At 71.7% G+C, this 57,671-nt stretch carries 52 protein-coding genes and 1 pseudogene (2 of these 53 cut by a window edge); 46 read left to right on the forward strand and 7 right to left on the reverse strand.

From position 1 onward, the window contains the following. The 15 genes and pseudogenes from pgsA to DTL70_RS05180 form a co-directional block, all read left to right on the forward strand. Window positions 1-358, forward strand: partial view of a phosphatidylinositol phosphate synthase gene (pgsA, locus tag DTL70_RS05110; protein WP_114020605.1) — the end only. Its footprint begins 434 nt before the window's first position; 358 of the gene's 792 nt are visible here — the last part of the coding sequence; the start codon falls outside the window, past its left edge; its stop codon occupies window positions 356-358. Further along, window positions 355-1,293, forward strand: a complete 939-nt coding sequence (locus DTL70_RS05115; RefSeq protein ID WP_245979003.1) for a phosphatidylinositol mannoside acyltransferase — start codon at window positions 355-357, stop codon at window positions 1,291-1,293. Before pgsA ends, DTL70_RS05115 begins: the two co-directional genes overlap by 4 nt. Then, window positions 1,290-2,462 (forward strand): glycosyltransferase family 4 protein, encoded by a 1,173-nt coding sequence (locus tag DTL70_RS05120; protein WP_114020606.1) that lies wholly within the window; start codon window positions 1,290-1,292, stop codon window positions 2,460-2,462. The genes DTL70_RS05115 and DTL70_RS05120 overlap by 4 nt, the downstream gene beginning before the upstream one ends. Before the next feature lie 57 nt (window positions 2,463-2,519). Further along, window positions 2,520-3,068: pseudogene (locus DTL70_RS05125) on the forward strand (LemA family protein); the annotation flags it as partial. Between the two features lie 283 nt (window positions 3,069-3,351). After that, window positions 3,352-4,284, forward strand: coding sequence for a pyridoxal 5'-phosphate synthase lyase subunit PdxS (pdxS, locus tag DTL70_RS05130; protein ID WP_114020607.1), 933 nt, complete (start codon window positions 3,352-3,354; stop codon window positions 4,282-4,284). A gap of 48 nt (window positions 4,285-4,332) precedes the next feature. After that, window positions 4,333-4,923 (forward strand): pyridoxal 5'-phosphate synthase glutaminase subunit PdxT, encoded by a 591-nt coding sequence (gene pdxT / locus DTL70_RS05135; protein ID WP_114020608.1) that lies wholly within the window; start codon window positions 4,333-4,335, stop codon window positions 4,921-4,923. Between the two features lie 109 nt (window positions 4,924-5,032). Continuing rightward, on the forward strand, window positions 5,033-5,785 hold the full coding sequence (locus DTL70_RS05140) for a YebC/PmpR family DNA-binding transcriptional regulator (protein WP_114020609.1): 753 nt from the start codon (window positions 5,033-5,035) through the stop codon (window positions 5,783-5,785). 173 nt (window positions 5,786-5,958) lie between these two features. Further along, the gene (gene ruvC, locus DTL70_RS05145; protein WP_114020610.1) at window positions 5,959-6,531 is read left to right on the forward strand and encodes a crossover junction endodeoxyribonuclease RuvC; all 573 of its coding nucleotides are present in this window, start codon (window positions 5,959-5,961) and stop codon (window positions 6,529-6,531) included. Then, complete coding sequence (gene ruvA, locus DTL70_RS05150; RefSeq protein WP_114020611.1) at window positions 6,528-7,145, forward strand: Holliday junction branch migration protein RuvA; 618 nt, start codon at window positions 6,528-6,530, stop codon at window positions 7,143-7,145. Before ruvC ends, ruvA begins: the two co-directional genes overlap by 4 nt. A gap of 4 nt (window positions 7,146-7,149) precedes the next feature. Further along, window positions 7,150-8,208, forward strand: a complete 1,059-nt coding sequence (ruvB, locus tag DTL70_RS05155) for a Holliday junction branch migration DNA helicase RuvB (protein WP_114020612.1) — start codon at window positions 7,150-7,152, stop codon at window positions 8,206-8,208. Between the two features lie 163 nt (window positions 8,209-8,371). After that, complete coding sequence (gene yajC, locus DTL70_RS05160) at window positions 8,372-8,920, forward strand: preprotein translocase subunit YajC (protein WP_114020613.1); 549 nt, start codon at window positions 8,372-8,374, stop codon at window positions 8,918-8,920. 176 nt (window positions 8,921-9,096) lie between these two features. Further along, the gene (gene secD / locus DTL70_RS05165; RefSeq protein WP_114020614.1) at window positions 9,097-10,923 is read left to right on the forward strand and encodes a protein translocase subunit SecD; all 1,827 of its coding nucleotides are present in this window, start codon (window positions 9,097-9,099) and stop codon (window positions 10,921-10,923) included. A gap of 1 nt (window position 10,924) precedes the next feature. Further along, window positions 10,925-12,049: a protein translocase subunit SecF gene (gene secF, locus DTL70_RS05170; RefSeq protein ID WP_114020615.1), complete on the forward strand. Its 1,125-nt coding sequence runs from the start codon at window positions 10,925-10,927 to the stop codon at window positions 12,047-12,049. A gap of 3 nt (window positions 12,050-12,052) precedes the next feature. Then, a complete protein-coding gene (locus DTL70_RS05175) occupies window positions 12,053-12,628 on the forward strand; it encodes an adenine phosphoribosyltransferase (protein WP_181860784.1) in 576 nt (191 codons plus the stop codon). Window positions 12,629-12,855: 227 nt separating this feature from the next. Then, window positions 12,856-15,456: a RelA/SpoT family protein gene (locus DTL70_RS05180; RefSeq protein ID WP_114020616.1), complete on the forward strand. Its 2,601-nt coding sequence runs from the start codon at window positions 12,856-12,858 to the stop codon at window positions 15,454-15,456. A gap of 273 nt (window positions 15,457-15,729) precedes the next feature. Here the strand turns inward: DTL70_RS05180 and DTL70_RS05185 are convergent, their stop codons facing one another. Next, the gene (locus tag DTL70_RS05185) at window positions 15,730-16,959 is read right to left on the reverse strand and encodes a DUF349 domain-containing protein (protein WP_114020617.1); all 1,230 of its coding nucleotides are present in this window, start codon (window positions 16,957-16,959) and stop codon (window positions 15,730-15,732) included. Between the two features lie 168 nt (window positions 16,960-17,127). Continuing rightward, on the reverse strand, window positions 17,128-17,937 hold the full coding sequence (locus tag DTL70_RS05190) for a peptidylprolyl isomerase (protein ID WP_114020618.1): 810 nt from the start codon (window positions 17,935-17,937) through the stop codon (window positions 17,128-17,130). A 207-nt stretch (window positions 17,938-18,144) separates the two neighbouring features. Between DTL70_RS05190 and DTL70_RS05195 the strand changes: the two genes are divergently transcribed. From DTL70_RS05195 to DTL70_RS05210, 4 genes are all read left to right on the forward strand, one after another. Then, window positions 18,145-18,864: an MBL fold metallo-hydrolase gene (locus tag DTL70_RS05195; protein WP_114020619.1), complete on the forward strand. Its 720-nt coding sequence runs from the start codon at window positions 18,145-18,147 to the stop codon at window positions 18,862-18,864. 11 nt (window positions 18,865-18,875) lie between these two features. Next, window positions 18,876-20,138: a histidine--tRNA ligase gene (gene hisS, locus DTL70_RS05200; protein ID WP_114020620.1), complete on the forward strand. Its 1,263-nt coding sequence runs from the start codon at window positions 18,876-18,878 to the stop codon at window positions 20,136-20,138. A 65-nt stretch (window positions 20,139-20,203) separates the two neighbouring features. Further along, on the forward strand, window positions 20,204-20,839 hold the full coding sequence (locus DTL70_RS05205) for a vitamin K epoxide reductase family protein (protein ID WP_114020621.1): 636 nt from the start codon (window positions 20,204-20,206) through the stop codon (window positions 20,837-20,839). A gap of 105 nt (window positions 20,840-20,944) precedes the next feature. Continuing rightward, window positions 20,945-22,342 carry a replication-associated recombination protein A gene (locus DTL70_RS05210; protein WP_114020622.1) on the forward strand — a complete coding sequence of 466 codons (1,398 nt, stop codon included), beginning with the start codon at window positions 20,945-20,947 and terminating at the stop codon, window positions 22,340-22,342. On the opposite strand, the gene DTL70_RS05215 is transcribed toward DTL70_RS05210, so the two are convergent. Both DTL70_RS05215 and DTL70_RS05220 read right to left on the reverse strand, forming a co-directional pair. After that, the gene (locus DTL70_RS05215) at window positions 22,329-23,666 is read right to left on the reverse strand and encodes a PP2C family protein-serine/threonine phosphatase (RefSeq protein WP_245979005.1); all 1,338 of its coding nucleotides are present in this window, start codon (window positions 23,664-23,666) and stop codon (window positions 22,329-22,331) included. The two genes, DTL70_RS05210 and DTL70_RS05215, sit on opposite strands and share 14 nt — an antisense overlap. A 128-nt stretch (window positions 23,667-23,794) precedes the next feature. Further along, window positions 23,795-24,598 carry a DUF2470 domain-containing protein gene (locus tag DTL70_RS05220; RefSeq protein ID WP_245979006.1) on the reverse strand — a complete coding sequence of 268 codons (804 nt, stop codon included), beginning with the start codon at window positions 24,596-24,598 and terminating at the stop codon, window positions 23,795-23,797. A gap of 55 nt (window positions 24,599-24,653) precedes the next feature. Here DTL70_RS05220 and rpsD point away from each other — a divergent pair, with 55 nt between their 5' ends. The 14 genes from rpsD (at window position 24,654) to nusB (ending at window position 39,128) form a co-directional block, all read left to right on the forward strand. Then, a complete protein-coding gene (gene rpsD / locus DTL70_RS05225; RefSeq protein ID WP_114020625.1) occupies window positions 24,654-25,265 on the forward strand; it encodes a 30S ribosomal protein S4 in 612 nt (203 codons plus the stop codon). Between the two features lie 248 nt (window positions 25,266-25,513). Continuing rightward, a complete protein-coding gene (locus DTL70_RS05230; protein WP_114020626.1) occupies window positions 25,514-25,954 on the forward strand; it encodes a DUF948 domain-containing protein in 441 nt (146 codons plus the stop codon). 6 nt (window positions 25,955-25,960) lie between these two features. Beyond that, the gene (locus tag DTL70_RS05235) at window positions 25,961-26,353 is read left to right on the forward strand and encodes a DUF6167 family protein (protein WP_114020627.1); all 393 of its coding nucleotides are present in this window, start codon (window positions 25,961-25,963) and stop codon (window positions 26,351-26,353) included. Continuing rightward, window positions 26,353-29,028 carry an alanine--tRNA ligase gene (alaS, locus tag DTL70_RS05240; RefSeq protein WP_114020628.1) on the forward strand — a complete coding sequence of 892 codons (2,676 nt, stop codon included), beginning with the start codon at window positions 26,353-26,355 and terminating at the stop codon, window positions 29,026-29,028. The genes DTL70_RS05235 and alaS overlap by 1 nt, the downstream gene beginning before the upstream one ends. Further along, on the forward strand, window positions 29,028-29,525 hold the full coding sequence (gene ruvX, locus DTL70_RS05245) for a Holliday junction resolvase RuvX (protein WP_114020629.1): 498 nt from the start codon (window positions 29,028-29,030) through the stop codon (window positions 29,523-29,525). The genes alaS and ruvX overlap by 1 nt, the downstream gene beginning before the upstream one ends. A 134-nt stretch (window positions 29,526-29,659) precedes the next feature. Further along, complete coding sequence (gene mltG / locus DTL70_RS05250; protein WP_114020630.1) at window positions 29,660-31,690, forward strand: endolytic transglycosylase MltG; 2,031 nt, start codon at window positions 29,660-29,662, stop codon at window positions 31,688-31,690. Window positions 31,691-31,705: 15 nt separating this feature from the next. Then, window positions 31,706-32,545, forward strand: a complete 840-nt coding sequence (locus tag DTL70_RS05255) for a shikimate dehydrogenase (RefSeq protein WP_114020631.1) — start codon at window positions 31,706-31,708, stop codon at window positions 32,543-32,545. A 128-nt stretch (window positions 32,546-32,673) separates the two neighbouring features. Next, on the forward strand, window positions 32,674-33,858 hold the full coding sequence (aroC, locus tag DTL70_RS05260) for a chorismate synthase (protein ID WP_114020632.1): 1,185 nt from the start codon (window positions 32,674-32,676) through the stop codon (window positions 33,856-33,858). After that, window positions 33,855-34,388 carry a shikimate kinase gene (locus DTL70_RS05265; protein WP_245979007.1) on the forward strand — a complete coding sequence of 178 codons (534 nt, stop codon included), beginning with the start codon at window positions 33,855-33,857 and terminating at the stop codon, window positions 34,386-34,388. The genes aroC and DTL70_RS05265 overlap by 4 nt, the downstream gene beginning before the upstream one ends. Next, the gene (gene aroB, locus DTL70_RS05270) at window positions 34,385-35,485 is read left to right on the forward strand and encodes a 3-dehydroquinate synthase (RefSeq protein WP_114020633.1); all 1,101 of its coding nucleotides are present in this window, start codon (window positions 34,385-34,387) and stop codon (window positions 35,483-35,485) included. The genes DTL70_RS05265 and aroB overlap by 4 nt, the downstream gene beginning before the upstream one ends. A 220-nt stretch (window positions 35,486-35,705) precedes the next feature. Continuing rightward, a complete protein-coding gene (locus DTL70_RS05275; protein WP_114020634.1) occupies window positions 35,706-36,758 on the forward strand; it encodes an AAA family ATPase in 1,053 nt (350 codons plus the stop codon). 115 nt (window positions 36,759-36,873) lie between these two features. Then, complete coding sequence (locus tag DTL70_RS05280) at window positions 36,874-38,052, forward strand: aminopeptidase P family protein (protein WP_114020635.1); 1,179 nt, start codon at window positions 36,874-36,876, stop codon at window positions 38,050-38,052. Window positions 38,053-38,133: 81 nt separating this feature from the next. Next, the gene (gene efp, locus DTL70_RS05285; protein ID WP_114015665.1) at window positions 38,134-38,700 is read left to right on the forward strand and encodes an elongation factor P; all 567 of its coding nucleotides are present in this window, start codon (window positions 38,134-38,136) and stop codon (window positions 38,698-38,700) included. A 2-nt stretch (window positions 38,701-38,702) separates the two neighbouring features. After that, entirely contained in the window at window positions 38,703-39,128 is a 426-nt protein-coding gene (gene nusB, locus DTL70_RS05290) for a transcription antitermination factor NusB (RefSeq protein WP_114020636.1), read from the forward strand. Window positions 39,129-39,379: 251 nt separating this feature from the next. Here nusB and bldD read toward each other — a convergent pair whose 3' ends face one another. Next, window positions 39,380-39,880 (reverse strand): transcriptional regulator BldD, encoded by a 501-nt coding sequence (bldD, locus tag DTL70_RS05295; RefSeq protein WP_114020637.1) that lies wholly within the window; start codon window positions 39,878-39,880, stop codon window positions 39,380-39,382. Window positions 39,881-40,119: 239 nt separating this feature from the next. Between bldD and pyrR the strand changes: the two genes are divergently transcribed. From pyrR to metK, 13 genes are all read left to right on the forward strand, one after another. Then, the gene (gene pyrR / locus DTL70_RS05300) at window positions 40,120-40,734 is read left to right on the forward strand and encodes a bifunctional pyr operon transcriptional regulator/uracil phosphoribosyltransferase PyrR (protein ID WP_114020638.1); all 615 of its coding nucleotides are present in this window, start codon (window positions 40,120-40,122) and stop codon (window positions 40,732-40,734) included. Window positions 40,735-40,943: 209 nt separating this feature from the next. Continuing rightward, on the forward strand, window positions 40,944-41,939 hold the full coding sequence (locus tag DTL70_RS05305; protein WP_114020639.1) for an aspartate carbamoyltransferase catalytic subunit: 996 nt from the start codon (window positions 40,944-40,946) through the stop codon (window positions 41,937-41,939). A gap of 1 nt (window position 41,940) precedes the next feature. Further along, the gene (locus DTL70_RS05310; RefSeq protein ID WP_114020640.1) at window positions 41,941-43,236 is read left to right on the forward strand and encodes a dihydroorotase; all 1,296 of its coding nucleotides are present in this window, start codon (window positions 41,941-41,943) and stop codon (window positions 43,234-43,236) included. Window positions 43,237-43,241: 5 nt separating this feature from the next. Further along, entirely contained in the window at window positions 43,242-43,838 is a 597-nt protein-coding gene (locus tag DTL70_RS05315) for a PH-like domain-containing protein (RefSeq protein ID WP_114020641.1), read from the forward strand. Continuing rightward, entirely contained in the window at window positions 43,838-45,028 is a 1,191-nt protein-coding gene (gene carA / locus DTL70_RS05320; RefSeq protein ID WP_114020642.1) for a glutamine-hydrolyzing carbamoyl-phosphate synthase small subunit, read from the forward strand. The genes DTL70_RS05315 and carA overlap by 1 nt, the downstream gene beginning before the upstream one ends. Further along, window positions 45,021-48,356 (forward strand): carbamoyl-phosphate synthase large subunit, encoded by a 3,336-nt coding sequence (carB, locus tag DTL70_RS05325; protein WP_114020643.1) that lies wholly within the window; start codon window positions 45,021-45,023, stop codon window positions 48,354-48,356. Before carA ends, carB begins: the two co-directional genes overlap by 8 nt. Before the next feature lie 218 nt (window positions 48,357-48,574). Then, window positions 48,575-49,690, forward strand: a complete 1,116-nt coding sequence (locus DTL70_RS05330) for a quinone-dependent dihydroorotate dehydrogenase (protein ID WP_114020644.1) — start codon at window positions 48,575-48,577, stop codon at window positions 49,688-49,690. Further along, window positions 49,687-50,526 (forward strand): orotidine-5'-phosphate decarboxylase, encoded by an 840-nt coding sequence (gene pyrF, locus DTL70_RS05335; protein WP_114020645.1) that lies wholly within the window; start codon window positions 49,687-49,689, stop codon window positions 50,524-50,526. Before DTL70_RS05330 ends, pyrF begins: the two co-directional genes overlap by 4 nt. A gap of 250 nt (window positions 50,527-50,776) precedes the next feature. Then, window positions 50,777-51,100 (forward strand): integration host factor, encoded by a 324-nt coding sequence (locus tag DTL70_RS05340; RefSeq protein WP_114015655.1) that lies wholly within the window; start codon window positions 50,777-50,779, stop codon window positions 51,098-51,100. A 37-nt stretch (window positions 51,101-51,137) separates the two neighbouring features. After that, window positions 51,138-51,734, forward strand: coding sequence for a guanylate kinase (gmk, locus tag DTL70_RS05345; protein ID WP_114020646.1), 597 nt, complete (start codon window positions 51,138-51,140; stop codon window positions 51,732-51,734). 105 nt (window positions 51,735-51,839) lie between these two features. Then, the gene (rpoZ, locus tag DTL70_RS05350) at window positions 51,840-52,118 is read left to right on the forward strand and encodes a DNA-directed RNA polymerase subunit omega (protein ID WP_114020647.1); all 279 of its coding nucleotides are present in this window, start codon (window positions 51,840-51,842) and stop codon (window positions 52,116-52,118) included. Window positions 52,119-52,213: 95 nt separating this feature from the next. Then, the gene (coaBC, locus tag DTL70_RS05355; protein WP_114020648.1) at window positions 52,214-53,485 is read left to right on the forward strand and encodes a bifunctional phosphopantothenoylcysteine decarboxylase/phosphopantothenate--cysteine ligase CoaBC; all 1,272 of its coding nucleotides are present in this window, start codon (window positions 52,214-52,216) and stop codon (window positions 53,483-53,485) included. 361 nt (window positions 53,486-53,846) lie between these two features. Further along, window positions 53,847-55,055, forward strand: coding sequence for a methionine adenosyltransferase (metK, locus tag DTL70_RS05360; protein WP_114015652.1), 1,209 nt, complete (start codon window positions 53,847-53,849; stop codon window positions 55,053-55,055). A 627-nt stretch (window positions 55,056-55,682) separates the two neighbouring features. Here metK and DTL70_RS05365 read toward each other — a convergent pair. Both DTL70_RS05365 and DTL70_RS05370 read right to left on the reverse strand, forming a co-directional pair. After that, a complete protein-coding gene (locus tag DTL70_RS05365) occupies window positions 55,683-57,032 on the reverse strand; it encodes a sulfur globule family protein (protein ID WP_114020649.1) in 1,350 nt (449 codons plus the stop codon). 34 nt (window positions 57,033-57,066) lie between these two features. Further along, window positions 57,067-57,671 carry the 3' end of a hypothetical protein gene (locus DTL70_RS05370; protein ID WP_114020650.1) on the reverse strand. It continues 1,375 nt past the right edge of the window, so 605 of the gene's 1,980 nt are visible here — the last part of the coding sequence; its start codon lies off the right edge, out of view; its stop codon occupies window positions 57,067-57,069.

Genomic DNA, 57,671 nt, shown 5'->3' on the forward strand with positions numbered 1-57,671 from the left:
CAACGGCCTCGTGGAGCGGTCGGAGCGGCTGGTGATCACGCTGGTGCTGGCGGGCTTCTCGGGCTTCGAGAAGTCCTTCGGCGTCCCCCACATCGCCATCCTGCTGCCCATCGCGCTGTGGGTCGTCGCGGTCGGCAGCGCCATCACCCTGGGGCAGCGGGTGGTCACGGTGCGCCGCGAGGCCGCCGAGGTGGACGCGGCGGAGAACCCCGACGCGTCCTCGGCCTCCGACGCGTTCCCGGCCTCCGAAGCGTCCCCCGCCTCCGGCGAGGCCTCCGCTTCCGGTGCGTCGTCTGCGTCGTCTGCGTCGTCGGGCTCCGGCGCCGGCCAGGACGAGGAGAAGCGGAGGACCGTGTGAGCGGGCGGGAGGGCCGGGCGGGCGCGCTGCAAGGCCGGCTCACCGACTCGCTGTACGGGCTGGGCTGGGCCGGGGTGAAGAAGCTGCCCGAGCCCGCGGCCCAGGCGCTCGGCAGGAGGATCGCCGACGAGGCGTGGCGCCGCAGGGGCAAGGGCGTCACCCGCCTGGAGAGCAACCTGGCCCGCGTCGTCCCCGGCGCCTCCGCCACGCAGCTGCGGCGGCTCTCGCACGCGGGCATGCGCTCCTACATGCGCTACTGGATGGAGTCCTTCCGGCTGCCCTCCTACAGCGAGCAGCAGCTCATCCGCAGCGTCTCCGTGGAGGGCCTGCATCATCTGACCGGGGGACTGGCGGCGGGCCGGGGCGTCGTGCTGGCGCTGCCCCACCTGGCGAACTGGGACCTGGCGGGCGCCTGGGCGGTCACCGCCACCCGCACCCGGTTCACCACCGTCGCCGAGCGACTCAAGCCGGAGAGCCTCTACGACAGGTTCGTCGCCTACCGGGAGAGCCTGGGCATGGAGGTGCTGCCGCACGGGGGCGCCACCGCGTTCGGCACGCTGGCGCGCCGGCTGCGCGCGGGCGGTCTGGTCTGCCTGGTGGCGGACCGCGACCTGTCGGCCACCGGGATCGAGGTCACGTTCTTCGGCGAGGCCGCCCGGATGCCGGCCGGGCCCGCGCTGCTGGCCCAGCAGACCGGGGCCCTGCTGCTGCCCGTCACGCTGTGGTACGACGAGGTCTCGCCGGCCATGAACGCCCGGGTCCACGCGCCCGTCCCGGTGCCGCAGGTCGAGGGCCGCAGGGAGCGGGTCGCGGCCATGACGCAGACCGTGGCCGACACCTTCGCCGCCGGCATCGCCGCGCACCCGGCGGACTGGCACATGCTCCAGCGCTTCTGGAGCGCGGACCTGGAGCCCGCGGGGAGGGCCGGTACATGAGGATCGGCATCGTCTGCCCCTACTCCTGGGACGTGCCGGGTGGTGTCCAGTTCCACGTCCGTGACCTGGCCGAACACCTGATCGGTCTCGGTCACCAGGTGTCGGTGCTCGCGCCGTCGGACGACGAGACGCCGCTGCCCTCCTACGTCGTCTCCGCGGGCCGCGCCGTGCCCGTCCCGTACAACGGTTCGGTGGCCCGGCTGAACTTCGGTTTCCTCTCCGCCGCCCGCGTGCGGCGCTGGGTCAACGACGGCGACTTCCACGTCCTGCACATCCACGAGCCCGCCACGCCCTCGCTCGCGCTGCTGGCCTGCTGGGCGGCGCAGGGGCCGATCGTCGCCACGTTCCACACCTCCAACCCCCGCTCGCGGGCGATGATCGCCGCGTACCCGATCCTGCAACCCGCGCTGGAGAAGATCAGCGCCCGGATCGCGGTCAGCGAGTACGCCCGCCGCACCCTCGTCGAGCACCTGGGCGGGGACGCGGTCACCATCCCCAACGGCGTGGACGTCCGCTTCTTCGCCGACGCCGAGCCGAATCCCGCGTGGCAGGGCGCTCCCGGCGCTCACACGATCGGCTTCATCGGCCGCATCGACGAACCGCGCAAGGGCCTCCCCGTCCTGATGAAGGCACTGCCGGCGATCGTCGCGCAGGCGCCGGGCACCCGCCTGCTGGTGGCGGGCCGGGGCGATGAGCAGGAGGCCGTGGCGGGCCTGCCGCGCGCCCTGCGGGAGAACGTCGTCTTCCTCGGCATGGTCAGCGACGAGGACAAGGCACGGCTGCTGCGCAGCGTCGACCTGTACGTGGCGCCGAACACCGGCGGGGAGTCCTTCGGGATCATCCTGGTCGAAGCCATGTCGGCCGGTGCCCCGGTGCTCGCCGCCGATCTCGACGCCTTCGAGCAGGTGCTCGACGGGGGAGAGGCCGGCGAACTGTTCCCCGTCGAGGATGCCGAGGCACTCGCCGCCCGCACCGTCGCCCTCCTGCAGGACCCCGGGCGCCGCGCCGCTCTGCGTCGCAGGGGTGAGCGGCATGTGAGGCGGTTCGACTGGGCCACCGTCGGCGCCGACGTCCTGGCCGTGTACGAGACGGTCACCGACGGCGCCGCGTCCGTCGCCCCCGACGAGCGCACCGGACTGCGCGCCCGCTTGGGCCTCGCGCGGGACTGACCCGCCCCCTCCCACGCCGCCCGCCGAGGGCCCGGACCCGAGGACCCGATACCCACGATGCCGACCCTCACCACCGTCATCTGGATCGTCGTCGCGCTGCTGCTCGTCGGCGTCTACCTGAGCTGGACCGCGGGCCGCCTCGACCGGCTGCACGCCAGGATCGACGCCGCCAGGGCCGCGCTGGACGCCGGGCTGCTGCGCCGCGCCTCCATCGCCCAGGAGCTGGCCACGGCGGGCGTACTGGACCCCGCCGCTTCCATGGTGCTCTACCAGGCCGCGCACGACGCGCGGCTGGCCGAACAGGACCACCGCGAGGTCGCCGAGAGCGAGCTGAGCCAGGCGCTGCGGGCCGTCTTCGCCGAGAGCGCGCAGCTGGAAGCGGTACGGGCGGCGCCCGGCGGCCGGGAGACCGCCGAGGAACTGGGCGCCGCCGTGCGCAGGGTCCCGATGGCCCGCCGCTTCCACAACGACGCCGTACGCGCCGCGCGGGCGCTGCGCAGGCACCGCAAGGTCCGCTGGTTCCGGCTGGCCGGGCACGCCCCCTTCCCGCTGGCCTTCGAGATGGACGACGAGCCGCCCCCCGTACTGGCCGACCGCGGACACGGCGCGTCTCCGGCACCCGGCGGCCCCGGCGGTGGGGCGGAGCCCGGCGCGGACGAGAGGCCCGACGCCGAGGGCCGCGACTTCGAAGTCCCCGGCGACGAGGGCCGCGGGCCGGGACAGGGGCGCGACGCGGAAGGCTGAGCGGGCTTGCCCCGGGGAAGGGCTGCGGGCCACAGCAGAGCGATTGGCCCTTTTCGCGGGTGGCCTCGGTCCCCGACAGTGGCAGGCGGACCCGGTGAGGGTCCGCCGTCCATCCCCTCATCGCCCCTTTCCAGCGAGGTCGAACGTGTCAACTCCGTCCACCACCCCAGCTTCCTCGGACTCCGCAGCGGTCCGGCCCGAGACCGGCACGGCCCGCGTCAAGCGGGGCATGGCCGAACAGCTCAAGGGCGGCGTGATCATGGACGTCGTCACCCCGGAGCAGGCGAAGATCGCCGAGGACTCCGGCGCCGTCGCCGTCATGGCGCTGGAGCGCGTCCCGGCCGACATCCGCAAGGACGGCGGCGTCGCCCGGATGTCCGACCCCGACATGATCGAGGGCATCATCGCCGCCGTCTCCATCCCGGTGATGGCCAAGTCCCGCATCGGCCACCTCGTCGAGGCGCAGGTCCTCCAGGCGCTCGGCGTCGACTACATCGACGAGTCCGAGGTCCTCACCCCCGCCGACGAGGTCAACCACAGCGACAAGTTCGCCTTCACCACGCCCTTCGTCTGCGGCGCCACCAACCTCGGGGAGGCGCTGCGGCGCATCGCCGAGGGCGCGGCCATGATCCGCTCCAAGGGCGAGGCGGGCACCGGCAACGTCGTCGAGGCCGTCCGGCACATGCGCCAGATCAGGAGCGAGATCGGCAAGCTGACCGTCCTGGACGGCAACGAGCTCTACGCCGCCGCCAAGGAACTGCGCGCCCCCTACGAGCTGGTCAAGGAGGTCGCTGTCGCGGGCAGGCTGCCGGTCGTCCTCTTCTCCGCGGGCGGCGTGGCCACCCCGGCGGACGCGGCGCTGATGCGGCAGCTCGGTGCGGAGGGTGTCTTCGTCGGCTCCGGCATCTTCAAATCCGGTGACCCCGCCAAGCGCGCCGCCGCCATCGTGAAGGCCACCACCTTCTTCGACGACCCCAAGATCATCGCGGACGCCTCGCGCGGCCTCGGCGAAGCCATGGTCGGCATCAACTGCGACACGCTCCCCGAGACCGAGCGCTACGCGTCGCGGGGCTGGTGACCCACAGGGCGGGACCCGGCACCCGACCTGGGAAGGACCGTGAGCATCATGGCTGAGCCGACCATCGGCGTCCTGGCCCTCCAAGGCGACGTCCGCGAACACCTGGCCGCCCTCGCGGCGGCTGGGGCGCGGCCCCTGCGGGTGCGCCGCCCGCAGGAGCTGGACGACGTGGCGGGCCTCGTCGTCCCCGGCGGCGAGTCCACCACGATCAGCAAGCTCGCCACCGCCTTCGGCCTGATGGCCCCGCTCCGCGAGCGGGTGGCGGGCGGCATGCCCGCCTACGGCTCGTGCGCCGGGATGATCATGCTGGCGGACAAGATTCTCGACCCCCGTTCGGGACAGGAGACGGTGGGCGGCATCGACATGATCGTCCGCCGCAACGCCTTCGGGCGGCAGAACGAGTCGTTCGAGGCGGCCGTCGAGATGGCGGGCGTCGACGGCGGCCCTGTGGAGGGCGTTTTCATCCGCGCCCCCTGGGTCGAGTCCACGGGCGCGGCGACGGAGACGCTGGCTGCCTATGAGGGGCACCCGGTGGCCGTCCGCCAGGGCAACCTGCTGGCCACCGCCTTCCACCCGGAGTTGACCGGTGACCACCGGGTGCACGCGCTGTTCACGCGGATGGTGCGGGGAGCGGCGTGAGCGCGACGCGCCAGGGGTGCGGAGCCCGCGAAGGGGAAGTGAGCACAACCAGCCGCTGACGGTAGGATCTGCGCGTCGTAAGAAGTCGGGACTGTGAAGGAGCGAGGCTGTGTCCGGCCACTCTAAGTGGGCAACCACCAAGCACAAGAAGGCCGTGATCGATGCCAAGCGCGGCAAGCTCTTCGCGAAGCTGATCAAGAACGTCGAGGTCGCGGCGAGGATGGGCGGCGCCGACCCGGAGGGCAACCCGACCCTCTACGACGCCATCCAGAAGGCGAAGAAGCAGTCGGTTCCCAACAAGAACATCGACAGCGCGGTCAAGCGCGGCGCGGGTCTGGAAGCCGGTGGCGCCGAGTACGAGACGATCATGTACGAGGGCTACGGCCCCAACGGCGTGGCCGTCCTCGTCGAGTGCCTGACGGACAACCGCAACCGCGCCGCGTCCGACGTCCGCGTCGCCATGACCCGCAACGGCGGCTCGATGGCGGACCCGGGTTCGGTGTCGTACCTGTTCAACCGCAAGGGCGTCGTCATCGTCCCCAAGAACGGCCGCGGTGAGGACGACGTGCTCGCCGCCGTGCTCGAAGCGGGCGTCGAGGAGGTCAACGACCTCGGTGAGAACTTCGAGGTGATCAGCGAGGCGACCGACCTCGTCGACGTGCGCACCGCGCTCGTCGACGCCGGGATCGACTACGACTCCGCCGAGGCCAGCTTCGTCCCCAGCATGCAGGTCGAACTGGACGAGGAGGGCGCGCGCAAGATCTTCAAGCTGATCGACGCGCTCGACGACAGCGACGACGTGCAGAACGTCTTCGCCAACTTCGACGTCCCGGACGACGTGATGGCGAAGGTCGACGCGTAGCGCTGCGCACGGTCCGGGCAGCGGTCCGGACCGACGATCACGGCACAGGCTCCAGGCGGCCCGGCGGAGACACCTTCCGCCGGGCCGTCGGCTCATGTCGGTGCTCCCCGATAACCTGCGGGAACACGGACACGGATGATCACCGAGAGCGGAGCGCGGAAGGGGGGACGGCGGTGCGCGTGCTGGGAGTCGACCCGGGGCTGACCCGCTGCGGCGTCGGCGTGGTCGAGGGCGTCGCGGGCCGGCAGCTGACCATGGCGGGAGTCGGGGTGATCCGCACGCCCGCCGAGGCGGAGGTCCCCGACCGGCTGGTGCTCATCGAGCGGGGCCTGGAGGAGTGGCTGGAGACCCACCGCCCCGAAGCGGTCGCGGTGGAGCGCGTGTTCACCCAGCACAACGTCCGCACCGTCATGGGCACGGCCCAGGCCAGCGCCGTGGCCATGCTGTGCGCGGCCAGACGGGGACTCCCGGTCGCGCTGCACACACCCAGCGAGGTCAAGGCCGCCGTCACCGGCTCGGGGCGCGCAGAGAAGGCCCAGGTCGGCGCGATGGTGACCCGTGTGCTGCGGCTCGCCGCGCCGCCCAAACCCGCGGACGCGGCGGACGCGCTGGCGCTGGCGATCTGCCACATCTGGCGCGGCCCGGCGAGCAACCGCCTCCAGCAGGCCGCCGCACGGCACTCCCCTTCCGCACCCCGTACGCCGCACAGGAACCGCACGCAGCACCAGAAAGGCACCGTTCGATGATCGCCTTCGTCTCAGGGCCTGTCGCCGCTCTCGGCCCCGACTCCGCCGTGATCGAGGTCGGCGGAGTCGGCATGGCCCTCCAGTGCACGCCGGGCACGCTGGCCGGGCTGCGGATGGGCGAGCCCGCCCGCCTGGCCACCTCGCTCGTCGTGCGCGAGGACTCACTGACCCTCTACGGCTTCGCGCAGGACGACGAACGGCAGGTCTTCGAACTGCTCCAGACGGCCAGCGGGGTGGGGCCGCGGCTGGCGCAGGCCATGCTCGCGGTGCACAGCCCCGAGGCGCTGCGGGTCGCCGTCGCCGGCGGGGACGAGAAGGCGCTGACCGCCGTGCCCGGCATCGGCAAGAAGGGCGCGCAGAAGCTGCTGCTGGAGCTGAAGGACAGGATCGGCCCGCCGCTGGGCACGGCCGCTGCCCCGCGGGCCGGCTCCGCCTCACCCGCCGCCGGCTGGCGGGAGCAACTCCACGCGGCCCTCGTCGGGTTGGGTTACGCCACCCGTGAGGCGGACGACGCCGTCGTGGCCGTCGCGCCGCAGGCCGAGGCGGACGGAGCTTCACCCGATGTGGGGGTTCTGCTGAAGTCCGCCCTCCAGTCGCTGAACCGGGCACGGTGACGTCATGACGCACGAGGACCGACTGGTGGACGCCCAGGTCGAGGACGAAGAGCAGGCGGTGGAGGCCGCCCTGCGCCCCAAGGAGCTGGGGGAGTTCATCGGGCAGCCCAAGGTGCGCGAGCAGCTGGATCTGGTGCTGCGGGCGGCGAGAGCGCGCGGCGGCACGGCCGATCATGTGCTGCTGTCGGGCGCTCCCGGGCTCGGCAAGACGACACTGTCCATGATCATCGCAGCGGAGATGGGCGCCCCCATCCGCATCACCTCGGGCCCCGCCATCCAGCACGCGGGGGACCTCGCCTCGATCCTCTCCTCCCTCCAGGAAGGCGAGGTCCTCTTCCTCGACGAGATCCACCGGATGTCCCGTCCGGCCGAGGAGATGCTGTACATGGCCATGGAGGACTTCCGCGTCGACGTGATCGTCGGCAAGGGCCCCGGTGCCACGGCCATTCCGCTGGAGCTGCCGCCGTTCACCCTCGTCGGCGCCACCACCAGGGCCGGGCTGCTGCCCCCTCCGCTGCGGGACCGCTTCGGCTTCACCGCGCACATGGAGTTCTACGAGCCGGCCGAGCTGGAACAGGTGGTGCGCCGCTCGGCCCAGCTGCTGGAGGTGCACACCGATCCGGAGGGCGCCGTGGAGATCGCCGGGCGCTCCCGCGGCACGCCACGCATCGCCAACCGGCTGTTGCGCAGGGTCAGGGACTACGCACAGGTCAAGGCGGACGGTGTCATCACCCGACGGATCGCCTCCGCGGCGCTGGAGGTCTACGAGGTGGACGAGCGCGGCCTCGACCGGCTCGACCGCGCGGTGCTCGGCTCCCTGCTGAAGCTCTTCGGCGGCGGCCCCGTGGGGCTGTCCACGCTGGCCGTCGCGGTCGGCGAGGAGCGTGAGACAGTGGAGGAGGTGGCCGAGCCGTTCCTCGTGCGCGAGGGGCTGCTGGCCCGGACACCGCGTGGCCGTGTCGCCACCCCCGCCGCATGGGCTCACCTGGGGCTCACCCCGCCTCAGCAGACCCCGTCGGGGGGTTCCGGAGGGCCTGGACAGCAGGGCCTGTTCGGAGGGTGACGGTGCGTGTACGCGTCGGGCCAGGAACCTCGGTGCCATGCTTGACGTTGTTCCATCGGCGAAGGCTCGCTTAGACTCCGCCGACGCCCTCCCTCTGCGGAGGCCTGCCCACCCCGAATACCCAGGCCGCTGAGACGCGGCCATGCGAAGGAACTCTTCCGCCGTGGATCCTATTGCTCTGCTCCCGTTCATCGTGATCATCGGGGCCATGTTCCTGATGACCCGCTCCGCCAAGAAGAAGCAGCGTCAGGCCGCGCAGATGCGTGACCAGATGCAGCCCGGCACGGGCATTCGGACCATCGGGGGTATGTACGCCGTCGTCAAGGAGATCCGGGAGGACACCGTCCTCGTGGAGATCGAGCCCGGCACGCACGCGCTGTTCGCCAAGAACGCCATCGGCGCCGTGCTCTCCGATGAGGAGTTCGACCGCATCACGAACGGTCCCGAGGGCGGGGAATTCGACGTCGACACGGTGGTTCCGGACGACGCCTCCTCGCTGACCGAGGGCGGGGAGTCCTCCGACGCGAAGCTGGACCTCGCCAAGAAGGGCCCCGAGGACGGCGAGCCCGCCGAGTCCGCCGAGGGCAAGGACGCGGACGAGGAGGAGGCGAGGGCCGCCGAGTCGTCCACGGAGCCGGAGGCCGAGAAGGCCAAGGCCGACACCGCCGAGTCCAAGGACCGCAAGCGGGACGAAGACGCCGACTCCAAGTAAGGTCGGCGCCGCCGGGCCGGGCACGACCCGACCGCAGGCCGGGGCACCGCCCTGGCCGAACGGGAGCCCAGGGCCCGGCGGCGTAGCACGTCCACAGACCACTTCGCGCGCCGCTGTGCCGCGCCCGGCCGAACTCGCGGGGCGGCACGGGCGGTTGGACAGGGAGAATCGAGAAGGTGGCAGCACCGAAGAGGGGCCGCAAGGCCTCCGGCGCCATGGGGAGGCCGTGGCGCTCCCTAGTGCTCATTTTGCTGGTCATGGCCGGGCTGGTCGCGGGGATGTTCGTCTCCGGCCACAAGTCTCCGCGGCTGGGTATCGACCTCGCGGGCGGTACCAGCATCACGCTTGAGGCCAAGAACCAGCCCGGCAAGCCCAACGCGATCAACAAGACCAACATGGACACCGCTGTCGGCATCATCGAGCAGCGTGTCAACGGTCTTGGTGTGTCGGAGGCCGAGGTCCAGACCCAGGGCGATCGGCACATCATCGTCAACATCCCCAAGGGCACCAACTCCCAGCAGGCGCGCGAGCAGGTGGGCACCACGGCCCAGCTCTCCTTCCGCCCCGTGCTGACGCTCGCTCAGGTCGGTAAGGGCAAGCAGCCACAGCCCAATCCGTCGTCGTCCGGCTCCGGAAAGAAGTCCGACAAGGGCACGGACGAGAGCACGGACAAGGGCTCCGGCGAGAGCGCGGACAAGGGCGGGGACAAGGGCTCCGGCGAGAGCGCGGACAAGGGTTCGGGTCAGGAAGGCGGACAGGGCGGGCAGGGCCGCGCCGTCACCGAGGGCCTGACCGCCAAGACCGCTCCGCAAGACCCCACTCCGACGCCGACCAAGTCCGGCGGCAAGAAGGAGACCCCCGACCCCTCGACGCCGCCGCAGCAGCCGCAGCAGCCCGGGGTCCCGGCCGACGTCGCCAAGAAGCTCAACGCGCTGGACTGCGGCTCCAAGGAAGCCCGCGCCAAGGCCAGCGAGAAGGCCGCCGCCTCCAAGGGCTCGCAGCCGATCGTCGCCTGTGACGCCAAGGAACCGATCAAGTACGCGCTCGGTCCCGTCGCCGTCCAGGGCAAGAACGTCGACAAGGCGAAGGCGGTCTTCGACCAGCAGCGCAGCCAGTGGATCGTCCAGATGTCGTTCAACGGCAAGGGCTCCGACCAGTTCGGCGACATCACCGGCAAGCTCTCGAAGAAGCCGCAGCCGCAGAACCAGTTCGCCATCACGCTGGACGGCCAGGTCCAGTCCGCGCCGACCGTGCGCGAGAAGCTGACCAACAACGCGGAGATCTCCGGCAGCTTCACCCAGGAGTCCGCGCAGGAGTTGGGCAACATCCTCTCCTACGGTGCGCTGCCGCTCTCCTTCGAGGAGTCCGACGTCACCACCGTCACCGCCGCGCTGGGCAGCGACCAGCTGACGGCCGGTCTGATCGCGGGCGCCATCGGTCTCGGCCTGGTGATCCTCTACCTGCTCTTCTACTACCGGGGTCTGTCGTTCATCGCGGTCCTGAGCCTGCTGGTCTCCGCCGTCCTGACCTACGCGATCATGACGCTGCTGGGCCCGGCGATGGGCTTCGCGCTGAACCTGCCGGCGGTCTGCGGCGCCATCGTCGCCATCGGCATCACGGCCGACTCGTTCATCGTCTACTTCGAACGCATCAGAGACGAAGTGCGCGAGGGCCGTACGCTGCGCCCCGCGGTCCAGCGTGCCTGGCCGCGTGCCCGGCGCACGATCCTGGTGGCGGACTTCGTCTCGTTCCTCGCCGCCGTGGTGCTGTTCATCACCACCGTCGGCAAGGTGCAGGGCTTCGCGTTCACGCTGGGCCTCACCACCGCACTCGACGTCGTCGTCGTCTTCTTCTTCACCAAGCCGGTCATGACGTTGCTCGCCCGCAGGAAGTTCTTCTCCGACGGCCACCCCTGGTCGGGACTCGACCCCAAGCGGCTCGGAGCCAGGCCACCCCTGCGGCGCGGCCGGCGCACCGTCAGCACCGACACGAAGGAGGCGTGAGATGTCCCGTCTCGGCAATCTCGGCGCCCGGCTCTACCGCGGCGAGGTCGGCTACGACTTCATCGGGCACCGCAAGATCTGGTACGCCGTCTCGATCCTGATCACCATCACGGCGATCGTCGGGCTCGTCGTCCGCGGCCTCCACATGGGTATCGAGTTCGAGGGCGGCGCCGTCTTCACGACGCCCAAGACGACCGCCTCCGTGCAGCAGACCACGGACACCGCGGAGAAGGTCTCCGGCCACCAGGCCATCGTCCAGGCGCTCGGCGACGGCGGGAAGCGCATCCAGATCGCCGAGGTCGACACCAAGACCTCCACCGAGGTCAAGAAGAAGCTGGCCGAGGAGCTCAAGGTCGACCCGAACAAGGTCGACGCCCAGCTGGTCGGACCGAGCTGGGGCGAGCAGATCGCCAACAAGGCGTGGCAGGGGCTGGGGATCTTCATGATCCTCGTGGTGCTCTATCTCGCCATCGCCTTCGAGTGGCGGATGGCAGTGGCCGCCCTCATCGCCCTCATCCACGACATCACCATCACCGTCGGTGTCTACTCGCTCGTCGGATTCGAGGTCACACCAGGCACCGTGATCGGTCTGCTGACGATCCTCGGCTACTCGCTCTACGACACGGTCGTCGTCTTCGACGGCCTGAGAGAGAGCAGTAAGAACGTCACCAAGCAGACCAAGTCCACCTACAGCGAGATCGCCAACCGCAGTATCAACGGCACGCTGGTGCGTTCCATCAACACCACCGTCGTCGCGCTGCTGCCGGTGGCGGGCCTGCTGTTCATCGGTGGCGGCATGCTCGGTGGCGGCATGCTCAACGACATCGCGCTCTCCCTGTTCGTCGGTCTGGCCGCGGGCGCCTACTCCTCGATCTTCATCGCCACGCCGCTGGTCTCCGACCTCAAGTCGCGCACGCCGGAGATGAAGGCCCTGTCCAGGCGCGTGCACACCAAGCGGGCCAAGGCGGCGGAGCGCGAGTCGCACGAGCAGGACGGAGCGGACGACGACGGCGACGAGGACGGCCCTGGCGCCGAGCGCGACGGGCGTACCGCCGCCGCGGTCTCAGGGCAGCGGCGGCAGCCCCCCGCGCGCGGGCGCGGCAAGCCGTCCGGAAGGCGCAGGTGAGCGGTGGGTACGCGCGAGTCATCCACCGCCTCGCAGCTCCCCGCCGGTGTGCGGGAGCTGCTGGCCGACCGGATCCACGACGTGGCCGACTACCCCAAGCCCGGGGTGATGTTCAAGGACATCACCCCGCTGCTGGCCGACCCTGAGGCGTTCTCCGTCCTCACGGACGTGCTGGCCGGGATCGCACGGGAACACGGCGCCACCAAGATCGTCGGCCTGGAGGCGCGCGGCTTCATCCTGGGAGCGCCCACGGCGGTCCGCGCCGGGGTCGGCTTCGTGCCCGTCCGCAAGTCGGGCAAGCTCCCCGGGGCCACGCTTACCCAGGCGTACGACCTCGAGTACGGCAGCGCCCGGATCGAGGTCCATGCCGAGGGGCTCACCGAGGGCGACCGGGTGCTGGTGGTCGACGATGTGCTCGCCACCGGCGGGACCGCCGAGGCCTCCGTGCAGCTCCTGCGGCGTACCGGCGCCGAGGTCGTCGGCCTCGCCGTGCTGCTGGAGCTCGGCTTCCTGGAAGGACGCGGCAGGGTCGAGCGCGCTCTCGCGGGCGCGCCACTGGACGCCCTGCTCGCCGTCTGAGCGGCCCGCGCCCCGCTGTCCGCGGCGGCGGTACGAGGCGGCGGTACAAGGCGGCCCCCCCCCCGACACGTCGCCGGACGGCGGGGAGGCCGCCTGTCGTCGTCTCCACCCCGCTCCGAGAGGAGGTCCCGCCCCCTCCGAGGAGTTCCCACCCCCCTTCGAGGAGGGGCCGCGCCGCCGGGATGGCTACCATGGCAGTCGGACCTGGGGTCGACCGAGGAGTGCTCTTGCCAGACGAGGCCCAGCAGCTCACCGCAGCACAGCGCAAGGAGGCGGAGGCCGCCGGCGAGGCAGCGCAGCGCCGGCAGGGCGCCGCGGCCGACGGCGCGCTGCCCGCGAAGAGCGAGGGCACAGGACGGTCCCGGTCCGCCGACACCGCCACGAAGCAGGGCGGCAGCCCGCACAGCGGCTCAGGGCGGAACAGCGGCTCAGGGCGGAGCGGAAAGAGCGCCGAGAGCGGCTCCACGGACCGTGTGGCGCCCGCGCGTGCCGTCTCCGGGGTCTCGGGCCGCTCCGGCTCCTCCAACCGCGTACGGGCCCGTCTGGCGCGCCTGGGGGTGCAGCGCTCCAGCCCGTTCAACCCGGTGCTGGAACCCCTGCTGCGGATAGTGCGCAGCAACGACCCCAAGATCGAGTCCACCACGCTGCGCCAGATCGAGCGGGCCTACCAGGTCGCCGAGCGCTGGCACCGCGGCCAGAAGCGCAAGAGCGGCGACCCGTACATCACCCATCCGCTCGCCGTCACCACGATCCTCGCCGAGCTGGGCATGGACCCGGCCACTCTGATGGCGGGTCTGCTGCACGACACCGTCGAGGACACCGAGTACGGCCTGGACACCCTCCGCCGCGACTTCGGTGACCAGGTGGCGCTCCTCGTCGACGGCGTCACCAAGCTGGACAAGGTCAAGTTCGGCGAGGCCGCGCAGGCCGAGACGGTGCGCAAGATGGTCGTGGCGATGGCCAAGGACCCCCGCGTCCTGGTCATCAAGCTCGCCGACCGCCTCCACAACATGCGCACGATGCGCTACCTCAAGCGGTCCAAGCAGGAGCAGAAGGCCCGCGAGACGCTGGAGATCTTCGCGCCGCTCGCCCACCGGCTGGGCATGAACACCATCAAGTGGGAGCTGGAGGACCTCGCCTTCGCGATCCTCTACCCCAAGATGTACGACGAGATCGTGCGGCTGGTCGCCGAGCGGGCGCCCAAGCGGGACGAGTACCTGGCGCTGGTCACCGACGAGGTCCAGGCCGACCTGCGTGCGGCCCGCATCAAGGCCACCGTCACCGGCCGCCCGAAGCACTACTACAGCGTCTACCAGAAGATGATCGTCCGCGGCCGGGACTTCGCGGAGATCTACGATCTGGTGGGCATCCGCGTCCTCGTGGACACCGTGCGCGACTGCTACGCCGCGCTGGGCACCGTCCACGCCCGCTGGAACCCGGTTCCCGGGCGGTTCAAGGACTACATCGCGATGCCCAAGTTCAACATGTACCAGTCGCTGCACACGACGGTCATCGGGCCCGGCGGCAAGCCCGTCGAACTGCAGATCCGCACCTTCGACATGCACCGCCGCGCAGAGTACGGCATCGCCGCGCACTGGAAGTACAAGCAGCAGGCCGTCGCCGGCGCCTCCAAGGTGCGCACCGACGCGCCCAAGGGCGGTGGCAAGGGCGGCGCCGCCGACGACACGATCAACGACATGTCGTGGCTGCGGCAGCTCCTCGACTGGCAGAAGGAGACCGAGGACCCCGGCGAGTTCCTGGAGTCGCTGCGGTTCGACCTCTCCCGCAACGAGACCTTCGTCTTCACCCCCAAGGGCGACGTGATAGCACTGCCCGCCGGCGCCACACCGGTGGACTTCGCGTACGCCGTGCACACCGAGGTCGGACACCGCACCATCGGCGCACGTGTCAACGGCCGCCTCGTGTCGCTGGAGTCGACCCTCGACAACGGCGACACGGTGGAGGTCTTCACCTCCAAGGCCTCCGGCGCAGGGCCCTCCCGGGACTGGCTCAACTTCGTCAAGTCACCCCGCGCCCGCAACAAGATCCGCGCCTGGTTCACCAAGGAGCGGCGCGACGAGGCCATCGAACAGGGCAAGGACGCCATAGCGCGGGCGATGCGCAAGCAGAACCTGCCCATCCAGCGCATCCTCACCGGCGACTCGCTGGTCACCCTCGCCCACGAGATGCGCTACCCCGACATCTCCGCCCTCTACGCCGCCATCGGCGAGGGCCACGTCTCCGCGCAGAGCGTCTGCCACAAGCTGGTACAGGCCCTCGGCGGGGAGGACGAGGCCAAGGAGGACATCGCGGAGACCGCGCCGCCGATGCCGGCGCGGACCTCGCGCCGGCGATCCAGCGCCGACCCGGGTGTCGTCGTCAAGGGCGCAGGCTCGGACGTGTGGGTCAAACTCGCCCGCTGCTGCACGCCCGTGCCGGGCGATCCCATCATCGGGTTCGTCACCAGGGGCAACGGCGTCTCGGTGCACCGCACCGACTGCGTCAACGTCGACTCCCTCACCCAGGAACCGCAGCGCATCCTCGACGTCGAATGGGCGCCCACCCAGTCGTCCGTCTTCCTCGTCGCCATCCAGGTCGAGGCCCTCGACCGCAGCCGGCTGCTGTCCGATGTCACGCGCGTCCTGTCCGACCAGCACGTCAACATCCTCTCGGCGGCCGTCCAGACCTCCCACGACCGCGTCGCCGTCTCCCGCTTCACCTTCGAGATGGGCGACCCCAAGCACCTCGGACACGTGCTCAAGGCCGTACGCGGGGTGGAGGGCGTGTACGACGTCTACCGTGTGACCTCCGCGAGGCGGCCTTCGTAGGCCGACCGAACGCTGTGGTGCGGCTCGTCGGCCGGCCCGCCGGACCCTCGCCGCTGTGGCCGCGCGCCGTCGCGGCGGCCAGGACCCGGGGGCTCCGCCCCCGAACACCCACCGGGGCTCCGCCCCGAGGGCGGGGGCTGACGGCCCCCGCCTCCCTTGTCCGCCGCTACGGCGCACCACCACACGGTGAGTGTCCGGCGGCATGGCGGACGCTCTCGGCCCAAGCGTTCGGCGCCCCGCCAGGGCCAGAGGCGTTCGACCGCCCCGCCAGGGTCAGCCGCCGAATTCCTGGAGGCCCTTCTGGGCCTGGTCCAGCAGGGCCTGGCGGCCCTCCAGTTCGCGTTCCAGCTTGGCGGCCTTGGCCGTGTTCCCCGCGGCCCGTGCCTTCTCCAACTGCGCGTGCAGCTTGTCGACGGCGTCCTGGAGCTGGCCCGTCAGCCCCGCCGCGCGGGCCCGCGCCTCGGGATTGGTGCGGCGCCACTCGGCCTCCTCGACCTCCTGGATGGCGCGTTCCACGGCGTGCATCCGGCCCTCGACCCTGGGCCGTGCGTCGCGCGGCACGTGGCCGATGGCGTCCCAGCGTTCGTTGATGCCGCGGAAGGCGCCGCGCGCGGTCTTCAGGTCGGTGACCGGCAGCAGCTTCTCCGCCTCGGCGGCGAGTTCCTCCTTGCGGGAGAGGTTCTCGCGCTGCTCGCTGTCGCGCTCGGCGAAGACCTCGGCGCGGGCCTGGAAGAAGACGTCCTGGGCGCCCCGGAAACGGGCCCACAGGTCGTCCTCGTGTTCCCGCTGGGCCCGGCCCGCGGCCTTCCACTCCTGCATGAGGTCGCGGTACTTGGCCGCGGTGGGGCCCCAGTCCCGCGAGCCGGAGAGCGCTTCGGCCTCGGTGACCAGCTTCTCCTTGCGCTGCCGCGTTTCCTCGCGCTGCGCGTCGAGCTGCGCGAAGTGTGCCTTGCGGCGCTTGGAGAAGGCGGAGCGCGCGTGCGAGAAGCGGTGCCACAGCTCGTCGTCGCTCTTGCGGTCGAGCCGTGGCAGGCTCTTCCAGGTGCCGACCAGCGCCCGCAGGCGTTCGCCGGCAGTCCGCCACTGGTCGCTGTCCGCCAGTTGTTCGGCCTCGGCGACCAGTTCCTCCTTGGCGTGGCGCGCCTCTTCGGACTGCTGGGCCTTGCGGGCCTTGCGCTCCTCGCGGCGCGTCTCGACCGTGCCGGCCAGCGTGTCGAGGCGGGCGCGCAGCGCGTCGAGGTCGCCCACGGCGTGGTGGGCGTCGACCTGCTCGCGCAGGTGCTCGATCGCGGCGGTGGCGTCCTTCGCCGACAGGTCGGTGGTCTTCACCCGGCGCTCAAGCAGGTCGGTCTCCACGACCAGACCGTCGTACTTGCGCTTGAAGTAGGCGAGGGCCTCGTCGGGCGAGCCCGCCTGCCACGACCCGACGACCTTCTCGCCGTCCGCCGTACGCACGTACACAGTCCCCGCGTCGTCGACGCGGCCCCACGGGTCGCTGCTCACAGCGCCTCCTCCACAAGATGCCCGGGAGGGGCGTTGCTGGCCCCCCGGCATCGTCCACGGTTCTCGTCACAGCAAACATAGGCGACCGGCGCCCGCGCTGTCCGCATCCGGCGGGCGGCGAATTGCCGGGCCTGGGTGGCGGATGCGCGGGCGGCGACGGCCGGTCCTTCAGGACTTACGGATCGTAGCCTTGTCGATCACCACGGTGGCGTTGGGCGGGCCGTCGCCCTGCGGGGCCGCCACCCCCGCGCCTGCGATCTTCTCGAGCACCTTCATGCCGGAGTCGGTGACCTTCCCGAACGGCGTGTAGTTGGGCGGAAGCGCGCTGTCCTTGTAGACGAGGAAGAACTGGCTGCCGCCGGTGTCCGGGCCGCTGTTGGCCATCGCGACGGTGCCGGCCGGGTACTCGGCGCCCTTGAGGTTCTCGTCGTCGAGCTCATAGCCCGGGCCGCCCGCCGGGCTGCCCTTCGGGGAGCCGCACTGCAGCACGTACAGCGGTTTGGGCTGGGGCAGCGCCGTCATCCGATGGCAGGGCGAGTGGTCGAAGTACTTCTCGCCTGCCAGGAAGTTGAAGGAGTTGACGGTGTGCGGGGCCTTGTCCGCGTCCATCTCGACGGGGATGTCCCCGCAACTGGTCTCCAGCTTCATGGTGTAGTCGGCGGACTTGTCCACCGTCATGGCCGGTTCTTTCTTCCACTGCTTGTCGCTGGGCTTGCCCTTGGCGGGCTCGTCGCAGGGGTCGGGGGCCTTGCTGGTGGGAGCCTCGGAGGGCTTGTCCGCCGCTTCGTCCTTCTTCTCGTCCCCGTTCAGCCCGCCCGTGGCGGCGTAGGCGCCGCCGGCCGCGAGGACGAGCACCACGCCGATGGCGATCGCCGTATTGCGGACGCGGGCCCTGCGCCTTGCTGCTTCCTTGCGCTGGAGGTACCGCTCGTACTTCTCCCGGGCGAGCTGCTTTCTGCGCTGCTCACTGCTGACCACGGTCTCGTCTCCTTCGAGGCGTCGCACCTGCGGGGGTTCCCGTACCGTATACGTCTCCCCTGTGGGCCGCCCCGCCCTCGTCGCTGCTTCGTACCTGTTGGCCCGGCGTACGCCAGCGCCGGTAGGCTGGCTGCTGCCTGACCGGCGAAGCGCCTGCTCGGCCGCTTCGCCGCTGTGATCCGCTGTCGGACGAAATGAAGGACGATCGTGCTTGTTGCGGGGTTCCCCGCCGGGGCCTGGGGGACCAACTGTTACCTGGTCGCCCCCGCCGCCGGCGAGGAGTGCGTGATCATCGACCCTGGCCACCAGGCCGCCGAGGGGGTCCGGGAAACCGTCGCCAAGCACCGGCTCAAGCCGGTCGCGGTGATCCTCACGCACGGCCACATCGACCACGTCGCCTCCGTCGTCCCCGTCTGCGGTGCGCACGACGTGCCCGCCTGGATCCACCCGGCCGACCGCTACATGATGAGCGACCCGGAGAAGGGCATCGGGCAGACCATCGGAGCGCCCCTGATGGGCGAGCTGACGGTGGGCGAGCCGGACGATGTCAAGGAGCTGTCCGACGGCGCCGCGCTGCGGCTGGCCGGGCTGGACTTCACCGTCGCGCACGCGCCCGGCCATACGAAGGGGTCGGTGACCTTCCGGATGCCCGAGAACGCGGACGTACCGCCTGTGCTGTTCTCGGGTGACCTGCTGTTCGCCGGCTCCGTCGGACGCACCGACCTGCCCGGAGGCGACTCGGAGGAGATCCTCAGCTCGCTGGCGCGCGTGTGCCTGCCGCTGGAGGACGAGACCGTGGTGCTGGCCGGGCACGGCCCCCAGACGACGATCGGCACCGAGCGCGCCACCAACCCCTTCCTGCGGCAGGTGGCGGCCGCCGGGCCGGGAGGCGGCGTCGGCGACGCTGCCCCGCGACGAGGAATGTGACGAGAAGCCACGTGAGCACCTTCAACGCCCCCAGGGGCACCTACGACCTGCTGCCGCCCGACTCCGCGACGTACCTCGCCGTGCGCGAGGCCATGGCGGCGCCGCTGCGCAGGTCGGGATACGGCTATGTGGAGACGCCCGGATTCGAGAGCGTCGAGCTGTTCGCACGCGGTGTCGGCGAGTCCACCGACATCGTGACGAAGGAGATGTACACCCTCACCACGAGGGGCGGCGACGAGCTGGCGCTGCGCCCCGAGGGCACCGCCTCGGTGCTGCGCGCCGCGCTGGAGGCCAACCTCCACCGGGGCGGCAACCTTCCGGTGAAGCTGTGGTATTCGGGCTCCTACTACCGCTACGAGCGCCCGCAGAAGGGCCGCTACCGGCACTTCTCGCAGGTGGGCGCCGAGGCCATCGGTGCCGAGGATCCGACGCTGGACGCCGAGCTGATCGTCCTGGCGTACGACGCCTACCGTTCGCTCGGGCTGAGCGGTTTCCGGCTGCTGCTCAACTCCCTGGGCGACCGCACCTGCCGCCCCGGCTACCGCAGCGTGCTGCAGGAGTTCCTCCGCGGCCTGGACCTGGACGAGCAGACGCGGGCCCGTATCGAGATCAACCCGCTGCGGGTGCTCGACGACAAGCGGGAGAGCGTCCAGCGGCAGTTGGCCGGGGCGCCGATGATGCGCGACCACCTGTGCGAGGAGTGCAAGGCCTTCCACGAGGAGGTGCGTGCGCTGCTGACCGACGCGGGCGTCCCCTTCGAGGACGATCCGCGGCTCGTGCGTGGACTCGACTACTACACGCGTACCACTTTCGAGTTCGTTCACGACGGCCTGGGATCCCAGTCCGCCATCGGCGGCGGCGGCCGCTACGACGGTCTCGCCGAGATGATCGGAGGGCCGCAGCTGCCGTCCGTCGGATGGGCACTGGGCGTGGACCGCACGGTCCTCGCGCTGGAGGCGGAGGGCGTGGATCTCGCGCTGCCCGCGGTCACCGAGGTGTACGCCGTGCCGCTCGGCGAGGAGGCCAGGCGGCGGCTGTTCCACCTGGTCACCGAGTTGCGCAGGGAGGGCGTCGCGGCCGATCTCGCCTACGGCGGCAAGGGCATGAAGAACGCCATGAAGTCGGCCAACCGTTCCGGGGCGCGCTTCGCGCTGCTCCTGGGCGAGCGCGATCTGGCCGAGGGCGTCGTCCAGCTCAAGGACCTCGCCAGCGGCGAGCAGACCGCCCTCGAGCTGGCGGCCGCGGTGGCCGGGGTGCGGGACAAGTTGCGCTGACCACACAGCGAGTTGGGGCAGAATGAGCCCGGTACCGGCCATGACCAGATGACGGGACGAAGGCTATGACGACGACGGCACCCCCCGGTGAGGCGCATGTGACCGCTGACGCACCGAAGGGGGGTGCCGTCGGCGCGAGCAAGGCGTTCGGCTGGATGCTGATCATCACGGGCGCCGCGGGCCTGCTGGCGTCCTGGGTCATCACGCTGGACAAGTTCAAGCTCCTGGAGGACAAGAACTTCAAACCGGCGTGCAGCATCAACCCGGTCATCGCCTGCGGCAACATCATGGAGAGCGACCAGGCCGCCGCCTTCGGGGCCCCCAACCCCATGATCGGTCTGGTGGCCTACGGCGTCGTCGTCTGTGTCGGTGTCTCCTTGCTCACCCGCGTCACCTTCCCGCGCTGGTACTGGCTGACGTTCAACGCGGGCTGCCTCTTCGGCGTCGGTTTCGTCTCGTGGCTCCAGTACCAGTCGCTGTACGTGATCGGCAACCTGTGCCTGTGGTGCTGCCTGGCCTGGGTCATCACCATCGTCATGTTCTGGTACGTGACCGCGCACAACGTCAGGGCCGGTTTTCTGCCGGCGCCCGCGGCGGTGCGCGGCTTCGCGGACGAGTTCCCGTGGGTGCTGCCGGTGCTGCACATCGGTGTGATCGGCATTCTCGTCCTCACGCGCTGGTGGGACTTCTGGACGGGCTGACCTCGGCGTCGGTGGGCGTCCGCAGCCCGCGCGCCGAGGGCCGGGCCCGTGCGGGCGACCCGCGGGCGGGACGTTCGCCGGTGTCCTGACTTAGGGTTTCCCGTTGTGGAGCCCGATCTTTTCACCGCAGCAGCAGAAGACCGCCAGGCCAAGGATCCCTCCGCGAGCCCCCTCGCGGTGCGGATGCGCCCGCGCAACCTGGACGAGGTGGTGGGGCAGCAGCATCTGCTGCGCCCGGGCTCGCCGCTGCGCCGCCTGGTGGGGGAGGGCGGCGGAGGGCCTGCGGGGTCCTCGTCGGTGATGCTGTGGGGCCCTCCCGGCACCGGCAAGACGACGCTCGCGTACGTCGTCAGCCAGGCCACGGACAAGCGGTTCGTGGAGCTGTCGGCGATCACCGCGGGGGTCAAGGAGGTGCGCGCCGTCATCGACGGTGCCCGCCGTTCCTCTGGCGCCTACGGCAAGGAGACCGTTCTCTTCCTCGACGAGATCCACAGGTTCAGCAAGGCCCAGCAGGACTCGCTGCTGCCCGCGGTGGAGAACCGCTGGGTCACCCTGATCGCCGCGACGACGGAGAATCCCTACTTCTCCGTGATCTCGCCGCTGCTCTCCCGTTCCCTGCTGCTGACGCTGGAGTCGCTGACCGACGAGGACATCCGCGGGCTGCTGCGGCGCGCCGTCGCCGACGAGCGCGGTCTCGACGCCCGCGTCACCCTCCCCGAGGACTCCGAGGCGCACCTGCTGCGCATCGCGGGCGGCGACGCCCGGCGCGCGCTGACGGCGCTGGAGGCGGGCGCGGGCGCGGCCCTGGCCAAGGGGGAGTCCACCATCGCCCTGTCCACCGTCGAGGAAGCGGTGAACAAGGCCGCGGTCAAGTACGACCGGGCGGGCGACCAGCACTACGACGTGGCCAGCGCGCTGATCAAGTCGATCCGCGGCTCGGACGTGGACGCGGCGCTGCACTACCTGGCGCGGATGATCGAGGCGGGGGAGGACCCGCGGTTCATCGCCCGCCGTCTGATGATCTCCGCGAGCGAGGACATCGGGCTCGCCGATCCCCAGGCGCTCCAGACGGCGGTGGCCGCGGCACAGGCCGTCGCCATGATCGGTTTCCCCGAGGCGCGGATCACGCTGAGCCAGGCCACGGTGGCGCTGGCGCTGGCGCCCAAGTCCAACGCGGTCTACCTCGCCGTCGACGCGGCGCTCGCGGACGTGCGGGCGGGGCACGCCGGGCCCGTGCCGTCCCACCTGCGGGACAGCCACTACAAGGGCGCGCAGAAGCTGGGGCACGGCAAGGGCTATCAGTATCCGCACGACCTTCCCGGCGGTATCGCGGCGCAGCAGTACGCGCCCGACGAGGTGCACGGCAAGCGCTACTACGAGCCCACCGGGTACGGCGCGGAGGCCCGCTACGCGCAGGTGGCCGAACGCGTCAGGGCCCGCCTGCGCGGGGAGGACGTCCAGCGCCCGTCCAGCGGCGAGCAGGGGTCCGCTACAGCCGGATGACGACCAGCGCGACGTCGTCCCCGGATCCCTCGCTGACGCCCATCCCGGCCAGCAGCGCGTCCGCCAGGTCCTCGGGGCCCAGGCTGCCGCGTTCGGAGACGGTCGCGGTCAGCCGCGCGAGCCCCGTGTCGATGTCCTCGTCCCGGCGTTCGATGAGGCCGTCGGTGTAGAGGACGAGGATGTCCCCGGGGAGGTAGGCCCGGGTGGCCTGTGCGCGCGGTTCCGTCTCGTCGGCGCGGGTGGCCAGCGGCGGGTCGGTGGCCTGGTCGAGGAGTTCGCAGGTGCCGTCCTGGTGCCGCAGGATCGCTGGTGGGTGGCCCGCGCTGCTGTAGGTGAGCGTGCGGTGCTGGCTGTCGACCACGATCTTGACGGCTGTCGCGTTCATCGCCCCCTCGACGGTGCCCGCGTACAGGCCCAGGACCTGCAGGGCCCTGGCGGGTCCGTCCGTGGCGCGCATCGCCGCGCTGAGCGCGCTGCGCAGCATGCCCATGACGGCGGCCGCCTCCAGGCCGTGGCCGACCACGTCGCCGACGGCCGCCGCGAATCTGCCCTCGTGGGTGTCGGTCACGTCGTACCAGTCGCCGCATACGTTGAGGGTTCCGGCGGCCGGCAGGTAGCGGACGGCGACGTTCGGCCGGGGGAGCCCCGGCGAGTAGAGCATCGCCTCTTGGAGGGTGAGCGCCACCTGCCGCTCCTGGGCGTTGGACCGGCGCAGTTCCTCGTTGATCCGGACGAGTTCCTGGGCCCGCGCGTACAGCTGTGTCGTCAGGTCGGGTGCGGTCTTCCGGGAGCGGGACTCGGCCGGTTGAGCGCCTTCACGGGCGGCGACCTGCGTGCCGTCCCGTGAGGGCAGGTCCGCGCCGTCGGCCGTGGCCTCGGTGAGCGCGGGGATGCGGCCGTGCTGCTGCTGGTAGGAGCGGATGAAGCCGGTCATGTCCTCTTCGCGGCACAGCACGGCGTCCACGGATCCGTCCGGGGCCAGCAGGGGGGTGTTGACCGTGTGCCACCAGCGCTCCTCGAAGACCCCGGGCTTGCCGGCGACGGGGATGTCGTACTTCTGGAGCGGGATGACGTCCACCTTGCGGAAGGTGACGACCCGGTGCAGTGAGGATTTCAGGCTGCGGATGCCGTCGGCCTCGGGGTCGGCGCGGTTCTCGGGGAAGACGTCGAAGATGTGGTGTCCGACCAGCTCGTCCCTGATGCGCAGGGTGAGCTCCAGATACGCGCGGTTGACGTCACGGATGACCAGGTCGGGGCCCAGCAGCGCGTAGGCGCTGGGCGAGGCGGCGAAGATGGCCGCGTAGTCGATCTCCGGTGACGTCACACGCTCCCTGCCGGTTCCCGGGCAAAAGGGACACATCCACTCTAGTGAGGGGTGTGGAGAGCCGCGCGGCAGGCGACCGCTGCCGTTCTGCCGCGCGACTCGGCGGGCGGCCGGCGGGGCGCGCCGCGTCAGCCGCTCCGGGTGAACAGGGAGTGCATCGCGTGCCGGAGCCCGGCGACGGAGGCGACGGGCTCGGCGAAGTCGAAGCGGGTGTCCAGGCAGGCGCCGGCGGTGTTCCAGCCCCGCACGCGCAGTCCGAACCGGTCCAGGGCCAGCGGCGCGGCGCGCTCCCATGCCTGGCAGGCGCACAGCGCGCGCACCTGCTCGGCGTGGGCCGCGGCCAGGTGCTGGAGGAGTTCGGCCTCGTGGGCGGCGAGGGGGTCGGGGGACGCGTCGGCGAAGGCGTCGGGTTCCACCTCCTCGGCGCCCCACAGGTCGTCGACGTAGGCTTCGCCGACCTCCAGCCGCAGCATCTGCCGGGAGGATCCGGCGACGGGCGCGGAGGGGGCGGCCTCGGCCAGCAGGCGGGCGCAGGCGGCGCGCTCGTCACCGCGTACGGGGGTGAGCCAGCCGGCGATCCAGGCGCGTCCGCGTACGCGGTGCGGTACGGAGACCGGCGCCACGTCCGTGATCTCCATCACCGCGGCGAGGTCGTCGTCCTGCGCGTAGGCGCACACGCGCGCTTCCAGGGAGTCCGCCGCAACCAGCACGATGACGTCTCCGCGGGGGGTGACGGCGCGGGCCTCGGGGATGCCGGCCGCCGGGTCGGGTCCGGCTTGGGCGGCGCCGGGAATGGTGAGCAGGGCGGATACGCTGGATTGCGCGAGGGTTCGTACACGTTCGGCGGCGGTCGGCTGCCGGGCGTCTTCCACGGGACGCGGCTGTTCCTCCTCGGCGTGTGTGCCAGGCAGGGGGATCCCAGGTCGAAACATGCGTACTCCTCAGCTAAGGTAAGGCTCACCTAACTTACACGGAGGTCCGTTCAACGTGAACCAGTCGCGTCCCAAGGTCAAGAAGTCGCGTGCCCTGGGTGTCGCGCTGACCCCGAAGGCCGTCAAGTACTTCGAGCAGCGCCCGTACCCGCCCGGGGAGCACGGCAGGGGCCGCAAGCAGAACAGCGACTACAAGGTCCGTCTGCTGGAGAAGCAGCGCCTGCGCGCGCAGTACGACATCAGCGAGAGCCAGATGCGCCGCGCCTACGACCGCGCGCGCAAGACCGACGCCAAGACCGGCGAGGCCCTGGTCATCGAGCTGGAGCGGCGTCTCGACGCGCTCGTGCTGCGGGCCGGCCTGGCCCGCACCATCTACCAGGCGCGCCAGATGGTCGTGCACGGCCACATCAGCGTCAACGACCGCAAGGTCGACAAGCCGTCCTTCCGCGTCCGTCCCGACGACGTGGTGATGGTGCGCGAGCGCAGCCGTCAGAAGTACCCCTTCCAGGTCGCCCGTGAGGGTGGCTACGCGGGCGAGGGTGAGACGCCGCGCTACCTGCAGGTCAACCTGCAGGCGCTCGCGTTCCGCCTGGACCGGGACCCCAACCGCAAGGAGATCCCGGTGATCTGCGACGAGCAGCTCGTCGTCGAGTACTACGCGCGCTGACCTCAGCGGTTCCCAGTGGCCCGCCCCGCGGCACCGGCGAGATCCGGTACGCGAGGGCGGGTCGCGGCGTTTCCCCTCCGGCCTCCCCCCGCTCCGCTCCCACCGGTACACCCCCGCGGGTGTCCAGGGCCGGAATCCGGTACAGGGTCACTCCCGCCACGCGATAAGGTCGGTACCTCATACGCCGCCGCGGTCGGCCACCCGGCGAGCGGCGGCCGACCCCATGACCTCAAGGGAAGCGGTGCAGCGTGTCCGGTGGAGAAGTGGCCGGTCTCCTCGTGGCCGTCTTCTGGGCGATCCTGGTGTCGTTCCTCGCCGTGGTGCTGGTGAGGCTCGCACAGACGCTCAAGGCGGCGACCAAGCTGGTGACGGGCGTGACGGAGCAGGCGGTCCCCCTCCTGGGAGAGGCGTCGGCGACCGTCCGCTCCGCACAGACCCAGCTGGACCGCGTCGACGCGATCGCCTCCGACGTCCAGGAGGTCACCTCCAACGCGTCCGCTCTCTCCTCCACGGTCTCCACCACCTTCGGCGGCCCGCTCGTCAAGGTCGCGGCGTTCGGCTACGGCGTACGGCGCGCTCTCGGCCGCAAGGAGCCCGGCTCCCAGGAGCGGCGGGACGCGGGAAACGTCGTCGTCGGCCGTACCGTTCCCGCCGCCCGGCGCGGCGGCCGCAAGCGCCGAAGGGGCTGATCCCGCATGTTCCGCCGAGCCTTCTGGTTCACCACGGGCGCCGCCGCCGGTGTCTGGGCCACCACCAAGGTCCAGCGCAAGATCCGCAGCCTCGCCCCCGACGCGCTGGCCGTCCGCGCGGCCGACAAGGCCGTCGAAGGCGGCCACCGGCTGCGCGAGTTCGCCCTCGACGTCCGCGCCGGAATGGCGCAGCGCGAAGGTGAACTCAAGGACGCGCTGGGCCTCGACGTCCCCGCGGACGACGGCCACGGGCCGCAGCTCCCCGGCCGCCGGACGGCCGCGCTCCCGCGGCAGCAGGGCGCCCCGCAACCGGGCGCCGTCCACCCCGCGCCCCGCCGGGATCTGAGCGGCCCCCAGGCCCATCCCCACCACTCGAACGACCGGAATGAGGACCACTGATGGAGTCGGCTGAAATCCGCCGCCGCTGGCTGCGCTTCTTCGAGGAGCGGGGGCACCACGTCGTGCCGTCGGCGTCGCTGATCGCGGACGACCCGACGCTGCTGCTGGTGCCCGCGGGCATGGTCCCCTTCAAGCCGTACTTCCTGGGCGAGGTCACCCCGCCCTGGTCGCGCGCCACCAGCGTGCAGAAGTGCGTGCGCACGCCGGACATCGAGGAGGTCGGCAAGACCACCCGGCACGGCACCTTCTTCCAGATGTGCGGCAACTTCTCCTTCGGCGACTACTTCAAGGAGGGCGCCGCCAAGCTCGCCTGGGAGCTGCTGACCAGCTCCCAGGCGCAGGGCGGCTACGGCCTCGACCCCGAGCGCCTGTGGATCACCGTCTACGAGCAGGACGACGAGGCCGAGCGCATCTGGCGCGACGTCGTCGGCGTGCCCGAGGAGCGCATCCAGCGCCTGGGCATGGAGGAGAACTACTGGTCCATGGGCGTTCCGGGGCCGTGCGGGCCCTGCTCGGAGATCAACTACGACCGCGGGCCCGAGTTCGGCCGCGAGGGCGGCCCGGCCGTCAACGACGAGCGGTACGTGGAGATCTGGAACCTCGTCTTCATGCAGTACGAGCGGGGCGAGGGCTCCACCAAGACGGACTTCGAGATCCTCGGCGACCTGCCCAGCAAGAACATCGACACCGGTCTCGGTCTCGAACGCCTGGCGATGATCCTGCAGGGCGTGCACAACATGTACGAGATCGACACCTCGCGCGCCGTCATCGACAAGGCCACCGCGCTGACCGGCGTCTCCTACGGCGCCGCCGAACAGACCGACGTGTCGCTGCGCGTCGTCAGCGACCACATCCGCACCTCGGTCATGCTCATCGGCGACGGTGTCACCCCGGGCAACGAGGGCCGCGGCTACGTGCTGCGCCGCATCATGCGCCGCGCCATCCGCAACATGCGCATCCTGGGCGCCACCGGGCCGGTGGCGCAGGACCTGATCGACGTCGTCATCGAGACGATGGGGCAGCAGTACCCCGAGCTGATCACCGACCGCAAGCGCATCGAGACGGTCGCGCTCGCCGAGGAGGCCGCCTTCCTCAAGACCCTGAAGGCCGGCACCAACATCCTCGACGGCGCCGTCACCGAGACCAAGCAGTCCGGCGGCACCGTCCTGTCCGGCGACAAGGCGTTCCTGCTCCACGACACCTGGGGCTTCCCCATCGACCTCACCCTGGAGATGGCCGCTGAGCAGGGCCTCTCGGTGGACGAGCGGGGCTTCCGCAGGCTCATGAAGGAGCAGCGGGAGCGCGCCAAGGCCGACGCCCAGGCCAAGAAGACCGGCCACGCCGACATGTCGGCCTACCGCGAGATCGCCGACAGCTCCGGCGCCACCGACTTCACCGGCTACTTCGAGACCTCCGGCGAGGCCACCATCGTCGGCCTGCTGGTCGACGGCGTCTCCTCGCCCGCCGCCAGTGAGGGCGACGACGTCGAGGTCGTCTTGGACCGCACCCCCTTCTACGCCGAGGGCGGCGGCCAGCTCGCCGACACGGGCCGTATCCGGCTGGAGGGCGGCGCCGTCATCGAGGTGCGCGACGTCCAGCAGCCGGTGCCCGGCGTCAGCGTGCACAAGGGCACCGTCCAGGTCGGTGAGGTCACCGTCGGCTCGGCGGCGCTCACGCAGATCGACGGGGACCGGCGCCGATCCATCGCCCGCGCCCACAGCGCCACCCACCTCACCCACCAGGCGCTGCGTGACGCGCTGGGCCCCACCGCCGCGCAGGCCGGGTCGGAGAACGCGCCGGGCCGCTTCCGTTTCGACTTCGGCTCGCCCGCCGCCGTTCCGGGGACCGTGCTCACCGACGTCGAGCAGAAGATCAACGAGGTGCTCGCCAGGGAACTGGACGTGCACGCCGAGTACATGGGCATCGACGACGCCAAGAAGCAGGGCGCGCTCGCCGAGTTCGGTGAGAAGTACGGCCAGACCGTGCGCGTGGTGACCATCGGCGACTTCTCCAAGGAGCTGTGCGGCGGCACCCACGTGCACAACACCGCGCAGCTCGGCCTGGTCAAGCTGCTCGGCGAGTCCTCCATCGGCTCCGGCGTGCGCCGCGTGGAGGCACTGGTCGGCGTGGACGCCTACACGTTCCTGGCCCGCGAGCACACCGTCGTCTCGCAGCTGACCGAGCTCGTCAAGGGCCGCTCGGAGGAACTGCCCGAGCGGATCTCCGGAATGCTGACCCGGCTCAAGGACGCCGAGAAGGAGATCGAGCGGTTCCGGGCCGAGAAGGTCCTCCAGGCCGCCGCCGGGATCGCCGACGGCGCCAAGGACGTGCGCGGCACCGCGCTCGCCGCCGCCCGGGTTCCCGACGGCACCGCCGCCGACGACCTGCGCACGCTCGTCTTGGACGTGCGCCAGCGTCTCGGCAGCCGTCCCGCCGTGGTCGCGCTGTTCGCCGTCACGAACGGCCGCCCGCTCACCGTCATCGCCGCCAACGAGGGTGCCCGCGAGGCCGGGCTGCGCGCCGGTGACCTGGTGCGTACGGCCGCCAAGGCGCTGGGCGGCGGCGGTGGCGGCAAGCCGGACGTCGCCCAGGGCGGTGGCCAGAACCCGGAGGCCGTCGACGAGGCGGTCGCCGCCGTGGAGCGCCTCGTGGCCGAGGCCGGGGGCAACGCCTGATGGACGCGGTGGACCCCGGGGCCGCGGCGTCCTTCCGGCGTGGCAGGCGGCTCGCCGTCGACGTCGGTGACGCCCGGATCGGGGTCGCGAGCAGCGACCCCGACGGGGTCCTCGCGACCCCCGTCGAGACGGTGCCGGGCAAGGACGTCCCGGCGGCGCAGCGGCGGCTGGCCGCGCTGACCGAGGAGTACGAGCCGCTGGAGGTCGTCGTCGGACTGCCCCGTTCGCTCAGCGGCGGGGAGGGCCCGGCGGCGGCGAAGGTGCGCGCGTTCGCCGAGCAGCTGGCGAAAAACATCACACCGGTCCCGGTGCGGCTCGTGGACGAACGCCTCTCCACGGTCACCGCCGCGGCGGGTATGCGGGCCTCGGGCGTCAGCTCCAAGAAGGGCCGTTCACGCATCGACCAGGCGGCGGCCGTGGTGATCCTGCAGAACGCGCTGGAGACGGAGCGCAGCTCGGGGGGTCCGCCGGGGCACCGCGTCGAAGTGGTTGTCTGACCGCTGTGCGGTAACGTTCCGCGCGACACGGCAGCCGCCGCACCCTCGCGCGTGCCCCACACGCCCAGGGCCGGTTTTGACCCGGACACCCCGGCACGCGGCTCGGCTGCCGCTCTCGCGTCTCAAGGGGATCGATGACTGAGTATGGCCGGGGACAGGGCTCCCAAGCATGGGATCCTGACGACCCTCTCTACGGGGATCAGCAGCCCGCCTACCCCGGTGGCTGGAATCAGCCCCCGCCCCACGCGGAGCAGCAGTACACCGAGCAGCAGTACGCCCAACAGCAGTACGCACAGCAGCAGTACCCGCAGCAGTACGGCGACGGTGGCTGGTTCGATCCCCCGCACGACCCGTACGCCTCGCAGGGGCACGGGCAGACTTACGCCCCGGCGTCGTACGCCGACACCCAAGGGCACCTCCAGCCCGGTCAGACCGCGGACCCCTACGGCACCGGGCAGTACGCCACCGGCGCCTACACGACGGGCGAATACCCCTCCGGGGAATACGGCGCCCTCGGGTACGCGACGGGCGAGTACCCCACAGGGGAGTACGGCACGGGCGCGTACCCGACGGGCGGGTACGCGGCAGGAGCGTACGGCACGGGGGCGTACGCGTCGGGGGAGTACCCGTCCGGGGAGTACGGCGCCCTGGGCTACCCGTCGGGTGAGTACGCGACGGGGGAGTACCCGGTCGGAGGCCCGCACACCGGCCAGTACCCGACGGGGGAGTACAGCCCGGGTGCCTACCCGGTCGGCGACTACGCCACGGGCGGGTACGCCACCGGTGAGTACTCCACGGGCGAGTACTCGACCGGTGAGTACGCCACGGGCCCGTATCCGGTGGGCGCCTATCCGGCCGGGGAGCACACGGGCGAGACCGCCGCGCCGTACGGAGCACCGGGCGGCTACCTGACCGAGGCCGCTCCCCCGCAGCACCCGCACGAGGGCGGCCCCGTTCCCGCCCACCGGCAGGCGCCCGCGAACGGCGCCGACTCGGAAACCGGCTGGGACCCGGGCCCCGACCAGGGCGAGCGTGCCTTCTTCCTGGACCGGGACGACGACGATTCCGACGCTGCGTGGAACGAGGACGAGGACGAGGAAGACGGCGACGCGGGCCGCCGACGCGGACGCAGGGGCGGGGGCGGCACCAAGCGCGGCCGCGGCTGCGGCCTGGTCATCTCCGCGGCCCTCGTCGCCGGTGTCGGTGTCGTCGGCTATGTCGGCTACGACTTCTACCAGTCGCACTTCGCCCCCGCCCCCGACTACCCGGGCAAGGGCTCGGGCGACGTCATGGTGGACGTTCCCGAGGGCGCCTCGCTCATGGAGATGGGCCAGGTGCTGCACAAGGCAGGCGTGGTCAAGAGCGCCGGGGCCTTCGTGGAGGCGGCGGGCGACAAGCGCATCCAGGCCGGCACCTACACCCTCCGCAAGAAGATGTCCGGGGCCGACGCCGTGGAGATGATGCTCGACCCGGCGAGCCAGAACGGCCTCATCATCGCCGAGGGCTGGCGGGCCAAGAAAATCTACGAGGAGATCGACAAGAAGCTCGACGTCCCCGAGGGCACCACCAAGAAGGCGGCCGCCTCGGGCGACATCGGGTTGCCCAAGTGGGCACACGGCAAGCCGGAAGGTTTCCTCTTCCCCTCCAGGTACAGCGTCGGCAAGGACAGCGCCCCCAAGGACGTGCTCCGCAAGATGGTCGACCGCGCGGAGGCCGAGTACGCCAAGACCGGGCTCGAGGACGAGGCGAAGAAGGCGGGCAAGACGCCGGAGGAGATCATCACCATCGCCTCGCTCGTGCAGGCCGAGGCGCAGGAGGACCACGAGTTCGGCAAGGTCTCGCGGGTCATCTACAACCGCCTCGACAAGAACATGGCCCTCGGCTTCGACTCGACGATCAACTACGCGATGGGCCGCTCCACGCTGAACACCTCGGTCGCCGACACCAAGTACCCCTCGCCGTACAACACCTATCTGCACAAGGGGCTGCCGCCGGGGCCGATCGGCAACCCGGGGCACCAGGCGATAACGGCCGCACTCGACCCGACCGCGGGTGACTGGCTGTACTTCGTCACGGTCAAGCCGGGGGACACCCGCTTCACCGACGATCCGAGCGAGCACCGCAAGAACGTCCAGGACTTCAACAAGGAACAGCGCAAGAAATAAGGAGAGCGGCGGCTGATGCCCCACCCTGTTTCCGAGACCGCCACCCGCGCCGCGGTCCTCGGCTCACCGATCGCCCACTCCCTCTCGCCGGTGCTGCACAGGGCCGCCTACGCCGAACTCGGCCTCGACGCGTGGACCTACGACAGGTACGAGGTCGACGAGGAGGGCATCGCGGACTTCCTCGCCGGTCTGGACGCGCGGTGGGCGGGTCTGTCGCTCACCATGCCGCTCAAGCGGGCCGTGCTGCCGCTGCTCGACGAGGTCAGCGAGACGGCCGCCTCGGTGGAGGCCGTCAACACGGTCGTCTTCACCGGGGAAGGACGCGCGTTCGGCGACAACACCGACATCCCCGGCATGGTCGCCGCGCTGGCGGAGCGCGGCATCAGCGACGTCGAGTCCGCCACCGTGCTGGGCGCCGGAGCCACCGCCTCCTCCGCGTTGGCCGCCCTCTCCCGCGTCTGCGAAGGCGAGGTCACCGCCTACGTCCGCAGCGAGGAGCGGGCCCGCGAGATGCACGGCTGGGGCGAGCGGCTCGGAGTGGCCGTGCGGACGGTGGACTGGGCGCGGGCCGCCGAAGGACTGCGGGCGCCGCTCGTGGTGTCCACCACGCCTGCTGGGGCGACGGACGGGCTCGCCCAGGCGGTGCCCGCGTCCGGCGGCACCCTCTTCGACGTCCTCTACGACCCGTGGCCCACCCCGCTGGCCGCCGCCTGGCCCGGCACCGTCCTCGGCGGGCTCGACCTGCTGGTGCACCAGGCGGTGCTCCAGGTCGAGCAGATGACGGGGCGCAGCCCGGCCCCGCCGGCCGCCATGCGGGCCGCGGGCGAGGCCGAGCTGCGCTCCCGCACCGTCTGACGGAGGGCCGGGCGGCGGCCCCTCCGCACTGTCCGGAGGGTGGGCACGGGACCGGGCCCTCGCCACTGGCATGAAAGGATCGCATCCAGGAAAGAGGACGGGCCGCACGGCGGCCGAGAGGAGCACCGTTGAGCAGGTTGCGCTGGCTGACCGCCGGGGAGTCGCACGGCCCCGCACTCGTGGCGACGCTGGAGGGCCTCCCCTCCGGCGTCCCGGTGACCACGGACATGGTCGCCGACGAGCTGGCGCGCCGCCGCCTCGGCTACGGCCGCGGCGCCCGCATGAAGTTCGAACGCGACGAGGTCACCTTCCTCGGCGGCGTACGCCACGGGCAGTCCCTCGGCTCGCCGGTCGCGGTCATGATCGGCAACACCGAGTGGCCCAAGTGGGAGAAGGTGATGGCGGCCGACCCGGTCGAGGCCGACGAGCTGGAGCAGCTGGCCCGCAACGCCCCGCTGACCCGTCCCCGCCCCGGCCACGCCGACCTCGCCGGGATGCAGAAGTACGGCTTCGACGAGGCCCGTCCGATCCTGGAGCGCGCCTCCGCGCGCGAGACCGCGGCGCGCGTGGCGCTGGGGACCGTGGCCCGGTCCTTCCTCCGCGAGACGGCGGGCGTCGAACTCGTCTCGCACGTGGTGGAGCTGGGCGCGGCCAAGGCGCCCTACGGCACGGTCCCGCAGCCGGCGGACGTCGCGCGGCTGGACGCCGACCCGGTGCGGTGCCTGGACGCCGACGCGAGCGAGGCGATGGTCGCGCAGATCGACCAGGCGCACAAGGACGGTGACACGCTGGGCGGTGTCGTGGAGGTGGTCGCGTACGGCGTGCCCGTCGGACTGGGCTCGCACGTGCACGGGGACCGGCGGCTGGACGCGCGGCTGGCCGGGGCGCTCATGGGCATCCAGGCGATCAAGGGCGTCGAGCTGGGCGACGGCTTCGATCTGGCACGGGTACCGGGCTCCCAGGCGCACGACGAGATCCTGGCCACCGAGGACGGCATCCGCCGCGCCTCGGGCCGCAGCGGCGGCACCGAGGGCGGTCTGTCCACCGGCGAGCTGCTGCGGGTGCGGGCGGCGATGAAGCCGATCGCCACCGTGCCGCGCGCGCTGGCCACCGTCGACGTCCGCACCGGCGAACAGGACAAGGCACACCACCAGCGCTCGGACGTGTGTGCGGTGCCGGCGGCGGGGATCGTCGCCGAGGCGATGGTGGCGCTCGTGCTCGCGGACGCGGTCGCCGAGAAGTTCGGCGGCGACAGCGTCCCGGAGACCCGCCGCAACGTGCGCGGCTACCTCGACTCCCTGGAGATCAAGTGAGTGGCCCCGCGGTGGTGCTCGTCGGCCCCATGGGGGCCGGAAAGTCGACGGTCGGCGCGCTGCTGGCCGAGCGCCTGGGAGTGACCTGCCGCGACACCGACCAGGACATCGTCGAGGCGGTGGGCAAGCCGATCTCGGAGATCTTCCTCGACGAGGGCGAGCCGCACTTCCGCGAGCTGGAGCGGGCCGCCGTGCGCACCGCGCTCGCCGAGCACACGGGCATCCTCGCCCTCGGTGGCGGCGCCGTGCTGGCGGACGAGACCAGGGCGCTGCTGGCCGGGCACCCGGTGGCGTTCCTGGAAATGGGCGTCTCCGAGGCCGTCAAGCGCGTCGGACTGGACGCCGCGCGCCCGCTCCTCATGATCAACCCACGTCAGCAGTGGCGCGCGCTGATGGAGGAGCGCAGGCCGCTGTACACCGAGGTGGCCCGCGTCGTCGTCAGCACTCAGGACCGCACGCCCGAGCAGGTCGCCGACGAGATCCTCGCCGCCCTTCAGCTCCCGTCCACCCAGCCGGAGAACCAGCGATGACCACCCCTCACCCGTCCGTGTCCCGCATCACCGTGGGCGGCTCTGCGGGCACCTCCCCCTACGAGGTGCTCGTCGGCCGGCAGCTCCTCGGGGAACTTCCCCAGCTCATCGGCTCGGAAGCGCAGCGCGTCGCCGTCCTGCACCCCGAGGCGCTGGCCTCCACGGGTGAGGCGCTGCGCGAGGACCTCGCCGAGCAGGGGTACGAGGCGATCGCCGTCCAGCTGCCCAACGCGGAGGAGTCCAAGACCGCCGAGGTCGCGGCCTACTGCTGGAAGGCGCTGGGGCAGACCGGCTTCACCCGCACCGATGTGCTCGTCGGAGTCGGCGGTGGGGCCACCACGGACGTGGCCGGATTCGTGGCGGCGACGTGGCTGCGCGGGGTGCGCTGGGTCGCCGTGCCCACGACGGTGCTGGGCATGGTCGACGCGGCCGTGGGCGGCAAGACCGGCATCAACACCGCCGAGGGCAAGAACCTGGTGGGCGCCTTCCATCCGCCCGCCGGGGTGCTGTGCGACCTGGCGGCACTGGAGTCGCTGGGCGTCCACGACTACGTCAGCGGTCTCGCCGAGATCATCAAGGCGGGCTTCATCGCCGACCCGGCCATCCTGGAGCTGATCGAGTCCGATCCGCAGGCGGCCAGGACGCCCCGGGGCCCCCACGCCGCGGAGCTGATCGAACGTTCGATCCGGGTGAAGGCCGAGGTCGTCTCTCAGGACCTGAAGGAGTCGGGCCGCCGGGAGATCCTCAACTACGGGCACACGCTCGGGCACGCCATCGAGAAGAACGAGCGCTACAACTGGCGCCACGGCGCGGCCGTCTCGGTGGGGATGGTCTTCGCCGCCGAACTCGGCCGGATCGCGGGCCGGCTCGACGACGCGACCGCCGACCGGCACCGTGCGGTGCTGGAGTCGGTCGGGCTGCCCGTCACCTACCGTGGCGACCAGTGGCCCAAGCTGCTGGAGACGATGAAGGTCGACAAGAAGTCGCGCGGCAACCGGCTGCGCTTCATCGTCCTCGAAGGGCTCGCCAAACCGGCCGTGCTGGAGAGCCCCGACCCGGCGATGCTGCTGGCCGCGCACGCCGAGATCGCCGCCTGAGCAGCGCTGTCGGCCGAGGGGGCAGGCTGCTTTTCCCGGGCGGCGCGCGGTCCGTGGGAGGGAACCGCCGGGCGGCCCGGCCGCGTCGGGCACTCGGGAGCGGACCCGGCCGTTCCCACAGGGACGGCCGGGGGCGGTACCGTCAGTAGCCGAACGCACAGCATCACACCGGGCGTTGCGCGGCGACGCTCGCACACCTTGAGACGGAGTTGGGGTCCGGATGCAGCACAGCGGTGCCCAAGGCGCCCACCCAGGCTTCGGGGCGCAGTGGCCCGTCCCCGCACCGTCGCCGGGCGGTCTCGCGGCGGGTGGCTTCTCTCCGCACCCTCCGCACGCGCAGGCCCCGCCGCCACACCCGCCCCAGCCCCAGCCCCAGCCCCAGCCGCAGCCGCAGCCGCAGCCGCCGGCCCCGGGCCAGTCACCCGGCCCGGGCCGGGGGGCGGCCCCGCAGCCTCCCCACCCCCCTCAGCAGCCACCGCACCAACCACCGCTCCAGCCATCGGCGCCACCCCAGCCGCAGGCTCAGCCCCAGCCACACCCCCAGCAGCCTCTCCCGGCTCAGCCGCAGTCCGCTCCCGCGCCCCCCGCGGGCGCGCCCGCGCAGCCGGGCGGCAGCATGCCCCCGGCGGAGGCGACCGGCCACGTCAGACTGGGGCCGGGGGCGCCGGTCGAGATACCGGCGCCGGACGCCACCCCGGCACAGCTGGACGCCACCAGGGCCGCCGTCGCGGTCCTGCTCATCGGCCCGGCGGGCGCGGGCAAGACCACGGTGGCGCGGTACTGGGCCGACCACCGCGCCGTGCCCACCTCCCACATCAGCCTCGACGACGTGCGCGAGTGGGTGCGCTCCGGCTTCTCCGACCCCCAGACGGGCTGGAACGAGAACTCCGAGGCGCAGTACCGCCTCGCCCGCCGCACCTGCGGCTTCGCCGCCCGTAACTTCCTGGCCAACGGCATCTCCTGCATTCTGGACGACGCCGTCTTCCCCGACTGGCCCGTCATCGGCCTCGGCGGCTGGAAGCGGCACGTGGGCCCCGGGCTCATCCCCGTGGTCCTGCTGCCAGGGCTGGACATCGTGCTGGAGCGCAACGCGCAGCGCAGCGGCAACCGGCGTCTGGCCGACGAGGAGGTGGCCCACATCCACGGCCGGATGGCGGGCTGGTACAGCTCGGGGCTGCCGATCATCGACAACTCGCGGCAGGACATCGCGAGCACGGCGCAGATGCTCGACAACGTCGTCGCGCGCAGCCTCGCCAGCCCGGTCAGCTGGTGACCGGCACGCCCGGCCGCCCCGGAACGACCCTCGGCTGACCCGACAATCGCAATCCGCTCGCCCGCACGGCCGTGTCCGGGCGGCCCGCGCGCCCCGCGCTGCGTACCCTCGGCATATGTCCGAGGTGCATGTGTCCCGCCGCGCCCGGCTGCGCGACCGCTGTGCGGCGAGCACCGCCCACGACGGTCCCGCGGACGCGGTGCTGATCTCCCGCCCCGCCAACGTCCGCTATCTGACCGGTCGTGCGGCGCCGGGCAGCGTGCTGCTGCTCGGCCCCGACGGCCGGGACACCCTCGTCTCGACCCCCGGCCAGGGCCCTGCCAACGGCGCACACCCGGCCGACGACCTCAAAGAGATCACCCTGGAGGTGCCGGGCGCGCCCCCGGGGGCGCCGTCGGAGGCGGGGGAGGGGGAGGCGCGGGGCGGTACCCGTGGCGACGCCGCGGTGGTCGCCGCCTCGCTCGCCGAGCGCGGCGGTGCCCGCGCGCTCGCCGTGGAGGAGCACCATCTGACGGTCGCCAGGCACCGTGCGCTGACCGCCGCCGCGCCCTCGGTGGACCTGGCCGATCTCGGCCTGGTCGTGGAGCAGCAGCGGGTGGTCAAGGACGAGGAGGAGATCTCGGCGCTGCGCGTCGCCGCGGAGATCACCGACCAGGCCCTCGGCGAGCTGCTGGAGTCGATCCTGGTGGGGCGTACGGAGCGGCACCTGGCGCTGGAGCTGGAGCGCAGGCTGATCGACCACGGGGCCGAGGGCGCCGCCTTCCCCACATCGGTGGCCACGGGACCGAACTCGGGGCTGCCGGGACACCGCCCGACGGACCGGCGGGTGGAGGAGGGCGATTTCCTCTCGGTACGGCTGGGGGCGCGCTACCGCGGGTACCGCTGTCAGATCGGTCGCACGTTCGTCATCGGAACCGCGCCGGACGCCTGGCAGGTCGAGCTGTACGACGTCGTCTTCGCCGCTCAGCGGGCCGCGCGGGAGTCGCTGGGCCCCGGGGCCGAGTGCCGCGAGGTGGACCGGGCGGCCCGCCAGGTGCTGGGTGCCGCCGGGTACGGTGCGGCGCTCGGAGAGTCGACGGGGCACGGTGTGGGGCTGGAAATCGGTGAGGACCCTCGGCTGTCGCCTGAGGCCGTGGGTAAACTTGACGCTCGTGTGCCGGTCACCGTCGAACCGGGGGTCCATCTCCCGGGCCGGGGCGGCGTCCGGATCGACGACACGCTCGTCGTCCGCCCGCAGGCGGACGGCGGACCCGAGCTACTCACCATCACGACCAAGGAGCTGCTCGCCCTCTGACCCCTGCCGGGGTCGGGCCCACGGGCCGTAGGGTGCGGCAGCGCCCTGGTCTCCGCAGCAGTCTCAGGAGATTCCGCGACCGTGGCATCCACGAACGACCTCAAGAACGGCATGGTGCTCAAGCTCGACGGCGGCCAGCTCTGGTCCGTTGTCGAGTTCCAGCACGTCAAGCCGGGCAAAGGCCCCGCCTTCGTCCGTACCAAGCTGAAGAACGTCCTGTCCGGCAAGATCGTCGACAAGACGTTCAACGCGGGCACCAAGGTCGAGACGGCCACCGTGGACCGACGGGGCATGCAGTTCTCGTACATGGACGGCGACTACTTCGTCTTCATGGACATGGAGACCTTCGACCAGCTCCACATCGACCGCAAGGTCGTCGGTGACGCGGCCAACTACCTGATCGAAGGCTTCGACGCCACCGTCGCCCAGCACGAGGGCGAGGTGCTCTACGTCGAGCTGCCGGCCGCCGTCGATCTGACGATCAAGCACACCGAGCCGGGCGTCCAGGGTGACCGCTCCACCGGCGGCTCCAAGCCCGCCGAGCTGGAGACCGGCTACAGCATCCAGGTGCCGCTCTTCATCGTCACCGGTGAGAAGATCAAGGTCGACACCCGCTCCGGCGAGTACCTCGGCCGGGTGAACAGCTAACCGTGGCCGCACGCAACAAGGCCCGCAAACGCGCCTTCCAGATCCTCTTCGAGGCCGACCAACGCGGCGCCGACGTGCGGACCGTGCTCGCCGACTGGTTGCGGCTCGCACGGACGGACACGCGCCAGCCGCCCGTCTCCGAGTACGCGATGACCTGCGTGGAGGGCTACGCGCAGAACGCCGCACGGATCGACGAACTGCTGTCCACCTACGCGGTGGACTGGACCCTCGACCGGATGCCGGACGTGGACCGCAGCATCCTCAGGCTCGGTGTCTACGAGCTGCTGTGGAGTGAGGACGTCCCGGACGCCGTCGTCATCGACGAGGCCGTCCAGCTGGCGAAGGAGTTCTCGACCGACGAGTCCCCGGGCTTCATCAACGGCCTGCTGGGCCGGCTGAAGGACCTCAAGCCGACGCTGCTGCGCTGACGCCCGGTCTCCCGCCGCCGAAGGAGGTGCCTTCTCCCGCGAGAAGGCACCCCCTTCGGCTTCGGTGCGAGGCGCGAAGGCGTCTTCCGCGCGCCGCACGCGTCGGCTCCCGTGCCGCCGTATGGAAAACGGCGGTGCCGAACCGGCCGCACCCGCCGGACGTGGCCGGGTGCGGTCGGCTCGGCACCGCCGGTTCCGCCGTCTCGCGAAAGGCGCTCGACGGGAGGTGTCCTGCGGCGGGAGGCGCGCTCTCAGACCTCTTCGTGGGAGACGGCACGACGCGCGTCGGCGTCCAGGACGCCCCAGCTGATGAGCTGCTCCGTGAGCACGGAGGGGGACTGGTCGTAGATCACGGCCAGTGTGCGCAGGTCGTCCTGGCGGATGGAGAGGACCTTGCCGTTGTAGTCCCCGCGCTGCGACTGGATCGTCGCCGCGTACCGCTGGAGCGGGCCCGCCTTGTCGGCCGGCACGTGGGCGAGGCGCTCGAGGTCGAGCACCAGCTTCGGCGGCGGCTCGGCGGCTCCGCCGGGGGTGGTGCCCGGCAGCAGCTCCTGGACCGGCACCCCGTAGAAGTCCGCGAGCTCGGCGAGGCGCTGGACGGTCACGGCCCGGTCGCCGCGCTCGTACGAGCCCACCACGACCGCCTTCCAGCGGCCCTGGGACTTCTCCTCGACACCGTGGAGGGAGAGGCCCTGCTGGGTGCGGATGGCGCGGAGCTTGGCTCCGAGCTGTTTGGCGTATTCGCTGGACATATGGCTCCCCGGACGCTGGATCTCGCTGAGCGGCTGCGCCACGCGGTTCGCTGCGCCGCGCTCTTCGTAACTCACTGTGAGGTTACGCAGCGTAATGTGCCGCGTCAAGCCGAGGGGGGCCAGACGGCTGGCGCGGCCCCTGCGCGAGGGCGCCTGGGCGGTCCTGGTAGCGTGGGGCGACGACGACAAGACGTCCTTTAAGTCCCGTCCCGTGAGGCGGCCAAGGAGGTCCGATTTCCATGGACAACAGCAGCGCCAGTCTGCAACCGGCGCGCCCCGTGCTGGAGGCGCCGGACATCAAGCGGGTCCTCACCCGCATCGCGCACGAGATCGTCGAACGCGCCAAAGGCGCCGACGACGTGGTACTTCTCGGCATTCCCACCCGCGGCGTCCACCTCGCCGGGCGGCTGGCCGACAAGCTCGAGGAGATCACCGGCAGCGCCGTTCCGGTCGGTTCCCTCGACATCACGATGTACCGGGACGATCTCCGTCTGGGCCCCGCACGCGCCCTCGCGCGCACCGAGATTCCTGCCGAAGGGGTCGACGGACGCCTCGTCGTCCTCGTCGACGACGTGCTCTACTCGGGCCGCACGATCCGCGCCGCGCTCGATGCCCTGGGTGACATCGGGCGTCCCCGCGCCGTCCAGCTCGCCGTTCTCGTCGACCGCGGTCACCGTGAGCTGCCCATCCGCGCCGACTACGTGGGCAAGAACCTGCCCACCTCGCAGCGCGAGACCGTCAGGGTGCAGCTGACCGAGGAGGACGGCCACGACGGCGTGCTGCTCGGCGTCCGCGAAGCCGGTGGAGCCGACGTGGCGGAGCACTCCCGCCACGGCACCGCCCCTGCGGGCTAGTCACACCCCGACCCTCCGCGCCACACGCCCGAGACCTTCGGCCCGGCGTGGCCGCCATGCGGTCCGCACCGCGCCGCACGCCCGTGTGTCCGCTGCCGGGACGCGCCCCGCGCCCGCCGGGGCACGCACCGGCGCGAACCACAACGCGCCGCGCCGCACCCGCCCCCCGCGACGACCTCATCCCACCCCACGGAAGGCCCAGGCAACAGATGAAGCGTCACCTCATCTCGGCCGCCGACCTCACCCGCGACGACGCCGTCCTCATCCTCGACACCGCCGAGGAGATGGCCAGGTTCGCCGACCGGCCGATCAAGAAGCTGCCCACCCTGCGCGGCCGCACCATCGTCAACCTCTTCTTCGAGGACTCCACCCGCACCCGGATCTCGTTCGAGGCCGCCGCCAAGCGGCTGTCGGCCGACGTCATCAACTTCTCGGCGAAGGGCTCCTCGGTCTCCAAGGGCGAGTCCCTCAAGGACACGGCACTCACCCTGGAGGCCATGGGCGCCGACGCCGTCGTCATCCGGCACGGCGAGTCCGGGGCCCCGCACCGGCTGGCGACCTCGGGATGGATCGGCGGTTCGGTCGTCAACGCGGGCGACGGGACCCACGAGCACCCCACCCAGGCGCTGCTGGACGCCTTCACCACGCGCCGCCGCCTGGTCGGGCGGGAGGGCGCGGGGCTCGACGGGCTGCGCGTCACCATCGTCGGCGACATCCTGCACAGCCGCGTCGCCCGCTCGAACGTCCACCTGCTGGCCACCCTGGGCGCGCGCGTCACCCTCGTCGCCCCGCCCACCCTCGTGCCGATCGGGGTGGAGAGCTGGCCGTGCGAGGTGTCGTACGACCTGGACGCCGTGCTGGCCACGTCGGACGCGGTGATGATGCTGCGCGTCCAGCGGGAGCGGATGAACGCGGCGTTCTTCCCCACCGAGCGTGAGTACGCCCGCCGCTACGGGCTCGACGAGGACCGCATGGCGCGGATGCCGGACAACGCCATCGTGATGCACCCCGGGCCGATGAACCGCGGCATGGAGATCACCGCGCAGGTCGCCGACTCGCCCCGCTGCGCCGCTGTCGAGCAGGTCGCCAACGGGGTCAGCATCCGGATGGCCGTGATGTACCTGCTGCTCGGCGGCGCCGAGCCGGCGCTTTCCCGGACGGACGAAGCCCCCACCGAGACCCCGATGCCCCAGGAGAACAACTGAGATGACCGATCAGAAGACGACACTGCTGCGCGGCGCCAGGATCCTGGGGGGCGAACCGCAGGACGTGCTGATCGAGGGCGGCGTCATCGCCCGGGTCGGCCGCGGTCTTCAGGCTGCGGGCGCCGAGGTGGTCGAGGCCGAGGGGCGCGTGCTGCTGCCGGGCCTGGTGGACCTGCACACCCACCTGCGCGAGCCGGGCCGCGAGGACTCCGAGACCGTGCTGACCGGTACCCGCGCGGCTGCCAAGGGCGGCTTCACCGCGGTGCACGCCATGGCCAACACCTTCCCCGTCGCCGACACCGCGGGCGTGGTCGAACAGGTGTGGCGGCTCGGCCGGGAGTACGGCTACTGCGACGTGCGTCCCGTCGGCGCCGTCACCGTCGGCCTGGAGGGCAAGCAGCTCGCGGAGTTGGGCGCCATGCACGACTCCGCCGCCGGGGTGCGGGTCTTCTCCGACGACGGCAAGTGCGTGGACGACGCCGTGATCATGCGGCGGGCGCTGGAGTACGTGAAGGCGTTCGACGGCGTGGTGGCCCAGCACGCCCAGGAGCCCCGGCTGACCGAGGGGGCTCAGATGAACGAGGGCCGGGTCTCCGCCGAGCTGGGCCTGGCGGGCTGGCCGGCCGTCGCGGAGGAGTCGATCATCGCCAGGGACGTGCTGCTCGCCGCGCACGTCGGCTCCCGCGTCCACATCTGCCACCTGTCGACGGCCGGGTCGGTGGAGATCGTGCGCTGGGCCAAGTCCAAGGGGTGGAACGTCACCGCCGAGGTCACCCCGCACCACCTGCTCCTCACCGACGAGTTGGTCCGCTCCTACGACCCGGTCTACAAGGTCAACCCGCCGCTGCGCACCGAGGCCGACGTCATGGCGCTCCGTGAGGCACTGGCCGACGGCACCATCGACTGCGTCGCCACCGATCACGCTCCGCACCCGCACGAGGACAAGGACTGCGAGTGGGGTGCGGCCGCCATGGGCATGGTCGGTCTGGAGACGGCGCTGTCGGTCGTGCAGCACACCATGGTCGAGTCGGGGCTGCTGGAGTGGTCGCAGGTCGCCGACCGGATGTCCCACCGGCCCGCCGCCATCGGACGGCTGGCGGGACACGGCCGCCCCGTGGCGCCCGGCGAGCCCGCCAACCTGGTTCTCCTCGATCCCGCTTACCGTGGAGGCGTGGACCCCGCGGGCTTCGCCTCGCGCAGCGCCAACACCCCGTACGAGGGCCGTGAGCTGCCCGGACGCGTCACCCATACCTGGCTGCGGGGCCGCGCGACGGTCGTGGACGGGGCATTGAAGTGAGCAGTGTGAGCACGTTGAACCACCCCGTGGCCGCTCTGGCGGCCGCACAGAAGTCACAGGACGTCACCGACTGGGCCGCCCGGATCGGCTGGGTCGTCGGGCTCGTCCTGTTCATCGCGCTGCTGTACTGGCTGATGCGCCAGGGCTGGAAGTGGCGCGGCACCCTCCAGGGTGACCTGCCCGAGCTGCCGCAGCGCCCCGACGCCCCCGGGCAGCCGCTGCTGGAGGCGGCCGGGCGGTACCACGGCTCCACCAGCGCGGGGCAGTGGCTCGACCGGATCGTCGCCCACGGCCTGGGCACCCGCAGCCGCGTCGAGCTGACGCTGACCGCGCGGGGCCTCGACGTCGTGCGGCCGGGTGCCGAGGACTTCTTCGTCCCCGCCGGGCAGCTGTACGGCGCCCGGCTCGACACCGGCATCGCGGGCAAGGTGCTCACCGAGGGCGGCCTGCTGATCGTCACGTGGGAGCACGGCGCACGGCGGCTCGACTCCGGATTCCGCTTCGACCGCTCGGCAGAGCAGGCCTGCTGGGTCGAGAAGATCAACGCAATGAGCGGCGACAAGGGTGCCGCCGCCACGCAGCAGCACAAGGAAGGCGCATGATGACGACCTCCGCCAGGGGAGCGACCGGTACGACGGCAGATCCCGCCCTTCTCGTCCTGGAGGACGGCCGCACCTTCCGCGGGCGGGCCTACGGGGCCGTGGGGGAGACCTTCGGCGAAGCCGTGTTCTCCACCGGTATGACCGGCTACCAGGAGACCCTGACCGACCCGTCCTACCACCGCCAGGTCGTTGTGATGACGGCTCCGCACATCGGCAACACCGGCGTCAACGACGAGGACCCGGAGTCGGGGCGCATCTGGGTGGCCGGCTACGTCGTCCGCGACCCGGCCCGTACCCCCTCGAACTGGCGCTCCACCCGCTCTCTCGACGAGGAGCTGCGCGACCAGGGGATCGTCGGCATCAGCGGGGTCGACACCCGCGCGCTGACCCGGCACCTGCGCGAGCGCGGCGCCATGCGCGTCGGCATCTTCTCCGGTGCGGCGGCGGCCACCGAGGAGGCGGCGCTGCTCGCCCGGGTGCGGGAGGCGCCCGCGATGCAGGGCGCCGACCTGTGCGGCGAGGTCGCCACCCAGGAGCCCTACGTCGTCCCCGCCCGCGGTGAGAAGCGGTTCACCGTCGCCGCGATCGACCTCGGCATCAAGGGCATGACACCGCACCGCATGGCCGAGCGCGGGATAGAGGTGCACGTGCTGCCCGCCACCGCGACGGCCCGGGACCTCGACGCCGTGGACCCCGACGGTGTCTTCTTCTCCAACGGCCCCGGCGACCCGGCCACCGCTGACCAGCCGGTCGAACTCATGCGCGGCGTGCTGGAGCGCGGCACCCCGCTGTTCGGCATCTGCTTCGGCAACCAGATCCTCGGCCGCGCCCTCGGCTTCGGCACCTTCAAGCTCAAGTACGGGCACCGCGGCATCAACCAGCCCGTCCAGGACCGTACGACGGGCAAGGTCGAGGTCACCGCGCACAACCACGGCTTCGCCGTCGACGCGCCCACCGACCGGGTCAGCGACACCCCATACGGGCGGGCCGAGGTCAGCCACGTCTGTCTGAACGACGGCGTCGTCGAGGGGCTGCGGCTGCTCGACAAGCCCGCCTTCAGCGTCCAGTACCACCCCGAGGCGGCAGCGGGCCCGCACGACGCCGCCTACCTCTTCGACCGCTTCGTCGAGCTCATGCGCGACGGAAACACCCAGCACGACGCCACCCCCCTGGAGGACCAGCGTGCCTAAGCGCACCGATATCCAGTCCGTCCTGGTCATCGGATCGGGCCCGATCGTCATCGGGCAGGCCGCCGAGTTCGACTACTCCGGCACCCAGGCGTGCCGCGTACTCAAGGCCGAGGGCCTGCGCGTGATCCTGGTCAACTCCAACCCGGCCACCATCATGACCGACCCGGAGATCGCCGACGCCACCTACGTCGAGCCGATCACACCAGAGTTCGTCGAGAAGATCATCGCCAAGGAGCGCCCCGACGCGCTGCTGCCCACGCTCGGCGGCCAGACCGCGCTCAACGCGGCCATCTCCCTGCACGAGTCCGGTGTCCTGGCGAAGTACGGCGTCGAGCTGATCGGCGCCCGCCCCGAGGCCATCCACAAGGGCGAGGACCGCGACCAGTTCAAGGAGGTCGTCGAGGTCGTCCGGAACAAGACCGGGCACGGCGAGTCCGCACGCTCCTACATCTGCCACTCCATGGACGACGTGCTGCACGGCGTCGAGGAGCTCGGCGGCTACCCCGTCGTCGTCCGCCCCTCCTTCACCATGGGCGGCGCGGGCTCCGGCTTCGCCCACGACGAGGAAGAGCTGCGCCGCATCGCGGGCCAGGGCCTCACCCTCTCGCCGACCACCGAGGTGCTCCTGGAGGAGTCCATCCTCGGCTGGAAGGAGTACGAGCTGGAGCTGATGCGCGACAAGAGTGACAACGTCGTGGTCGTCTGCTCCATCGAGAACTTCGACCCGATGGGCGTCCACACCGGCGACTCGATCACCGTCGCGCCCGCCATGACGCTGACCGACCGCGAGTACCAGATCCTCCGCGACATCGGCATCGCCGTCATCCGCGAGGTCGGCGTCGACACCGGCGGCTGCAACATCCAGTTCGCCGTCAACCCCGAGGACGGCCGCGTCGTCGTCATCGAGATGAACCCGCGCGTCTCCCGGTCCTCCGCGCTGGCCTCCAAGGCCACCGGCTTCCCGATCGCGAAGATCGCCGCCAAGCTGGCCGTCGGCTACACGCTGGACGAGATCCCCAACGACATCACCCAGGAGACCCCGGCCTCCTTCGAGCCCACGCTCGACTACGTCGTGGTCAAGACGCCCCGCTTCGCCTTCGAGAAGTTCCCCGCCGCCGACCCGACCCTCACCACGACCATGAAGTCGGTCGGCGAGGCCATGGCGATCGGCCGCAACTTCACCGAGGCGCTGAACAAAGCCCTGCGCTCGCTGGAGAAGAAGGGCAGCCAGTTCGACTTCGCCACCCCGGCGGCGGAGCTCGGCACGAAGACCGACCTGCTCGAGCTGGCCGCCCGCCCCACCGACGGGCGCATCAACACGGTGATGGCCGCCATCCGTGCCGGCGCCACCCAGGAGGAGGTCTTCGAATCGACGAAGATCGACCCCTGGTTCGTCGACCAGCTCTTCCTGATCAAGGAGACCGCCGACGCGGTCGCCGCGGCACCCGAGCTCAGCGCCGAGATGTTCGCCGAAGCGAAGCGGCACGGTTTCTCCGACGCCCAGATCGCCTCCATCCGCTCGCTGCGCGAGGACGTGGTGCGCGAGGTGCGGCACGCGCTCGGCATCCGCCCCGTCTACAAGACCGTGGACACCTGCGCCGCCGAGTTCGCCGCCAAGACGCCGTACTTCTACTCCTCCTACGACGAGGAGAACGAGGTCGCCCCCCGCGACAAGCCCGCGGTGATCATCCTCGGCTCCGGCCCCAACCGCATCGGCCAGGGCATCGAGTTCGACTACTCCTGCGTCCACGCCTCCTTCGCGCTCGGAGCCGCGCCTTCCCCTGTGGGCGGCTACGAGACCGTCATGGTCAACTGCAACCCCGAGACCGTCTCCACCGACTACGACACCTCCGACCGGCTCTACTTCGAGCCGCTCACCCTGGAGGACGTCCTGGAGATCGTCCACGCCGAGCAGCAGGCGGGCCCCGTCGCCGGTGTCCTCGTCCAGCTCGGCGGCCAGACCCCGCTCGGTCTCGCGCAGGACCTCAAGGACAACGGCGTGCCCATCGTCGGCACCTCACCCGAGGCCATCGAGCTGGCCGAGGAGCGCGGCGCCTTCGGCCGGGTGCTCACCGAGGCCGGGCTGCCCGCGCCCAAGTACGGCACCGCCTTCTCCTTCGACCAGGCCAAGGACATCGCGGCCGAGATCAACTACCCGGTCATGGTCCGCCCCTCCTACGTGCTGGGCGGCCGCGGCATGGAGATCGTCTACGACGAGCCCTCGCTGGAGTCCTACCTCCAGCGCCACGCGGGCCTCATCGAGCGCCACCCCGTCCTCATCGACCGCTTCCTCGACGACGCCATCGAGATCGACGTCGACGCCCTCTACGACGGCACCGAGCTCTACCTCGGCGGCGTCATGGAGCACATCGAGGAAGCCGGCATCCACTCCGGCGACTCCGCCTGCGCCCTGCCCCCGATCACCCTGGGCGGCTACGACATCAAGCGGCTGCGCGCCTCCACCGAGGCCATCGCACGCGGCGTCGGCGTCCAGGGCCTGATCAACATCCAGTTCGCGATGGCGGGCGACATCCTCTACGTGCTGGAGGCCAACCCCCGCGCCTCCCGCACCGTGCCGTTCACCTCCAAGGCCACGGCCGTCCCGCTCGCGAAGGCGGCGGCCCGCATCTCGCTGGGCGCCACCATCGCCGAGCTGCGCGCCGAGGGGCTGCTCCCGGCGCACGGCGACGGCGGCGACCTCCCGCTGGACGCCCCGATCTCCGTGAAGGAGGCCGTCCTGCCCTGGAACCGCTTCCGCGACGTGCAGGGGCGGGGCGTGGACACCGTGCTCGGCCCGGAGATGCGCTCCACCGGCGAGGTCATGGGCATCGACTCGCTCTTCGGCACCGCCTACGCCAAGTCGCAGAGCGCCGCGTACGGAGCCCTGCCGGGCAAGGGCCGCGCCTTCGTGTCCGTCGCCAACCGCGACAAGCGCGCGCTGATCTTTCCCGCGCGCGAGCTGGTCGCGATGGGCTTCGAACTGCTGGCGACCTCGGGCACCGCTGAGGTACTCAAGCGCAACGGCATCAACGCCACGGTCGTCCGCAAGCAGAGCCAGGGCCCCGGGCCCGCGGGTGAGCCCACCATCGTGCAGCTCATCCACGACGGACAGGTCGACCTCATCGTCAACACTCCCTACGGGACCGGCGGCCGGCTGGACGGGTACGACATCCGCACGGCGGCCGTCGCCCGGTCGGTGCCGTGCCTGACGACGGTGCAGGCGCTGGCCGCGGCGGTGCAGGGCATCGAGGCGCTGGCGCGCGACGAGGTCAGCGTGCGCTCCTTGCAGGAGCACGCCGAGCACCTGGTCGCCGCCCGCGAGAGCTGAGCCCGTTCTCTTTCCCCAGCCCCTCCCCCAGACTTCGTCCGGGGGGACCCCCACTTCCCGAAACCGGGGCTCCGCCCCCGGGCCCCCGGTCCTCAAACTCCCCAGCCTCCGGCCGGGAGGTGCCCCCAGGCGCTTGAGGACGAGCCTCTCCGGCGATTGAGGAGTTTCGGGAAGGGGCGGGGCGGGGGCCATGACAACCACAGGAACCCACCACCCACATGTACGGACTCCTCTTCCGCGCGCTCTTCCGCCGCATGGACCCGGAAAACGCCCACCACCTCGCGTTTTCCTGGATCCGCGCCGCAGCCCGCACCCCCGTCGTACGCACGTTCGCCGCCGCGGTCCTCGCCCCCCGCCACAAGGAACTCCGCATCGAGGCCCTGGGCCGCCGCATGCACGGCCCGTTCGGCCTGGCCGCGGGGTTCGACAAGAACGCCGAGGGGATCGACGGTCTGGCGATGCTCGGCTTCGACCACGTCGAGGTCGGCACCGTGACCGGCCGCGCCCAGCCGGGCAACCCGAAAAAGCGGCTCTTCCGCCTGGTCGAGGACTGGGCGCTGATCAACCGGATGGGCTTCAACAACGAGGGCTCGGCCGCCGTGGCGGCACGGCTGGCCGCGCGCCGTGCGGTCTTCCGTACCACCGTCGGCGTCAACATCGGCAAGACGAAGGCCGTGTCCGAGGAGGAGGCGGCCGCCGACTACGTCACTTCCGCGGAGGCGCTGGCCCCGTACGCCGACTACCTCGTCGTCAACGTCTCCTCGCCGAACACTCCCGGACTGCGCAACCTCCAGGCGACCGCGCACCTGCGTCCGCTCCTGACCGCCGTACGTGAGGCGGCCGACCGCACGGTCACCACGCGCCGCGTGCCCCTGCTGGTCAAGATCGCGCCGGACCTGGCGGACGAGGACGTCGACGCCGTCGCCGATCTGGCCCTCGAACTGGGGCTGGACGGGATCATCGCGACCAACACCACCATCGCCCGCGACGGGCTGGGCCTCAGCGCCGATCCGTCCCTGACCGCCGAGGCCGGCGGGCTGTCGGGGGCTCCGGTCCGCGACCGCTCGCTGGAGGTACTGCGGCGGCTGTACGCGCGCGTCGGCGACCGGCTCACGCTGGTCGGGGTCGGCGGCGTGACCACCCCCGAGGACGCGTGGCGCCGCATCCTCGCCGGCGCCACGCTGGTGCAGGGCTACACCGCCTTCCTGTACGAGGGCCCGCTGTGGATGCGCCGGATGCACGAGGGGCTCGCCCGGTTGCTGGCCGCCAGCCCGTACGCCACCCTCGCCGAGGCCGTCGGCGCCGCACACCGCGAAGAGGAGGCCGCCGCATGACGGAACCGGAGCCCTTCGGCGCCCGGCTGCGAAGCGCCATGGACACGCGGGGGCCGCTGTGTGTGGGCATCGACCCGCACGCCTCCCTGCTGCGCGACTGGGGCCTGGACGACGACGTGGCGGGTCTCGAACGGTTCAGCCGTACGACCGTGGAGGCGCTCGCCGACCGGGTGGCCGTCCTCAAGCCGCAGTCGGCGTTCTTCGAGCGCTTCGGCTCGCGCGGCGTCGCCGTGCTGGAGAAGACGGTGGCCGAGGCGCGCGCGGCCGGAGCGCTGGTGCTCATGGACGCCAAGCGCGGCGACATCGGCTCCACGATGAGCGCCTACGCCGCCGCGTTCCTCGATCCGGCGGGTCCGCTGTTCTCGGACGCGCTCACCGTCAGCCCCTATCTGGGGTTCGGGGCGCTGGCTCCGGCCGTGGAGGCGGCCACCGCCGCCGGTGCGGGGCTCTTCGTGCTGGCGCTCACCTCCAATCCGGAGGGCCGGGAGGTGCAGCGCGCGGCGGGTGCCGACGGGGCGACGGTGGCGGCCACCGTGCTGCGCCACCTGGCGGAGTCGAACGCGGGTGCCCGGCCCTTGGGCTCTTTCGGCGCCGTGGTCGGCGCCACGCTGGGCGACCTGTCGGCGTTCGAGCTGGGCGTGAACGGTCCGCTGCTCGCTCCGGGGATCGGGGCGCAGGGCGCGACGCCCGCGGACCTGCCCGCGGTCTTCGGCTCCGCCGCCCGGAATGTCGTCCCGAGCGTGAGCCGGGGAGTCCTTCGTCACGGACCCACCACAACCGGACTGCGGGACTCCGCCGCACGCTTTGCCGACCAGGTGCGCGAAGCCGTGGGCTGAGCCGGACCGTACCGGGGCCCGGGACCCGCATGACCCCCGGAAAATGCGTCAGGTATGTCCAGAAAAGTCCTGGTCGAGCGAGGCTGACCAGGACTTTTCGTCTGTTCTCGCTGACTCCTGGCCTCACTGCCGCTAGTCTCCGTCGAGAGCACCGCGCACAAGCGCGTTGCTCGTTGCTCCGCAGGTGGGGGAGTACTAGGTTTCCTCACCGATCCGTATCCGACAGTTCGACATCCGAGGTGACGTAGGCGTGGCTCTTCCGCCCCTTACCCCTGAACAGCGCGCAGCCGCGCTCGAAAAGGCCGCCGCGGCTCGCCGGGAGCGCGCCGAGGTCAAGAACCGGCTCAAGCATTCCGGTGCGTCCCTGCACGAGGTCATCCAGCAGGGGCAGAAAAACGATGTGATCGGCAAGATGAAGGTCTCCGCCCTCCTGGAGTCCCTCCCCGGCGTCGGCAAGGTCCGGGCCAAGCAGATCATGGAGCGCCTGGGGATCTCCGAGAGCCGCCGCGTCCGCGGCCTCGGCTCCAACCAGATCGCCGCCCTGGAGAAGGAGTTCGGCGGGAAGGCCGCCTGAGGTCTCAGGCACTCCCGTTAACCGGGATAATCACTGCATGAGTTCTGCAGTTCCCCGGGGGGAGACCCCGGCACCCCCGGTCGGCACGTCGCGGCTGACCGTGCTCTCCGGTCCCTCCGGGGTCGGCAAGAGCACGGTCGTCGCCCACATGCGCAAGGCGCACCCCGAAGTCTGGCTCTCCGTCTCCGCCACCACCCGCAAGCCGCGGCCCGGTGAGCGCCACGGAGTGCAGTACTTCTTCGTCGACGACGAGGAGTTCGACAAGCTCGTCGCCAACGGTGAGCTGCTCGAATGGGCCGCGTTCGCGGGAAACCGCTACGGCACCCCCAGGCAGGCGGTGCTGGGGCATCTGGAGCGGGGAGAGCCCGTCCTCCTGGAGATCGACCTGCAGGGGGCGCGGCTCGTCAAGCAGTCCATGCCCGAGGCGCAGCTGGTCTTCCTCGCACCCCCCAGCTGGGACGAGCTGGTCAGGCGACTCACCGGCCGGGGTACCGAGGCGCCCGAGGTCATCGAGCGCCGGCTGGCCGCGGCCCGTACCGAACTGGCCGCCGAGGCCGAGTTCGACCGGACCCTGGTCAACACCTCCGTCGAGCAGGTCAGCGCCGAGCTGCTAGCCTTGATGCGTATCGATTGACCCCGCAGTCTCGGCTGTGCCTGCCGCGCAGCGTGCGGACGCGTGCCGCGCCGCTGCTCGCACGGCGATCGATCCCCTCTTCATTCACCCTTCGGAAGGCAGAGAGTGTCCTCTTCCATCACCACGCCCGAGGGCATCATCAACCCGCCGATTGATGAGCTGCTCGAGGCCACCGACTCCAAGTACAGCCTCGTGATCTACGCCGCCAAGCGCGCGCGCCAGATCAACGCGTACTACTCCCAGCTCGGTGAGGGCCTCCTGGAGTACGTGGGCCCCCTGGTGGACACCCACGTGCACGAGAAGCCGCTCTCCATCGCGCTCCGCGAGATCAACGCAGGCCTCCTCACCTCCGAGGCCATCGAGGCTCCGCCTGTCGGTCAGTGACCGGTCGGTAGCACTTCCACCAGGGGCCCGGCAGCGCGACTGCCGGGCCCCTGGTGTGTCATAGGGGCACCAGTGACGCGCGTGGGGAGAGACGAGTGACGCAGGAGCGGGACGAGGCAGCCGGGGTACCCGGTGCGGGCAGCGGCCGGCAGGCCAGGCCGAAGGTCGTACTCGGCGTCAGCGGAGGCATCGCCGCCTACAAGGCGTGCGAGCTGGCCCGGCGCTTCACCGAGAGCGGCCACGAGGTGCGTGCCGTCCCCACGCGGTCAGCGCTCCACTTCGTCGGGGCCGCCACCTGGTCGGCGCTGACCGGCAACCCCGTCGCCACCGAGGTGTGGGAGTCCGTCCACGAGGTGCCGCACGTGCGCATCGGACAGCACGCCGACCTGGTCGTCGTCGCGCCCGCCACCGCCGACCTGCTCGCCAAGGCCGCCCACGGCCTGGCCGACGACCTGCTGACCAACACTCTGCTGACCGCACGATGTCCCCTCGTCTTCGCCCCCGCGATGCACACGGAGATGTGGGAGCACCCCGCCACCCAGGAGAACGTCGCCACGCTGCGCCGCCGTGGCGCCGTGGTCATCGAGCCCGCTGTCGGCCGGCTGACCGGCAAGGACACCGGCAAGGGGCGGCTGCCCGACCCGGACGCGCTCTTCGACGTCTGCCGCCGGGTGCTCGCCCGGGGCGTGGCGGGCGCGGGCTGCGACCTCGCCGGGCGCCACGTCGTCGTCAGCGCGGGCGGCACCCGCGAGCCCCTCGACCCGGTGCGCTTCCTCGGCAACCGCTCCAGCGGCAAGCAGGGCTACGCCCTCGCCCGTACGGCCGCCGCGCGGGGCGCGCGGGTGACGCTCGTCTCCGCCAACAGCGCACTGCCGGAACCCGCGGGCGTGGACCTCGTCCGCGTCGGCAGCGCGAGGGAACTGCGCGAGGCGGTGACCGAGGCGGCGGCCGACGCGGACGCGGTGGTGATGGCCGCCGCCGTCGCCGACTTCCGCCCTGCCTCCTACGCCGACGGAAAGATCAAGAAGAAGGACGGCCAGGACCCCGAGCCGCTGGCGCTGGTCCGCAACCCGGACATCCTGGCCGGTCTGTCGGCGGACCGCCCCCGCGCCGGGCAGGTGGTGGTCGGCTTCGCGGCAGAGACCGACGACGTGCTGGCGCACGGCCGCGCCAAGCTCGCCGCCAAGGGCTGCGATCTGCTGGTCGTCAACGAGGTGGGCGAGTCGAAGACCTTCGGTGCCGAGGAGAACGAAGCCGTCGTGCTGGGCGCCGACGGGAGTGAGACGGCTGTGCCCCACGGGCCGAAGGAGGCCCTCGCCGAGACCGTGTGGGACCTGGTCGCGCGGCGCTTCCCCGGCCAGGGGTGAGCGGCCGGGCCCCGAGGCGCGGGAGAACCGTCCGGAACCGGAGCTTCCGGCCCCTCGGCGGGCCTGATCCGACCCCCGCCCGAGTGGGCCGGAAGTCGTCGAACGTCGTCGAACGGGGCCGGAAGGGCGCTCTTGACTCCGGCGGCGGCTGACCGACACGCCCTGACATGTCGGCATCTTCCACCCGGTTACGGTGGTGAGCGAGTTCGAATTGGGCAGGTCACGGTCGTCTCGTAGTTCGAGAGTCCGTGATTGGATACCGGCGGAGATGGATAAACTGGCCGCGGACCGTGCTTGGGCGCAGCCCCCGACCGGTCCGCCCCATGTTCAGCCAGCAGCCGCTGCAACCCCAGGGAGCGATGTGTCGCGCCGCTTGTTCACCTCGGAATCCGTGACCGAGGGTCACCCTGACAAGATCGCTGACCAGGTCAGCGACACGATCCTCGACGCACTCCTCAAGGAGGACCCGCACTCCCGGGTCGCCGTCGAGACGCTGATCACCACCGGTCTCGTCCACGTGGCCGGTGAAGTGACGACCAAGGCCTACGCGCCGATTTCCACCCTCGTGCGCAACAAGATCCTCGAGATCGGTTACGACTCGTCGAAGAAGGGCTTCGACGGCGCCTCCTGCGGCGTCTCCGAGTCCATCGGCGCCCAGTCGCCCGACATCGCGCAGGGCGTCGACAGCGCCTACGAGCGCCGCGTCGAGGGCGATGAGGACGAGCTCGACGAGCAGGGCGCGGGCGACCAGGGCCTGATGTTCGGCTACGCCTGCGACGAGACCGCCGAGTTCATGCCGCTGCCCATCACCCTGGCGCACCGGCTCTCCGAGCGGCTCTCGACCGTCCGGAAGAACGGGACGATCCCGTACCTGCGCCCCGACGGCAAGACCCAGGTCACCATCGAGTACAACGGCGACAAGGCCGTGCGCCTGGACACCGTGGTGGTCTCCTCCCAGCACGCCGCCGACATCGACCTCGACTCGCTGCTGGCACCCGACATCCGCGAGTTCGTCGTGGAGCCCGAGCTGAAGGCCCTCGTCGACGAGGGCATCAAGCTCGACACCGAGGGCTACCGCCTGCTGGTCAACCCGACGGGACGGTTCGAGATCGGCGGCCCCATGGGGGACGCCGGACTGACCGGACGCAAGATCATCATCGACACCTACGGCGGCATGGCCCGGCACGGTGGCGGTGCGTTCTCCGGCAAGGACCCGTCCAAGGTGGACCGCTCCGCCGCCTACGCCATGCGCTGGGTCGCCAAGAACGTGGTGGCCGCGGGGCTCGCCTCCCGCTGCGAGGTCCAGGTCGCCTACGCCATCGGCAAGGCCGAGCCGGTCGGTCTCTTCGTGGAGACCTTCGGCACGGCGACCGTCGACACCGAGAAGATCGAGCAGGCCATCTCGGACGTCTTCGACCTCCGCCCGGCGGCGATCATCCGCGACCTCGACCTGCTGCGCCCCATCTACGCGCAGACGGCCGCCTACGGTCACTTCGGCCGGGCGCTCCCCGACTTCACCTGGGAGCGCACCGACCGCGTGGAGGCTCTCCGCAAGGCGGCCGGGATCTAGTTCCCGGCCGCGTGGTGCGGGGCCCTGACCGTGCCGGGCAGGGGCGGGCTTCGGCCCGGCCCCTCGTCCCGTCCCGTCTCCCGTCCCCGGCGATCCCGCCGGGACGGCAGCCGGTCGGGACGACGGCCCGTCGGGGGCTCGCCCCCGCGCCGACCGTCTCCATCCACCGAGCCACACCGGAGGCCCGGCACCCCATGCTGGCGGGGTGCCGGGCCTCCGGCCTGCGCGCCTGCCGGCGTTTTTGCGGGGTGTCTTCGCACGGGAGTGCGCTTTGGGTGTGCGGACTGCGGACTGCGGACTGCGGACTGCGGACTGCGGACCGCGGGCTGCGGGCCTCGGGCGTGCGGGTTTCGCACGGGAGTGCGGCCCTGGATGCGCGGGCCCCGGGCCTGCGAATTGTGCGCGTGCGGGGCGCGCGGCCCGGGGGTGCGGTGGGCGGTAATCGCCTCGCCCGGTGCGGGCCGCGCCCCGTACGCTGACCGTGGACGCGCCCGGTGCGCAGGCGGGGGCTACTTACCAGTTGAGCGATCTCTTCGCGGGTTCGAATCCCGTCGCCGGCCCCTCCCCGGGGCCGGTGTGGCCGAGCGGTCCAAGGCGCTGGCAGGGCTTTGCCCGCGCCTCTGCCGGTCAGACCTCGGGCGCGTCCAATGTGCCGTCGTCGACCTCTCCCGGTGTATCCGGCGTATCAGGCGTGCCTGGCGTGGCCGACGTGCTCAGCGTGTCAGACGGGTCTGACGCGCCCGGTGTTCCCGGTGTGCTCGACGGGGTTGGCGTACCCGGTGGGGTCGGCTCCTGAGCCGCGGGGTCGAAGTGTTGCCGGATGGCCTCGCTGGCTCCCTCTCGCGCGACCTTGGCGGCGCCCTCGTGCAGCGCTCTGGTCAGTACGCCCGCGTCCGGGTCGCCGGCCGGGACCTCCATCGCCGCCAGCAGGTCGGTGAAGACCTCCACCGGTGAGGGCGCCACGTCCGTATCCGTCTCGAACGGGGCTTCGAATGGCGCACCGAACAACGGAGCACCGTCTGGCGCGCTCCCCACGGCGTTCCCGTTGCCGTGCTCGCCGACGTGCCCGTGCCCGTTGGCGCGTCCGTGTCCGTGTCCGTTGACATGACCGGTCGGGTCGCCGTCGCGATATCCGTTCGGGTAGCCGCTCGCAGCCGGTGCGGGCCCCTCCTGGACGCCGGTCGGGTGCGGCACCAGGTGGGCGTAGCGCTCAGGGACCTCCTCGTTGTTCGCCGCCGAGGTCAGCTGGGCGAGCACGCCGAGATCGTCGACGGTCTTGCGGATCTGCTCGTCGTTCTTGGCGAGCCACCACACCACGGCGCTGCCGGTGTCGTGGAGCACGTCGTTGCCCAGGTACTCGCGGCGGTCCCGCTCGTACCGGCGTTCGTGCGCCCACAGCGTCTCGTCCTTGCGGACCGTGGCCAGCTTGCGCAGCCGTACGGCGTCCGCCTCCCAGAGGGTGAGCGTCACGTTCTCCGCCATCGCGAGCACCCGCCCCTCGGAGTCGGCGCGCATGACCGCGAGCTCGCCGCTGAGCCGGTGCTGGGCCACCGAGCCGCGGTGCGGCTGCCACTGCTCGGTCACCTCGCGCGCCCTGTCCAGCACCGCGCTGACGGCTACCCCCGCGGGGCTGAAGGGAGCGCTGTTCTTGGGCTGCTCCTCGGGCCACCAGCGGATCGTGGCGGAGAACCTGAAGTCGTAGTCCTGGGCCGCCGAGGGGAGCACCACGTCGGTGACGATCTCCTCTCTGCGCTCGGGCGGATCGGTGGGCCGGTCGGGTTCGGCCGTGAACTCCTGAGAGAGCGGGTCGACGGGAGGGACGGCCCAGCGCCGCATGGCCAGGCAGACGGTCACGAAGGCGACCGCTGCCGCGCCCCAGGCCCAGACCGGCCAGCGCAGGACGAGGCCGGCGATGACCAGGACCAGGCCGAGAAGGACGGTGCAGAAGCCGGTCACCGTCTTGTGGCCAGAACTCATGGAATCTCCTGACTCCTCTCGGTGCGCACGGCGCTCAGCGGGCGGCCGCGGGCGTATGGGACGGATGGGGGCGCGGCACGGATCCAGCGGCCTCCCAGAGGGCGTTCACGGTGTGCTGTCGTGCGGCGTCGCCCGCCGCCCAGGAGCAGGCGGCGGCGTAGACGGCTCCGAACGCCGCCCGCTGCCTGGCACACGCCGTGGCCAGTACCCGCAGTGCGGCCCGGCGGACGGCAGGCCGGGTGTGGGCCCGCTCCAGCCACGCTCGCAGGGGCTGTTGCCAGCGCGACGGGGGCAGGTGGGCGAGCGCGGCCGTCCAGTGGTCCGCCAGCAGCGGCCCCACCGTGGCGTCGCCCGTCATCCGGGCCGCATCGGCGACGTGGAGGAAGATGCCCAGGTCGCGGAGGCCCCGGGGCTCCGCACCCGGCGTGAGCCGCCTGAGCAGGCTGCGGTATAGGCGGTCGTCGGAGTCGGTGATGCGGGCCAGCGCCTCACGGGCCGTGACGCGCACACCCTTCTCCTGGTGCCGGCTCACGTGGCGCAGCCGGATCATCGCCTGGTCGGGAAAGCGCCGGGAGAGCACCTCGGAGCACACGCCGATCACGACGTGGGCGCGGTGGGCCGGCAGCGCGGAGTCCTGGG

This window comes from Streptomyces diacarni, from assembly GCF_003323715.1.
Taxonomy (GTDB): domain Bacteria; phylum Actinomycetota; class Actinomycetes; order Streptomycetales; family Streptomycetaceae; genus Streptomyces; species Streptomyces diacarni.

Excerpts from the sequence above, each read along its gene's own strand:
- DTL70_RS05120 (WP_114020606.1), top strand. The coding sequence starts at position 1,290 with ATGAGGATCGGCATCGTCTGCCCCTACTCCTGGGACGTGCCGGGTGGT.
- pdxT (WP_114020608.1), top strand. The coding sequence starts at position 4,333 with ATGGCTGAGCCGACCATCGGCGTCCTGGCCCTCCAAGGCGACGTCCGC.
- ruvA (WP_114020611.1), top strand. The coding sequence starts at position 6,528 with ATGATCGCCTTCGTCTCAGGGCCTGTCGCCGCTCTCGGCCCCGACTCC.
- ruvB (WP_114020612.1), top strand. The coding sequence starts at position 7,150 with ATGACGCACGAGGACCGACTGGTGGACGCCCAGGTCGAGGACGAAGAG.
- secF (WP_114020615.1), top strand. The coding sequence starts at position 10,925 with ATGTCCCGTCTCGGCAATCTCGGCGCCCGGCTCTACCGCGGCGAGGTC.
- DTL70_RS05205 (WP_114020621.1), top strand. The coding sequence starts at position 20,204 with ATGACGACGACGGCACCCCCCGGTGAGGCGCATGTGACCGCTGACGCA.
- DTL70_RS05220 (WP_245979006.1), bottom strand. The coding sequence starts at position 24,598 with ATGTTTCGACCTGGGATCCCCCTGCCTGGCACACACGCCGAGGAGGAA.
- DTL70_RS05235 (WP_114020627.1), top strand. The coding sequence starts at position 25,961 with ATGTTCCGCCGAGCCTTCTGGTTCACCACGGGCGCCGCCGCCGGTGTC.
- alaS (WP_114020628.1), top strand. The coding sequence starts at position 26,353 with ATGGAGTCGGCTGAAATCCGCCGCCGCTGGCTGCGCTTCTTCGAGGAG.
- ruvX (WP_114020629.1), top strand. The coding sequence starts at position 29,028 with ATGGACGCGGTGGACCCCGGGGCCGCGGCGTCCTTCCGGCGTGGCAGG.
- mltG (WP_114020630.1), top strand. The coding sequence starts at position 29,660 with ATGACTGAGTATGGCCGGGGACAGGGCTCCCAAGCATGGGATCCTGAC.
- DTL70_RS05255 (WP_114020631.1), top strand. The coding sequence starts at position 31,706 with ATGCCCCACCCTGTTTCCGAGACCGCCACCCGCGCCGCGGTCCTCGGC.
- aroB (WP_114020633.1), top strand. The coding sequence starts at position 34,385 with ATGACCACCCCTCACCCGTCCGTGTCCCGCATCACCGTGGGCGGCTCT.
- DTL70_RS05275 (WP_114020634.1), top strand. The coding sequence starts at position 35,706 with ATGCAGCACAGCGGTGCCCAAGGCGCCCACCCAGGCTTCGGGGCGCAG.
- DTL70_RS05280 (WP_114020635.1), top strand. The coding sequence starts at position 36,874 with ATGTCCGAGGTGCATGTGTCCCGCCGCGCCCGGCTGCGCGACCGCTGT.
- bldD (WP_114020637.1), bottom strand. The coding sequence starts at position 39,880 with ATGTCCAGCGAATACGCCAAACAGCTCGGAGCCAAGCTCCGCGCCATC.
- pyrR (WP_114020638.1), top strand. The coding sequence starts at position 40,120 with ATGGACAACAGCAGCGCCAGTCTGCAACCGGCGCGCCCCGTGCTGGAG.
- DTL70_RS05305 (WP_114020639.1), top strand. The coding sequence starts at position 40,944 with ATGAAGCGTCACCTCATCTCGGCCGCCGACCTCACCCGCGACGACGCC.
- DTL70_RS05310 (WP_114020640.1), top strand. The coding sequence starts at position 41,941 with ATGACCGATCAGAAGACGACACTGCTGCGCGGCGCCAGGATCCTGGGG.
- carA (WP_114020642.1), top strand. The coding sequence starts at position 43,838 with ATGACGACCTCCGCCAGGGGAGCGACCGGTACGACGGCAGATCCCGCC.
- DTL70_RS05330 (WP_114020644.1), top strand. The coding sequence starts at position 48,575 with ATGTACGGACTCCTCTTCCGCGCGCTCTTCCGCCGCATGGACCCGGAA.
- pyrF (WP_114020645.1), top strand. The coding sequence starts at position 49,687 with ATGACGGAACCGGAGCCCTTCGGCGCCCGGCTGCGAAGCGCCATGGAC.
- gmk (WP_114020646.1), top strand. The coding sequence starts at position 51,138 with ATGAGTTCTGCAGTTCCCCGGGGGGAGACCCCGGCACCCCCGGTCGGC.
- DTL70_RS05365 (WP_114020649.1), bottom strand. The coding sequence starts at position 57,032 with ATGAGTTCTGGCCACAAGACGGTGACCGGCTTCTGCACCGTCCTTCTC.